Source organism: Dethiosulfovibrio salsuginis, from assembly GCF_900177735.1.
Classification (GTDB): Bacteria; Synergistota; Synergistia; order Synergistales; family Dethiosulfovibrionaceae; genus Dethiosulfovibrio; species Dethiosulfovibrio salsuginis.
On the sequence record NZ_FXBB01000001.1, the window covers coordinates 1 to 57671 of the forward strand.

Sequence of the window (57671 nt, forward strand, 5' to 3'; positions counted from 1 at the left end):
CCGCCTTCAAGATGAGATACCTCATTGCATAAGCAAGTAAGGCGTCCTGTAGACGACAGGGTACATAGGCCGGAGGTGGAAGCACGGCAACGTGTGGAGCTGACCGGTACTAATACGCCGAGGCCTTAACCTCTTTTGGTTTCTCTAGTTCCTATGTCTTGGTGTTTATATTTTGAGAAGGTCCTTGGTGACCTTTGCGGAGGGGGTACACCCGGCTCCATGCCGAACCCGGCAGTTAAGCCCTCCAGCGCCGATGGTACTGCGATTTGCTTCGTGGGAGAGTAGGTCGTTGCCAAGGATCTTTTCTTCAGCTTTTAAAAAGGCCCTGTCTCTTTAGAGACAGGGCCTTTTGGCATATGCCCTCGATGGTATAATCAAAAGAGAAAGGAGGGGTAAATGTGGACAGTTTAAAAAACGTAAAACTAGGGGATATTCTCGTAGACTCTAACGCTCTAACCCCTTCTCAGCTGGAATCCGCCTTACAGGAACAACGTCAAAGCGGCATGAGGCTAGGGGAGATACTTATAAAAAACGGCTGGCTTTCGGAAAACCAGCTTATAGAGGCGCTTTCTACCCAGCTCCACATACCTCAAGTATCGATCTCTCGATATCGTCCAGAACCCGAGGCTTTGAGGCTAATTCCGCAGGGAATAGCAGAGAGGTTGAAGGTCATCCCTATGAGGATTACCGACGAAGACCATCTGATGGTCGCTACCTCCGATCCGTTGAATATCGTCGCCGCCGACGAGCTAAGAATGATGTCCGGCAGAGAAATCGATTTTGGACTTTGCCCTGCATCCCATATACTGCGGGATTTAAGCAGAATTTACACCATGCAGGAAACCTTAAACAGCGCGGAGGACCTCGAGATCGTCTCCTCAGGCTCCGAGGGAATAGAACTAGACCTTGGTCAGGCCATATCCACCGCCGCTGCGGACGATGCGCCGGTGATAAACCTGGTCAACACTATTCTCGAACAGGCGGTCAAAGACAGAAGCTCGGACATACATATCGAGCCCTTTGAAAAGGACACCCAGGTCAGATACAGGGTGGACGGACAGCTCTTCAACGCTACCAACTTCTCCAGAGGGCTTCACCCTGCCGTAACCTCTCGTATCAAGATAATGGCCAATATTGACATATCGGAAAAACGAAAGCCCCAGGATGGCCGAATCCTTATCAAGGTAATGGACAGGCGAGTGGACCTCCGTGTATCGACCTTGCCTACGGTTTATGGCGAAAAAACGGTCATAAGGGTTTTAGACCAGTCAAACGCCATGGTGGGACTGGAAAAACTTGGTTTCGACCAAAAGGACAGGGATAAAATAGACAGACTTCTCAAGGTCCCCTACGGAATTATATTGGTAACCGGACCTACAGGAAGCGGCAAATCGACGACCCTTTATTCCTTTTTGGAGAGGATCAACACCCCTGACGTAAACATTGTCACCGTAGAGGACCCGGTGGAATACTCTATAGCCGGTATCAACCAGGTTCAGGTAAGCGAGAAGGCAGGCAGGACCTTTAGTTCGGTGCTCAGGGCTATACTTAGGCAGGATCCGGACAAGATAATGATAGGGGAGATGAGGGACACCGAGACCGCCAACCTGGCCATAAGGGCGGCCCTTACGGGACACCTTGTCCTGTCTACACTTCACACTAACGACGCTCCCAGCGCGGCTATAAGGCTAGGGGACATGGGAGTTCCTCCTTTTCTGGTCGCCTCGTCGGTGGTAGCGGTCATAGCCCAGAGGCTAGTCCGTCGTCTTTGCCCAGATTGCAAGGTAGAGTACACCGTAGAGGATCCTATATGTCGATCTCTAGCCCTTCCAGAGGGAAGCAAGGCCTACCGTTCAAGAGGGTGTGACACCTGTCGCGGAACAGGCCACGTAGGAAGGACCTCTGTTTTCGAGATAATGGAGATGAACGAAGAGATAAGAAACAGAATAATAGACCAGGAGACTGCGGTTAGCATAAAGAAAGCCGCCATAGCGATGGGTATGAGGACACTGAGAGAGGCAGCCCTCTCCAAGGTTTTAGACGGAACCACCACGGTGGAAGAGATGCTTAACGTCACAACCCTATAGGAGGTAAAATAAATGGGTCTTACCGTGGGAATGCAGGATCTCCTGAGGGACGTCATAAAGAAAAAATCCAGCGATCTGCACCTTAGTGTAGGAAATCCCCCTGCTATGAGGCTGGACGGTCACCTTATAAAAATGGCCAATGCGGGAATAGTCGAAAGGGAGGATATGGAGATCATCGTATCGGGGCTTCTCTCGGAAGAGCAGATGGAGACCCTCCGATCGACCAAAGAGATGGACTTTAGCTTCTCTTTTCAGGCACAGGACTACAGCGCAAGGTTTAGGGGAAACTGCTTTTACGAGCTAGGCCAGCTTGCCATAGCGTTAAGGCTGATCCCCACCGATATCAGGACCATAGACCAGCTGATGTTGCCTGAGGCACTGGCGGATATATGCGATCAAAAAAGAGGACTATTTTTGGTCACTGGGCCCACAGGGCACGGGAAAAGCACTACTCTCGCTGCGTGCCTACAGCACATAAATTTGACCCGAAAGGAACATATCATCACCATCGAAGATCCTATAGAATACCTATATAGGTCGGAAAATTCCATTGTCCATCAGAGGGAGATAGGTAGCGACACAAAGTCCTTCTCCGAGGCCCTTAAAAGGGCGCTGAGACAGGACCCCGACGTCATCCTTATAGGGGAGATGAGGGACTTAGAGACCATCGGGGCGGCCATAACCGCCGCCGAGACGGGGCATTTGGTCTTTGCAACCCTTCACACCAGAGACGCCTCCCAGTCCATAGACCGGATAATAGACGTCTTTCCTCCCCACCAACAACAACAGATAAGGCTTCAGCTGGCTTCATCTCTGGTGGGTATCTGCTCCCAGCAGCTTATCCCCATGCCCGGAGGAGGGCGGACCGTGGCCACCGAGCTTTTGAGGGTAAACCCGGCGGTCAGAAACTGTATCCGAGAGGGCAAGACGACCCAGATAAAGACGGTAATGCAGACCGGTTCGGACGTAGGAATGCACACCATGGAGCAGAACCTCGCCAGACTGGTGTTGAGGGGTATACTGACCTTCGATCAGGCGGCAAACTACGCCTACGATAGAAAGGACTTTGAGCGACTGGTTTTTGAAGGTGGAGAGAACTAGCCCTGAGGAGGAATTGCCTTGAAGTACAGATATAAAGCCAGAGCCCAGGGTGGTAAGATAGAATCGGGTATAATGGAGGGAACCACAGTTCAGTCGGTGGTGGAGCAGATAAGAAAAAAAGGGATGCTCCCTATCTCCATAGACAAGGTCGAGGAGAAAAAGGCGGCGGGTAAACAGGCTAAAGATACAGGGTCCTCCAAAGGACTCATACACAAAATGAAGCTCATAGGCACGGTTCCCCTGAAGGACAAGGCGGTGTTCTTTCGCCAGCTTTCCACCATGATAAAAGCGGGGGTCAACATAGGATCCTCCCTAAATATCCTGTCGGACCAGACGAAAAACCTGAAGCTGTCCGACGCCATTTCTCAGGTTAAAAAGAAAGTGGACAGTGGAAACGCCCTCAGCGCGGCGATGAAGCTTCACTCCCTCTTTCCCCCTATGTCCATATCCATCATACAGGCGGGGGAGGAAGGGGGAACCTTAGATGGAAGTCTCGAGAGGGTAGCGGACTTTCTCGAAAGACAGGACGCCCTTCACAAGAAGATAGTCTCCGCCATAACCTACCCAGCGGTGGTAATGGCCTTCTCTATGTTCGTTCTATATCTGCTGATAACGGTGGTAATGCCCAAGTTCGCAACGGTCTTCAACAACCTGAACATAGAGCTGCCAGCGGTAACAAAGTTTATGTTCAACTTCGGCATATGGATGGCGGACAACTGGATACTCTTTATATCCTCTGTGATCGCCATCGTAGTATCCCTCTCGGCCATAGCGAGATGGAAGGTAACAAAGCCCTACATGGACAGGGTCAAGCTGAAACTGCCTATCTTCGGCGACCTCATCTTCAAAGCGGATATGGCGAGGTCGACCAGGACTCTGGCGTCGCTGACCCACTCGGGAATACCTATACTACAGGCGCTGGACATGACCTCTCGAATATCGGGAAACTCGGTGTTTGAGAACGCCTTCAAGTCCATGGAACTAGCGGCCAGAAAGGGGGCGGGACTAGGGGACACCGCCAGGAACATCAAGATATTCCCTCCTATGGTGGCCCATATGCTGAGGGTCGGGGAGGAGACGGGCCAGGTCGACGAAATGTTGAACAAAGTGGCCGACTGGTTCGAGCTAGAGCTTGACGAGAAGATAAAGAGGCTGACCTCCATACTGGAGCCGGTGCTCATAGTCTTCGTAGGAGGTGTTGTGGCCATAGTGGCGCTGGCCATCTTCTCACCTATAGTCACGGCGATACAGGAGATGCTGTAGGGATTTACTATTGTGGTTTGTATGGTATAATACAAAAGGTTACATAAATGATTTTTGATACTAAACTAAGGGAGGGCTTTAGCATGAAAAAGGATATCAAAAGAAACAGAAGGCCAGGATTCACACTGGTTGAGTTGCTCATAGTCATAATCATCATCGGTATACTGGCAGGAGGTATGATGTTGGTTGCAGGTGGTAGTACCGACAAGGCCAACGCCACGAAGATAGTCAGCGACCTGAGGACATTGAAGTCCGCTGCTTTGATGTATTACTCGGATAACAATAAATGGCCTACTGCAGCAAATATGGCAACTGATTTTAAGCCCTACATAGATAAAGATTTTACTGGTTTTGCCTTAGCTTCTGATGATCAATTTGTGGGATACACTGGCGACTTGATCAAGAACACCGGGGTCCAGGGTGCTCTTAAGAAAATGGCTAAAGAGTCGGGGCTTTATGGCGGAACGGCAGGGCCCACTACAGCAGCTGGAGACTATGATAGCGAAGATGGTGTCTGGATGAGGCTCCGCTAACATGTCCAGGAGGGCCTTTTCCCTTGTGGAGACCCTCATAGCCATGGCCATACTGTCCATAGCCCTGGTGGGACTGGCGGCGGTTCCCGTCGCCACCACCAGGCTCATGGTCCACGGCGTCCAGAGGGAGAAGGCCCTTTCGGTGGCCATGGCCAGGCTCGAGGAGGTCGAGGGAGTCGATCTGGACAACACCTCCTGGGTCGTCAGTTCCGACGTTGATGGAGGGTATTCCTGGTCCAGGTCTGTGGCTAAGACATCCGACTATCTCCACATCGTCACGGTGGCGGTAAACTGGGACGGTCTCAGAGGGGCTGGAAGCCTGACCTTATCTCGGGACTACGGGACATCCCGGGACAGAAGGGTGGACTAAGTGATATGACCTATTGGCCGAAAACAGGATCGAAAAGACGGAAGGCCTTCACCTTGGTGGAGGTCTTAATTGCTTTGATGATAACGTCGGTCATAGGTGGATCGACGGTGTCCCTCCTCTACACCTACCTGAAAAACTACGAACAGTCCTCGGAGTACACCACAGCCCTCCAGAGGGGCCAGATGGTCCTGTCCTACCTGGAGCCGGTGGCCCTCTCCGCGGGGCTGGGATTCCCCTCAAGCCCAGACCTCTATACCCATGTCGTGAATGGCGACCCCCTGCTAAGCTCCTGGGGAAGCCCTCTCTCCCTGGCCGATAACGGCAGAACCATAAGGATCGTATATTCCACGGTGCTCGAAGCGGTCACCGCCGATATGGTGGACTTCTCCCCCGGTGGAACGACCTCAGTGGCCCTGACTGGCAATACCGATGGTCTTAATCTGAATTACGCCTATGGACCTTCCGACAGTAAGTGGCTCTCCTTCCTATCGACTGGAACTCCATCGCTGACTGGCTCGAGTGCGTCCCCCCTTTCCCTGTCTTTTCTGGGCAGAGACCCTGTAACCTCCGCTCGTTTCGATCCTCTACTGCTGGTGAGGACCATGGAGGCCTACGTACAGAACGACGAATTTTGCGTAAAGGACAATAACGGTGCCGCCCAGCCGGTGGTGAAAGGGGTCCTAAAGATCTACTTCGAGGAACTGGAGGGCAACGTCCTTAAGGTTTCCGTCCTAACCAGAGGGGACGCTAGAGAGGGCTTGTCCTCTCCTCAGGAGGCCATTCCCTGGCCCGACGGCGGAAACCCTATAACCGCCGACGACTATCGGTATAAACTGGTCCTTTCATCGGCGGTATGGAGGGTGAGAAACCTATGAGACGGTCGGGCTTTTCGCTTATCATGGTGCTTATAGTGCTGATGGTCGGATCGGCTTTCGTCTTTACCGCCCTGTACATGGTGGAGAACTTTCACAGTTCCTCCTCCAGGTCGGTACGGCGAATGGAGCTTTACAGCCTTGCTATGTCGGAGCTGGAGGGAGCAAAAGGCTGGCTCGGTCAGGAGACTGAGTCAAAGCCCTATCCTGTAGGCAAGTACAACGATAAATACGTTCCGGCGTGGGACGAAAAACCCGCAGACGGCGTCCCCTTCGACTCCCTTGTGGTTCTGAAGAACGGGAGCCCTGTGGTCCGTGATAGGACATCGGGAATATTTACGTCTAGGACCGTCATATACGATCTGGTCTATAAAAGCAATCTGGGCTACGTCAAAGTGGTGCCTCAAGGAGAAGAGGGGGTATTTTACGGCGATGTAGGTGGAGAGTCGGAGAAGGAGGAGAACTACAAAGGGGAGGAAATCTCCAATCTTTTGGTCTACCTGATCAGGACGACGGTCTCCGACGATCAGGGAAGGTCCATAACCTTAGAGCAAAGGATACTAAAACTAAAATGAGGTACAGGAGGTGAAGCTATGAGGTCTGAGCTCAAAAAAACATTTTTGTCTTTTGCGATAGTTATGTCGGTGTTACTGTCCTCCCACTGTGTTTTTGGAGACGCAAACCTTCCTAGCGTCTTCAAGCCGATCCCTCAGGAGTACGCCACCTACGTACCTCCAAACGTCCTGCTTCTCATAGACACCAGCGGATCCATGCTCTTTAACCTGAGAGGGGGATATACACACGGGGACGGAGGTGGTCCCTATCGAGGTCAGTTCTATTACGGATATGACACCGATAACAGGAATAACGACCCCGATGACGGTTCTCTCTCCTACTATCCTCCTGCGACCTATCTGACCCAGGCCCAGATCGACGATCTAGGGCCCTACAGGCTTCGCTATATGGGAAGGGCACCTGACGGCAGGTATCTTCACCCTAACGATAGCAGAATGTATATCCTTAAAAAGGTTCTTTGGACCGTCTTCACCGATCCCTCCATGGTGGAGGGCCTGAAGATCGGTCTTTCGACCTATCATCAGGAGAGAAGATACGACATCCCCGGTCCCGTAACCTACGAGTTCTGGGATTACTCGAATAGGTGGAGATCAAGGCAGGGCCTTTCCTGGCAACCTACCGGCGAGAGGAGGGGAAAGATGAGGCTTGATTTCGGTTTGATACCCCATTTTTATTATGATTCCTCCCTTTTCTCCGGCGGAGTTCCTGTTGATAAAATAGGCTCCAACCAGTGGTACGATCTTCTATCCCTCATCGACGGGGTGGAGAACTCGGACAACGACGAGGTGAGGGGGGTAGGGGCAACACCTCTTGGCAACTCCATCCATTCAGGAGGGAACCCCCCCCAAGATTGCGCCTATTCCTTTATCCAGCCGGCCATAGAGTATCCCTGTCAGGACAACTGGCTCATAGTTCTCACCGACGGGGAGGACTCCTATTCCAGCACCCAGCCGGTTACCGCTGTCAGAAACCTGTACGAGGCGAACAAGAAAGATCCCCACTGGCCTAAACCTCTTGGACAGGAGGCCAAGCCGGTCAGGACTTTCGTCATAGGCATAATAGATCCTCCGTCGACCACCCTGAACAACATGGCCTTTCAGGGCAGGGCCTGGGAGGTCAACTCAGACATAAAAAGGAACGAAGCCTACTATGCCACCGACACCGACTCTCTGCTGGAGGCCTTCAGGCTCATATTCAGGACAATTCAGAGCAATAAAAAGTCCTCCTCAGCACCGCCTAAGGTATTGAGCGGCAACGAGGACAGCAATATCGTCTACGCCACGTCATTTGTCCCTCGGGTGGATGGGGCGTGGCCGGGATATCTCTACAAAAAGGAACTCACCTCAAAAGACGGTTACGAGACCCTGTGGGACGGTACCGACCGGATAAAGCCTTGGGATAAGAGGCCGATATACCACGCTCCGTGGTATGATGTTTCCGAGGGATTCCTGTGGAACAGCAACCTTCGCCCCTTCCCTTCCACCGGAGGAGGAGCGGGGCCTGTGGCCTACCACGCCGGGGTGGAGGATCGATACAGGGATAACTTTACCAGATGGATAAGGGGCGGTCGTTGGGATCAGAGCTCTAACAGGGTTCACGTTATGATCGACTCCTACAGAGGGTCCCTATTTGTCATGGGTCCCCCTCCTGGTAGCCGTCCCGACAGCGATTTTAACGCCTTTGCCTACGAGAACAGACAGAGAGGAACGGTCCTGTTTAACCAGGGTAACGGAGGAATTTTACAGATAATCAGCGACGACTCGGGAGATGAGATTATGGCCTTTATACCTCCCAATGTCCTTCATCGATCTAGGATGGCGGGCCTCGTGGACAATCTGGTAGAGAGAAATGAGGGAAGCTCTCGGTATCTTCTGTCTGGCCCTATGGTCGTGGAGGACGTGAAGATCAACCCTCCTTACGACCCTGGAGATAAATACAAAACGGTCCTCATAGGGACCCTGGGGTACGGAGGGACAGGTCTCTACGCTCTCGACGTCACCGACCCCACGAAGCCCTATTTCCTCTGGGCAAGGGACAGCACCGTCTATTCCGAGGATGGAGTGGGCTTTCATCCCGATAAAAACGACCTTCTTTGGAGATACTCTAACGCCGGATCGACCCTGTCCTCCGGGGAGGACGTGTCTAAATCCATCCCCGACCTCAGGCGGGTTCTCGGGCGTCCCTTCATCGGCTGGGTTAAGGACTCCAGTGAGACTCGGTGGATAACCCTGTTCGGTGCAGGGGCCGGTTCCTCTCAGATTTGGTCCGACGGTTCTATCTCCCTCTCAAACAGAGGGGATGAAGGCGGAAGGGCTATCTACGCCCTTGACGTAGCTAACGGAGAACGATTTCACGATCCTATCGTCCACGACGACCTGGGACAGGTCATAGGGGAGATAGCGGTGGCTAAGGGGGCAAGCAGAGCGGAGTACCTTAAGATCGACAAAGGCTACGTAGGAGATACGCGTGGACAGATATGGCGTCTGCGATGGGACGAGAGCGTTCTGGGCAACTGGACTTTGAGCAAACTAGCCGATTTGTCCGGTCCTAAGGGAGTTCCTCCATTCGTTCACGGTCTGGATCTATCTAAGAAACTGGGCCAAATGTGGATATTCGGCGCAACTGGAGATCCCTTCGATATAGTTCCAAGGAATTCGAGGACCATCTCCGCCGACTGTATAGTCGGTTTTAAGGAGCCGGAGTCGGAGACCCTTCAACTGAAGGATCTTAAGGCCCTTTCGGGCAAGGAGGATCAGCTGAATCCCGAGGACGACCACGAGGGATGGCTTCTGTCTCTGGAGGAAGGGGAGTTTTCGACGACCCCTCCGGTGGTCGCTGGGGGCAAGGTGTTCGTAGCCACCTATATCGACTCCGGGGGAAATCCATGCGAGCCCGGAAACGCCAGACTCTACGTCCTAGGGGCCTTCGATGGCAAGCCTTTCTTTGACGACGGCGCTAGCGGTAAAAAACGGTACATCGAGCTTAAGGGAGTCAGAATCACCAGTCTGGAAGTAAAGGATAACAGGATATTCGCGGGCATTACGAATCCCTCAGGCAAAAATCCAGAAGATCTGTCTATACCGCCGGATCTTAAGGCAAAGCAGGACGAGGACGGATCTATTCTGACCATCGACGTGCCGGAACCCAAAAATGACGATTCAGTAAAAAGCGATAAAGAGATAGCCCGTTCGGGATACTGGAGGATATTATGGTGAGTTACACCAAATACGTCGGGGTGATCGCTTTGCTGATGCTCCTCCTAGTTCCCTGTGGTTCATACGCAGAGAACCTTGAACTGACCGGTAGAATCTCAAAAGTCGAGCGGCCCCTCAGGAGAATGGAGTTGAATCAAGGGGAGGGCATTATCTTTCCCGTCTTATGGAACGAGGAGACTATCTTCCTCGACGGAAAGGACGGCGCTGTTTCGCCTGCGGTTTTTTTCGATCTATATTCATCCAGACCTATATGGCTCTCGGCTATAGACGACGGGGAGAACCTCCTGGCTCAGAAAATAGCGGTTTCCCTGGAAATACAGTGACGGAGGTTTCCTATGGCTTTCTGGAAAAGAAAAAAGGCTAAAGACGCTATGGCCGGACTGGCCATTATGACCAGCGGTATCTACTACCTCGATCTGGCCAGAGAGGGCGAAGGTCTATCGGTCAAAAGACAGGAGTTTGTGGGATACTCAAGGGCAGCGGTCAAACAAAATGGCCTGGTGTACCCTATGGCGGTTCTGGATTCGGTCTACGAGCTATCCGCAAAAATAGGGGGCTTTTCCTGTCCTGTCTCCATCGGCTTGCCCTCCAGGGATTTTATGATCCGAAACGTCGATCTTCCTAATATGGATTTGCCTATGGCTAAAGATGCGGTTCAGTGGGATTTTGAAAAACACTTTCCCTATCCGGTTACCGAGGCGCTTTACGATGTATCCAACGTAGACCTGCCCTCGGGGAACGATAAAGAGGACACCGTCCATCTTCTGGTGGCGTCGGTTAAAAGGAGCAAGATAGAGCCCCTTCTGGACGGCTTTAAGGCCCACGGGGTGCCTATGCTGTCCATGGAGCCCAACAACGTAGCGGCCTTCAGGGCGATGGTGGGGAAGGGATATGAATCGGAACAGGGCTATATGGTCCTCATGGTCTACTCCGAAGGAGTGCAGTTCGTCATCGGCTTCAAGGAGAGCAGCCTTTTTTACAGGGCGGTCCCGTTTCCCGCCGATCTGGCTATGGGAATTGACGAGCTCGGCAACAGGGTTGTCAGCGAGATTCAGGCTACTTTAAACTACATAAAGACCATTTTCAGGGATCTGCCTATCGGCAGCATAATCCTAGGAGGGGATCACTCGGTGAGGGAGGTCCTCAGAGAGAGGATCTCCCGTAGTATGGAGACTCCGGTGCTGGTGGTCTCGCCCTGGCAAAACTGGAATATAGCCGGTGCCCCTGAGGAGTCCGGGGAGAGCGAGTCGGTCGTAGGACTGGCTGTGAGGGATCTGTTATGACAAAATTTAACGTTTTGCCAGAGGAGTACAGGGTAAAGGACAGCACGGAAAAGCTAAATCCCCTTAAGCTCCTTTTCCCTGTGGTTATGGTATCCTTTCTACTGATCTCCCTTTTAACTTTAGGTGTAGGGTCTTTAAAATACGTAAAGCTCAACCACCGGTTAGAGGGGTTGATACTGGAGAGGGATGTGCTGAGAGCTCAGGGAGAAAAGCTTATAATGGAGCTTGGAAGGCTGAAGGAGAAGGAGTCGGTAGTGGTCGCCACTACTAACCTGTTAAAAGGGGATATCCCGTTGCTTGAGCTTTTTCGCCAGATAGAGCTTTCCCTTCCTGGAGGTGTATGGCTGTCCTCCCTCTCGGCGGAGCAGGAAAAGGCCCAGCTTAACGGCTTTTCCTACAACGAAAACGACGTGGTCCTGTTCGCTACTGGGCTTATGCAGTCCCCTATCGTCGGTCAGGTGGGCTTTCCCAATACCAGGCGGGTAACCAGGGACGGTCATAGTCTGGTCGAGTTCAGGCTGAGCTGTACTTTGGTGATGCCATGAACGAGAGAACGATGAGAGCTGCGCTGTTTACGTCGCTGTTTCTTTTTCCTCTTCTTTTTTTAGGCCTCTCTTGGTTTATGTTCTCCAGGGTTACGGAGCTAGGGGAGGAGATAGGCAGGGTTCAGAAGGAACTCTCCCTTTACGGCAGACAGGTTATGTCGACGGAGAGGAGAATCACTATGTATAAAGATGTCTTAGCGGCGGTCAATCTCGGGACCTCCGAGACCCCGGAGAGCGGGGTTGAGCTGTTTTCAATAGTTCAGAGACACCTAACCGCTAACGGCGTTCTCTCCAGGGTCATAGACGAGGCGGGAAAACCGACTCCTCAAGGTGATAGAGGGGTTAGAATCAGTTTTGAAGGGGCATACCCCGCCTTCATAAGGACCTTAGCGGACTGGAGACAGATGGAAGTAGCCCTTAGGGTAAAACAGCTGTCCATTACTGGGCAGGGCGATCTGGTAAAAGGGGATATTCTCCTAGAGACCATCTTCGGGAAGTGATTCGATGCTGACCTTAGATTACAACTCCGATACGCTGAAAAACTGGTATAAAGAGATACTCGAAGGAGACGAGAGGGACAGGAGGATTATCCGATGGGCGGCTCTTACCGTTATGCTTCTCTCTATCGCTGGTTCGTCTTTTGCACTTTATAGGGTATATAATGTAAACCCTCCAGCTCCTGGACCTATGCCTCCTATCTCGGTGGAGGAGGACAGAAAGAAGGTAGAGGAGTCAGTCGAACTCTACCGCACCATAATAGCCACCAGAAGGGACAGCCAGAGAATAGCCAACGATATAGTGAGGCTAGGCAGAAACCCTTTGATGAAAATGGAGTCCCCTAAAGAGGTCGCTCTCATTTCACCTGAGCCTTCTGTGGTCGATCTAGTCGACCTTCCTCCTATCGTCCTGGTTAGGGCGGTAATGGTTATAGGTCGAAACAGCGCCGCTGTGGTTGATATAGAAGGGGTTGGAGAGGGTATAGTGATAAAAAAAGGTATGTCCTTTTTAGGGGGTAAAGGCCGCTTTATCTCCATAAACTCAAAAGAACTGGTTTTTCGCTGGAACGGCAAGAATATTACAGTTCCGGTGGATCTGTAAAGGGGGATTAGCTAAAATGAGAATCGTCTATATTCTACTTACCGTCTTTGCCCTGTATGGTTCCGCTTTCGCCGATCCCCTGTCGGAGATGAGCACCGTATCGGGGGTGACGCCTCAGCAGGCCGGAGCGGACAGGGTTAGTCTATCGGTTACAGGAGGGAGACTCCCGAGGCCCGAGATCGACGACAGCGATCCCGGCAAGATAGAGATATTTTTTAGAAACACCGTTATGCCGGCGTCTAGATGGGAAAAAGAGTATTCCTTTCCACTTCTGTCCAAGATAGAGATTGAGCACGTGAAGGACGGCCTTAAGATGACTCTGACCACCGGAGACAGGCTGATGGTGAGAGGAGTTAAAGGGGAAGAGGGGGCAAACAGGATGACCTTTGACCTTCGTACCTGGACCTCCGCCCAGAGGGCGGAGTCGGAGAGGGTGATGGCTGCCCCTAAGGCGCCTCCTGTAGACCAAAGCGATCCCTTTCAGACCGACAAGAAGATAACCATAGACTTTAGATACGTGGCAATTCAGGATGTCTTTCGTATGTTAGGGGATATAATGAACTTAAACGTAGTGCTCGATCCCTCTATGTCCGACGTTCCTCCTCTCACGATGAAGTTCGAGGACGCACCTCTGAAAGAGGTGTTCGGATATCTTATGAGGCTCTACAGGTTTACCTATGCCAAGGTCGGTAGAACCATTATAATAGGGGCACCGGAGTCCATCTCCCGGGCTATGGGAGATGAGAAGACCAGGTCTTTCCAGGTGGCCTATTCGGACGTGAAGGCTATGCCCGATATCCTTCAGGGTCTCACCACCATACCGAAGGAAAATATACTGGTGGACGAGAGGCTGAGGCGACTGTTCGTTCAGGGCTCGGAAAACCAGCTTGCCCAGTTCGAGCGGGTACTCCAGAGGATAGATCATCCAGGCCAGCAGGTTATGCTCAGGGCGAGGATAGTGGAGATAAAAGACGACGCTACCGACGAACTTGAGACGATGCTAAACGCGGTGTACAAACACTGGTGGCTCAGTACCAGTTCTTCAGGAGCCAGAGGGGGATATTCCTACGTAAAAGACCCCGATAATTACAATCCTCCTACAGGGGATAAGAGGCCGGGAGGAATCGATTTTCCCGGGGTCCCTATCTCCGAGATTGGGGACGCAAAGACCAGGCTTCTCGATATGGGGCTTAGAGCGCTAGTTACCAGCAACAAAGGTAAGGTGCTGGCCAATCCTTCGGTGATAACCATAAGCGGTCAAAAAGCCTCCATAAAGCTGGTTGAGAACCTCAAATACATCTCAGCCAGGGACGAGGCGGGAAACCCCACCTACAGCGACGAGGAGGTCGGGCCTAAGCTGGAGTTTACCCCGGTTATCGGGAGGGACGGTATAATATCGGTGGAGCTCTCTATCTCCACCGGAGAGGTCGTCTCCTGGAAAGAGGGAAACCAGGGAGAGAAAGTCCCCCAGACAAGCAAGAGGGAGGTCGTTACCTCCGTTCGAGTCCGAGACGGAGAGCCTTTCGTGGTAGGGGGGCTTTTCAACGAGAGGAACTCGGTCAACACCACGAAAATACCTATTTTAGGGGACATTCCCCTCTTAGGTGAGCTTTTTAAGTCAAAGACCAAGATCAGCGATCGTACCGAGGTTGTAATGGTGGTGATTCCCTATATACTTGACGTTGAGGACGCCCCTATCGATAGTTGGGATATGTGATTTTACCCTGCGGCATTGACAGGTTCACCTATATATACTTATTATTATCCTCACAGATTTGTCCTCTGTAAAAGGACACTACCGGTGAACGTCGGGAGGTCAAGCCTATTTAATAGGAAATCTTACTAAAGAGTATTCTTACTCATATCAGAGAAGGCAGGTTCGTTGGATGGCACAAGTCGTTGATACAAGCAAGTTTTACCCCGGTATAAAGATATCCTGGCAAAATGGAATGTGGGAAGTCGTGGAGTTTCAGCATCACAAGATGGGAAGAGGGGGCGCGGTTGTCAAGACCAAGCTCAGAAACATAGACACCGGATCCATCATAGAGAACTCCTTCCGTTCGGGCGAAAAATTCGACAGAATAGTTTTCGAGCAGAAGGCCGCTCAGTTTCTGTACCAGGAAGGCGATAGCTACGTCTTTATGGACATGGAGAACTACGACCAGGTATACCTTTCCAGCGATACCCTGGGCCGAGCGGTAAAATACCTTATAGACAACCTAGAGGTTACCCTTGAGACCTTCGGAGAGAGGATCATGGGAGTGGAGCTTCCTAACAGCGTAGTTCTCAAGATCGTGGATACCAGCCCTAACTTTAAGGGAGATACCGCCTCTGGCGGCGGAAAACCGGCGGTTACCGAGACCGGTCTGACCGTAACGGTCCCTATGTTCGTCGAGGTAGGAGAGGATATAGTGGTGGATACCCGAACTGGAGATTATCTGGAGAGAGCGAAGAAGTAGATATCTCCGGCGGGTCGGTCGTTTACAAGGAGGTTTTCGATGAGTGCGAGGGAAAAGATAGCCTATATCAAAGGATTGCTTGATGCAGGAAAGCCTAAGGAGGGTTTTGACATGACCCTCTACGGTGCCATAGTGGATGCCCTCGACGCCGTCGTTGACCAGGTGGAGGATCAGGAAGAATGTCTTGCCGAACTGGTGGACGAGATGATGGACCTGGTGGAGTACTGTGAGGCGATCGGAGAGGAGCTAGGAGCCCTCGACGAGGATTGGGAAGATCAGGATTACTACGAAGAGGATGATCTTATGCCCGTCGAGGAAGATGGGCAGATGGATCTTTACGAGTCGATTCTGTGCCCCTTCTGTTCCACTATGTTTTACTACCGACCGGACCTATTTAAGGAAGACGATCTGATTAATTGCCCTAACTGTAAGAGGACTTTTGCCCCCTCGGAGGTTGAGCTTGAGGAGGAATGACCTATGGATGAGATGAGTAGTGCCGTTGAGACCGAGATGGCAGAGGTCGTCGACGTCGATAAAGCCATAGATGAGGCGGAGAGAGAGAACCTCTCCGATGTATCTGGTAAGGTCCATATCTCCGAGGATGTAATCACAGAGCTGGCGAGACAGTCTTTGGTCAAAATCTCTGGGATACAGCCCGCAAGTTCGAGCATAGCCTCTAAGCTAGGTCTTGGACGAAAGGTAACCGAAGGGGTAAAGGTCTCTATCGACGAAGGCGATTCTCCCTCTATCTCCGTTGACGCTTTTGTAATGGTCAAGTACGGTCTCAGGATTCCAGACCTCGCCTGGGATGTCCAGGAGACCATCAAGAACGAGCTGGAGTCTATGACGGGATACACGGTTAATTACGTGAACATATACGTTCAGGGCGTCTACTTCAACGACCCTAAGACCGATACTTCCCTGGAGGAAACAACTCCCCCCGATAAGTCCGTCGGAGACCTTTACCCCGACGGGAAAACCGATGGGCATCCTAGCGTGCTCCCGGAGGATCAGGGATAGCTTAAGGGTCGGCTCGTTAGCGAGTCGACCTTTTTCGTTAATATAGGAGGGTCTTCGTGTATCTGAAATGGGTCAGCGGCAACGGAGGATCAATTTTTTTTTCCAAGCCAGGATTGAGGGACTTTGTCGAAAGCCGGATCTACGAAGGTGTTATCTGTCGGGATATAGATATAATGGACGATAATAACCATCTTTTAGTGTCTTTGGTCACCGCAGAGGACTCTTTTTATCTGGATAAGTTGAGGCTATCGGAGAATTTGGTAAAAGACCTGAACTCTATGGGTATCCAGGCTATGGTGTCCTGGATACACAAAGAGGAGGAGGGAGAGCTAGAGGAGCCCTCTTTCCTGGAGAAGCCCCTCTTTTGGGGTGTCGTCGGAACCTCTCTTTCCGCTGTTTTAGCTATGGGTATAGTAAGTACCCTTACCTGTCTGATGGTAGGAGGGGCTTTCTACGGATTGGCGGTATTTATGGGCTCCGATTCCGGTAAGAATATCAAAGAAAGTATATATAGCCTTATAAAGGAGATTTTAGATTGAGCAAAAAGCCGCCTCACCACAAAAAGCACATGGCAAGGGAGATAGCTCTGCAACTTCTGTACAGTATGGATGTGACCAAGAACATGGAGCCTGACCGATCGCTGGATAACTTTGATTTTGAACAGTTTGATCCCGAACAGGAAGATGTAAAGCGCGAGGTATCCTCAATCGTCAAAGGTGTTGTGGACAACTTAGTGACCATAGATAACATGATAAACCGCAACGTCGTCGGATGGAGAGCCGACAGAATGGTCGCGGTGGATAGAGCCGCCATAAGGATGGCCATATACGAGGGGATGGTCGCTAGGTCTATTCCTGTAGCGGTAGCTATATCGGAGGCGATTTCCATGGCCAAGGTGTTCGGAACCGACGAATCGGGAAAGTTCGTGAACGGAGTTCTGGCCAAGGTCTTGAAAGCCTCCGATCTGGCGGAGTAGTTTGAGAAAAAACGAGTTGCCGACCTCCCCTATATCGGTGGATTCTCTCTCCATCCTCATAAAAGAGACTATAGAATCCACCTCCGAGCTGGCGAGAGTGGCGGTCAGAGGCGAAATTTCCGATCTTAAGAGGCATTCCAGCGGACATTGCTATTTCACTTTATCCGGTAGAGATAGCCGGATTTCCGGTGTCCTATTCCGGTCCGATGCCGCCTCTGTTTTGAAGTGGCCTCAAACTGGCGATGAGGTTCTGGTGGGAGGCCGAATTTCGACCTATCCCCAAAGGGGCACATACCAGCTATACGCCAAGAGGATGATGCCTCTTGGAAGGGGGGCGGCGGACAGAGCGAAAGAGGAGGCCATGGAGGTCCTCTCAAGAGAGGGCCTTTTTGATGTCGCTAAAAAACGTCCTATAGAGCCATATCCCAGCCGGATATGCTGTATAACGTCCCCTACAGGGGCAGCTGTTCGAGACGTCCTCAAGGTATCAGGTGAGAGAAATCGATCGGTGGACGTGACGATAATTCCCTGCTTGGTTCAAGGTCTGGAGGCCCCTGACAGCATCGTGAAGGCCTTCTCCCTTGTCAAAGGTCTATCGGTGGATACCGTCCTTCTCGTTAGAGGTGGAGGAAGCAGGGACGATCTGGTCCCTTTCGACGATCCAGACGTAGTAAGGGCTGTCGCCTCCTGCCCTGTTCCGGTAGTAACAGGCATAGGCCATCAGGTGGATACGACCCTCGCCGATATGGCCGCCGATCTTCGCTGTGCCACCCCCTCTGAGGCGGCGGAGGCCTCGGTTCCTAGCTCTAAGGCGATGTTTTCCCTTTTGGATCATAAGCTTTATCAGCTTATGAAAGCCGCCCTATCCGGGGTTGAGCGGTCTAGAGGGAATCTGGAGTACCTAAAATCACGGCTTGATAGGCTTGTCACAAGATCGATCTACGACGGTAGTGCCAAGGTCGATCTGCTGGATAAAGAGCTTATCCTATCGATAAAATCGGCCCTTTCCACCCAAAAGACCAGGCTGGCGGAGCTTTCCGCCGGTCTATTTGGCGTTTCCCCCGTCTCTACCTTGGCAAGAGGTTTTATCGCCTGTAGAGATGGAGGTAATATTCCGATCAAGTCCATCGATCAGGTAAAAAAGGGAGACCTTTTATACTTGGACCTCGTCGACGGTGTTATTCAGTGCGAGGTCAAGTCCGTTGAGCCCATAAAGAGAGGAGAACTATCCTATGGTGCCGGAGACCTTTAAGTGGCTGGACGGAGAGCTCGTCCTGCTGGATCAGAGAGCTATTCCCTGGGAGACTTGTTTCGTTACCTGTAAGACCTACGAGGACGTCGCTAAGGCCATATCGTCTATGGTCGTGAGAGGAGCCCCTGCCATAGGGGTAGCTGCGGCCTACGGTATGGCCCTGGCGTCTTTGGCAGGGGAGGATATGAAGAGGGCGCGGGAGACCCTCCTCTCAAGCAGGCCGACGGCGGTAAACCTCCGTTGGGCTCTGGAGAGGATGGACTCGGTTATTGACCGATCCCCTGATGATATTATCGCCATGGCCCAGAGGCTTCACAGGGAGGATCTGGAGATAAACAGGGCCATAGGCGACAACGGCGAGGCCCTGGTCTCCGATGGATCGGTAATCCTTACTCACTGTAACGCCGGAGCCATTGCCACAGCTGGCTGGGGGACAGCCCTCGGGGTCATAAGGAGCTGTAGAGAGAGGGGGAAAAGCGTAAAGGTCTACGCCGACGAGACCAGGCCTAGGCTCCAGGGAGGGCTTCTCACCTCCTGGGAGCTCATGGAGGACGGCTTTGACGTTACGGTTATCTCCGACGGAATGGCGGCATGGCTGATGAAAAAAGTCAGTGTGGACTGCGTCATAGTGGGAGCGGACAGAATAGCCGCCAACGGCGATACCGCCAATAAGATAGGGACCTACGGCCTTTCTCTGGCCGCCAAGGCCCACGGAGTTCCTTTCTACGTCGCCGCTCCCCTCAGCACCTTCGATCTGTCCCTATCCTCCGGTGACGGTATTCCCATAGAGGAGCGAGATGGAGATGAGGTTCGTGCCCCCTACGGGAAAAGGCTGCTTCCCGAGGACGTAGAGGTATGGAACCCCGCCTTTGACGTTACCCCTGGGGAGAACGTCACCGCCATAATAACCGAGGTCGGGGTTCTCAGACCTCCCTACGGTGTGTCCATAGCGAAAGCCATAAAAGAAATATAAGGAGGCTTTTTTTATGAAGAATTTCTCAATAGCAAATATAGAGCTGGCTCCATCGGGATTGCAGAAGCTGGATTGGGCCTGGCAGTATATGCCTGTTCTGTCCTCTTTGGAGGAAAGGTACAGTCAGGAGAGGCCCTTCGAGGGAATAAAGCTGGCGGCCTGTCTCCATCTGGAGGCTAAGACCGCCTGTTTACTTAGGACTTTCTCCAGGCTGGGGGCGGAGGTCTATGCCGCTGGAAGCAACCCTCTGTCTACCCAGGACGACGTCTGTGCCGCACTGGTAAAAGAGGGAATCCACGTCTACAGCCACAGGGGAATGACCTCGGAGGAGTATTTTTCCTACCTGAAGAACGTTCTGGACTGTGGACCTGAGGTCATAGTCGACGACGGTGCCGATCTCATAGCCACACTGCTGGAGGAGAGACAGGACCTGATACCTAACGTCCGTGGCGGTTCCGAGGAAACCACCTCAGGCATCAAGAGGCTTAAGGCCATGGAGCGAGAGGGAATTCTTCCATTTCCTATGATTTCGGTCAACGATGCCGACAGTAAATACCTTTTCGATAATCGCTACGGCACCGGCCAGTCGGTATGGGACGGGGTCATGAGGACCACCAACAGCCTTATAGCCGGAAAGGTTGTGGTGGTCGCTGGCTACGGCTGGTGCGGTCGAGGGGTGGCAATGAGGGCAAAGGCCCTTGGCGCCAGGGTTATAGTCACCGAGATCGATCCCCACCGGGCCTTCGAGGCATTGATGGACGGCCACGAGGTAATGACCATGGAGGCCGCCGCCCCATTAGGGGATATATTCCTGACCTTGACGGGCAACGTCGACGTTATATCCTCCAACCATATGGCCAAGATGAAAGACGGGGTCATACTCGGCAACGCCGGTCACTTCGACGTGGAGATATCCAAGGCCGACCTCAGCTCCATGGCCACCGACGTGTACGAGGTCCGCCCTAACGTCACCTGCTACAAAATGGCCTCAGGCAACAGGCTCTATCTCCTGGGCGAGGGCAGGCTGGTTAATTTAGCCGCCGGAGACGGCCACCCTATAGAGATTATGGACCTGAGCTTCGCCCTCCAGCTCATGTCGGCGCTTCACATTTTAAGAAATCACGGAGACATGAAGGCCGGTCTATATCCGGTTCCTGAGGATATAGACCGGATGGTAGTCTCGACTAAGCTGGATTCTTTAGGGGTAGCCCTTGATAGGCTCACCTCCGCTCAGGAGGAGTACATGGAAGGCTGGAAAGAGTGATGTCCAGACTGCTGTTTAAAGACGTCATGGCTCTGGACGGCTCCATGGAAAGGGCTAGGAGGGTCGACCTCACGGTCTCGGAGGGGATTATAGAGGCCATATCGGAGCCAGGCTCTCTGACCGGCGACGAGGTTATAGACTGCCGGGGTAAAAAGGCACTCCTTCCCGGGTTCGTCAACTGTCACACCCACGCCGCCATGGTCCTACTCAGAGGACTGGGGGAGGAACGGCCCCTAAAGCAGTGGTTGGAGGAAAGTATCTGGCCTGTAGAGGCTAACCTCAACCCAGAGAGGGTCTACTGGGGAACTAAGTCGGCACTGCTGGAGATGGCCTCCACCGGCACGGTCTGTTTCGGCGATATGTACTTCGAGATGGACCAAGTCGCCAGAGCCGCCAAAGAGGGGGGCATGAAGTGCGGTCTGTGTCGGGGGCTTATAGGCGACGACCCAATTAGGCTGAACCAGGGCCTTGAGCTGGCGGATACCTTTAAAGACGACGCCGACGTCACAGTCCAGCTAGGTCCTCACGCTCCTTACACCGTCCCGATTGAGGCTCTGAAAGCCATCTCTCATGTGGCCTGCGAAAGAGGACTATCGGTCCATTTTCACTACTTGGAGGCGGAGTGGGAGAGGGGCTACATTCAGGACCAGTTCGGCCTGTCCACAATGGACTATCTGGACAGATCGGGCCTTCTCTCCGTCCCTGAGCTCATTCTGGCCCACGGAGTCTGGATTCCTAAAGAGGATATCTCAGAACTGGCCTCCAAGGATGTGACTGTGGTCCACAACCCCGGCAGCAACCTCAAGCTAGGCAGCGGAATCGCACCGATCAGGGAGATGATGGACTCTGGGTTATCGGTGGCGCTAGGTACCGACGGAGCGGCCAGCAACAATAGACTGGACATGTGGGACGAGATGAGGTCCACCGCCCTGATACACAAGGGGGTTCTCAAAGACCCTACGGTGGTCACGGCGAGACAGGTCATAGAGTCGGCGACCTACAGCGGATACCGTGCCCTTGGCTTCGCCAACTCCGGGCGGATAGCCCAGGGTTGGAGCGCCGATTTGGCCTTTATCGATCTCGATAGCCCTAACTACATAGGGGTTGACGAGGATAATCTGGGGATGTTTTTGGTCTACGCAGGATCCTCTAAAGATGTAGAGGGCACCATGTCTAACGGTCGATGGATCTACAGGTCCGGGGAGTTTTCAGGGCTAGACGTAGATGATATAGTCGCAAAGGCAGCGATTTCAAGGGCGGATATGGTCCGCCGTTAGGAGTGAACTTTATGAAGTGGAGAAGTGGCAGGGAAATACGCCAGCTGTTTATAGATTTTTGGGTTTCCAAAGGAGCCCACCATTACGATAGTTTTTCACTGGTCCCCGAGGACCCTACGTTGCTTTTCACCATAGCGGGCATGGTGCCTTTCAAGAAATACTACCTAGGCATAGCGGAGCCCGATTTCCCAAGCGCCGTTACCTCCCAAAAGTGCGTCAGGACCAACGATATAGACAACGTAGGCAGAACGGCAAGACACCATACCTTTTTCGAGATGTTGGGCAACTTCAGCTGGGGAGGGTATTTTAAGAGGGAGTCCATAACCTGGGGATGGGAGTTTCTCACCGATGTGATCGGCCTGGACGGAGACAGAATGTACGTCACCATATACAACGACGACCAGGAGGCCTTCGACATATGGCATAAAGAGGTAGGGGTGCCGGAGGACCACATTCTTCGGTTCGGCGAGGAGGAGAACTTCTGGTTTATGGGGCCTACAGGTCCCTGTGGCCCTGATTCGGAGATCCTATACGATCAGGGACCTAGTTTCTCCTGCGGACCAGACTGCGCTCCTGGCTGTGACTGCGACAGATATCTGGAGATATGGAACCACGTCTTCACCCAGTATGACAGGCAGGACGACGGCTCCCTTGTCCCTCTGCCAAGAAAGAACATCGACACTGGAATGGGCCTGGAGCGGTTGACCTCCCTGGTACAGGGCGTCGCCAACGACTTCGAGACCGACCTTTTTAAGCCCATAATGGACCAGGTATGTTCCATGGCGGGAATATCCTACGGCGCTACCCCTCAGGGGGATATGGCGGCGAAGGTCATCTCCGACCACATCAGGGCGGTGGCCTTTATGATCGCCGACGGCATACTTCCCGCCAACGACGGCCAGGGCTACGTCCTCAGGCGGCTTCTCAGAAGGGCCGCCAGGTACGGCAGGCTCATCGGCCTTAAGGGGGCTTTCCTCACCGATCTTCTGCCGAAAGTCCTAGAGATAATGGGAGACCCCTACAGAGAGCTTAAGGATAGCAGGCTTACCATAGAGCAGGTCGTATCGGTGGAGGAAAAGAGGTTCGGCAGGACCTTAGAGCAGGGGAGCGACCTGCTTCACAGCGAGATAGAGGCCCTAGCCGCTGAAGGGGAAGCCACCCTTTCCGGGGTGGTGGCCTTTGAGCTTTACGATACCTACGGTTACCCTCTGGAGCTTACTATGGAGATATGTCAGGAAAAGGGTTTCGTCGTGGACGAGGAGGGCTTTAGAGGGGAGATGGAGGCCCAGAGACAGAGGGCCAGGGCATCGAGCAAACAGGCAAACTCGGTCATGACCGGCGACCTGTACACCGAGCTCCTTGCTTCCCATGGCCCCACTCCTTTCGTGGGGTATAGCTCTCTGTGCTGTGAGAGCGAGATAACCGCTATATTGGTCAACGGAGAGTCGGTCCAGTCCGCAAAGGCTGGAGACGATGTGGAGATAGTGCTCTCCAGGACCCCTTTCTACGGAGAAAGAGGAGGTCAGGTCGGCGATAGCGGCGTCCTCAAAGGTAAGGGCTTTTTCGTCGAGATCGACGACACGATCCATCCTGTAGGAGACCTGTCGGTCCATAGGGGAAAGGTCGTGGAGGGAGAGATATCCGTTGGGTCCTCCGTAGAGGCATCGGTGGACCGGGATAAGCGGGACTCGGTGGCTAAAAACCACACCGCCACCCACCTACTCCACGAGGCTCTTGTCAGGGTTGTAGGGGGCCACGTAAGACAGAACGGTTCTTTGGTCTCAGACCGGTTCCTTCGTTTCGACTATACCCACTACGAGCCTCTGGAGCCATCGGATCTAGAGGAAGTTGAACTGCTGGTAAACCAGGAGATCCAGGGCAACACGTCTTTAGAGGTCGAGGAGACCGATCTGGCTACCGCCAAAGAAAGAGGAGCTAAGGCCCTCTTCGAGGAGAAATACGGAGATAAGGTTCGGGTCGTATCGGTAGGGGACTTTTCCTCCGAACTGTGCGGCGGCATTCACGTGGGGTCCACCGGAGAGATAGGTCTTCTTAAAATTTTAACCGACGAGAGTATCGGCTCAGGTATCAGGAGGATCACCGCTGTCACAGGAATGAACGCCTTCAGGAACTACCAGAACATGACCTCAACGATAAAAGAGCTTTCCGCCAAGCTAGGGGTTCGTCCTGCTCGGCTGGTCGAGAAAGTGGAGGCTATGGAAGCGGATAACAGAGAGCTCTCTAAGGAAATACAGCGCTATTCCCTTAAATCCGCCATGGAGGAGCTTCGTCGGAAGGTGGTCAAGATAGAGCTTCCCGGTGGAGTGTCCCTCTACAGTGCTTCCATAGACGGCAGCGATCCCGATCAGCTCAGGGAGATAGGGGACAGCATAAAAGACAGAGATCCTCTATCGGTGGTCCTACTGGCCTCTAGCGACGAAGAGAGGACCCAGATGATATGTATGCTAGGGGTCGATTCGGTAAAATCAGGGCTCCACGCAGGAAAGATAGTGAAGGAAGTGGCCTCTTTGTTCGGAGGTAAAGGAGGAGGAAAGCCCAATATGGCCCAGGCGGGAGGACCTAAGTCCGATAAGGTCAAAGAGGCTTTCGATCAGGCCCCGTCTATATTGAAAGGCTTTTTACCTTGCTAGATAGGATCGTCGCTTTGGATATGGGGACCGTCCGTATAGGCGTTGCCGTCAGTGACCCTCTGGGATCTTTCGCCCAGGGGGTCGGGGTCTGGGACGCTCAGGGAGATTGGCTATCCCAGTTAGGGGAGCTTTTGACCACCACCAAGGCATCGAAGGCGGTTATAGGGCTCCCTATGAGGGAGAACGGAACCAAAGGCCCCTCCGCCGAAAGGGTGGAGCTGGAGGTGGAGAGGATAAAAGAGGCCTTTCCCGATCTGGATATAGTCATGTGGGACGAGCGGTATACCTCCACCATAGCGAATAGAATTCTCATAGAGGGAGATGTCTCCAGAAAGAAGAGAAAAGGCCAGGTGGATAAAGTCGCCGCCACCGTCATTCTACAGGGATATCTGGATTCCCTGAGGAGGTGATCTTTTGACCCTTCCTGAAGGTGTAAAGATGACCCCTATGCTGGAACAGTACGTCCACTGGAAGGGGAAACACCCTGACGCTCTGCTGTTTTTCAGGATGGGGGATTTCTATGAGCTTTTTTTCGACGACGCTAAAGTGGCCTCCGAGGCCCTTGATATCGCCCTTACCGCCAGAGATCAGGGCAAGAAAATTCCTATGGCGGGAGTACCTCAGCATGCGGCGGAGTCCTATCTCGGCAAATTGGTCCGAAAGGGCTTTAAAGTAGCCATATGCGAACAGATCACCGAGCCTGATGGACGGTCTTTGGTGGAGAGGCAGGTTATAAGGGTCGTCACCCCTGGAACCTACGTCCCCGAGGAGTCGGGGCAGGACGGAAGGCTTATGGCTTTCGCAGGGCTTAAAGGCGGCCTGTGGGCCACAGGCATATTGGAGTCGGCCACCGGTACTTTAGAGGTGGGGTTGATGGACACCGAAGGCTGTCGAGGGATAATCTCCGCTTCTGCCGGTGCGGAGATATTAATTCCAAAAGGAGGACCGGAGAGGACCGTCACCACTTCTTTGGGAATATCGGGGGAGGTCCTTCTTCCTAAGGAGAGTTTCGATCCTGTGGAGGGAACCAGGTGGCTGTGCCGTAGGTGGGATCTGAACACCCTCAGAGGTTTTGGCGTGGAGGACGACTCCCCTGAGGCCGGTGTCGCAGCGGCGCTGTTGGGCTATCTGGAGGAGACCCAGTACGGTGCCGCTAGACACGTGTCCAGGATAATCCCTATGACCTCCGATAAATGGCTCCATCTGGACGTGACGACCCAGAACAACCTCGAACTGGTGGACAGCGAGACGCCGTCTCTTTTTTCGGTTTTAAACCGGTGCAACACGCCTATGGGCAGGAGAAGGCTGAGGAACTGGATATTACGTCCTCTTACGGACCTTACATCCATAGAGGAAAGGCTGGATATACAGGAAAAGCTGATGTCCTACCTTCCTTCCCTTGAGGGGATTAAGGAAAAACTGTCCTCCTGTAAGGACGTAGAGAGGGCTATAGCCAGACTTCACATGAAGACCGGAAACCCCAGGGATCTCGGAGCTATCAGGGATACTTTAGAGTGTCTCCCCGATCTTTTAGGCTATCTGAAGGGGCTGGATCTGGATAACCTCCTTCCTTTTTCACCTCTGGAGGATCTAAGGGAGAGACTATCCGCCCAATTGGAGGATTCGCCTTCGAGGATACTGGGAACGGGAAAGGTCATAAAGGATGGTTCCGACGATGAGCTCGACCGTTGGCGAGGTTTTGCCTCCGACGGAGAGGAATGGCTGGAGGATTTTATAGCCAAAGAGAGGGAGAGGCTCTCCCTTCCCAAGCTGAAGGTGGGCTACTCCAGGGTCTTCGGTTATTACGTGGAGCTCTCGAGAGGAGCGCTTAAAGAGGGTAAGGTATTGCCGGAGGACTATCACCGAAGGCAGACATTGGTGTCCTCGGAGAGGTATATTACCGAGGAACTTAAGGATTTTGAGTCGAAAATGCTCTCCTCCGGGGAAAAAATAAAGGAAATAGAGGCCCAACTGTACGGTGAGTTGGTCGATTACACCCTTTCCCTCACGTCGGAGCTTCAAGCGGTCGGAAAGGCCCTAGGAGACCTGGACTGTCTGGTGTCTTTAGCTCACACAGCACACTCCAGAGGCTACGTCAGACCTAGGTTCTTGAGCGATAGTCGCTCTGTGGAGATCGTAGGCGGCAGGCATCCGGTAGTCGAGTTGGTCCAAAGGGACGTCCCTTTCGTGCCTAACGATATATATATGGACGAAGACGGAAGAAGGGTAGCCATAATCACCGGGCCTAACATGGCTGGAAAATCGACCTACCTGAGGATGGCCGCTCTTTTGGTGGTGATGGCTCAGATGGGGGCCTATGTCCCCGTCGAGTCGATTTCCATGGGGCTCTTCGACAGAATTTTCACCAGGCTCGGGGCCAGAGACGAGCTGGCCAGGGGAAACAGCACCTTTATGGTGGAGATGGTCGAGACCGCCTCTATACTTCACAACGTAACCGATCGTAGCCTGGTGGTGTTGGACGAGGTAGGAAGAGGTACCTCCACCTACGACGGCATGAGCATAGCCTGGGCGGTAGTGGAGTACCTTCACAGCTTCTGTGGAGCGACCCCTAAAGTCCTTTTCGCCACCCACTATCACGAGCTGACCGATCTGGAGTGCCGACTGGATGGTTGTTTTAACCTTAGTATGGCTGTAGAGGAGGACGAGGAGAGGGTTACCTTTCTTCATCAGGTTGTTCCCGGTCCCGCCGATCGTTCCTACGGGATAGAGGTCGCCAGGTTAGCGGGGCTTCCTCGGTCGGTTTTGGTGAGGGCCAGAGAGCTTCTGGAGGGATTTGAGAGGGAAGATCGATGTGTAGATCTGTCACCTCCCTCTTTGCAGATGGAGTTTCTGGATCTAAAGGGCGATGCCGTTCTTCAGGAACTGGCGGGACTCTCTCCCGACGAGCTCAGCCCTAAAAAGGCTCTCGATATGCTTTACGATCTGAGAGATAGGGCTAGAAAGGCGGTGACCCTTTGAAAATAAAGAGGCTCCCCCCTGACGTGGCTATGAGGATAGCCGCTGGAGAGGTGGTCGAAAGGCCCGTCTCTGTGGTGAAGGAGCTTATGGAGAACAGTCTGGACGCCGGGGCCACCAGGATATCGGTGTGGGTGGTTCAGGGAGGAAGGGTATCCCTCGTCGTGGAGGACGACGGGAGAGGTATAGACGAAGAGGACCTTGCTTTAGCGGTCGAAAGCCACGCTACGAGCAAAATAGCCTCTCTAGACGATCTGGAGTCCATAGGGACTTTGGGATACCGTGGGGAGGCTCTGTCCAGCGTGGCGGCGGTCAGCAGGCTGGATATAAGGAGCAGGACCGGAGACAGTTCCTCCGGTGGGAGAATAAAATCGGAGGGAGGGGTTATCTCCTCTCAGGGAGAGCTGAACTGTAAGGCCGGCACCAGGGTTCAGGTAGATGATCTTTTCTTTAACCTGCCAGCCAGAAGAAAGTTTCTAAAAAGCCCGGTCGCCGAGATGAGGCGGATAACTAAGCTCATACAGGAGTACAGCGTCGCCTATCCAGAAGTATCCTTTCTCCTCTACGGCGATACCAAGCTGGTTTACTCCACCCCCGGTTCTTTGGATCGAGGTGCTGTGTTGGAGAGACTGTGGGGAGATGAGCCTAAGGTGCGGTCTTCCCAGGGAGAGAGGGGAAACTACCGGGTTTCCCTTTGGTGGCAGGAGGCCCCTAGGACCAGCAGGATATCTCTGATGGCCTTCGTCAACGGAAGAAGGATCGACGAGCCGACTATAAAAGCGGCGATAGCCTCCGGTGAGACGAATTCGTCGGGCAATTGGGCTGTCTGGATAGAGACCCCTCCTGACGAGGTGGACGTAAACGTCCATCCCGCCAAGACGGAGGTTCTCTTTCGACATGGAGGGGATCTTTTCTCGTCGGTAAAGGACTGTGCAATGTCCCTACAGGGCGATAGAAGGCCTTCAAACCCTCCCTCTCTGCCTCTATATTCTCCTGAGTCACCGAAGACCGAGTCGCCGAAAATCGATTTTCCTAGACCCAAGACTAAAAGACCGGAATACAAAGACGATAGAGGTTCCCTTTTTACAAGGGTCGAGGCCCCTGTCGTAAAGTCAGAGCCAAGGGTATCCCAGGAAACGCCTCCATCGGTAAGTTCAAAACCGGAGGATACGGTGTTTCTCGGTCAGTTGAGCTCCGGCTATCTTTTGTTCGATCGCTCAGGAGAGCTTGTCATTATGGATCACCATGGAGCTCACGAGAGGATAAACTTCGATAGGATAAAAAAATCCATGGAGAGAGACAGAGCTGTGCAGAGCTTGGCTATCCCTGTGCCCCTGCCTCCCTCCCTTCAGAGCGACTGCGAGGAGCATCTGGATAAACTGGGAGAGCTAGGGTTCGATTTTCAACGCTCCGATGGCGTCCTGCAACTGTCCGGCGTCCCGGATTTTAGGGGATGTGGATCGATTTCCCCTCTGACTTTACTACGATCTTCTATGGTTGGCCTTGAGGGAGGCAGGATATCGAGGGAAGCGGTGTGGCTGAGATGGGCCACTATAGCCTGTAAGGCTTCGGTCAAACTAACCTGGAGGATATCCCCTCAAGAGGCTATGGCCCTCTGGAGGGATATGAACGAAGACGGAGCGGTTGCCGCCTGTCCTCACGGAAGGCCGGTTATTATAACCCTGTCCGATAGGGAGATAGCCTCCAGATTTGAGAGGAGCTGAGATATGTCCATCCCTGTCATAGCGGTAATAGGTCCTACGGCGGTAGGTAAGACCGCTCTGAGCGTAGAGTTAGCCAAAAAGCTGGACGGCGAGGTTATATCGGTGGACTCGAGGCAGGTATATAGGTATATGGATGTAGGCACCGATAAGATAGATAGGGAGACCAGAAAGGACGTCCTTCACCATCTGATAGACGTGGTGGACCCGGATGAGATCTTTTCCGTCGCCGATTTTATAGAAATGGCGGATAAGGCGGTAGACAGGATAATCTCGAGAGGGAAGGTCCCCGTCTTCGCCGGAGGTACGCCTTTTTACTATAGGGCTCTTTTCGATCGTTCGTTGACGGTGAACGTACCCTCTAATAGAGAGATAAGGCAAGAGCTGGATAGTATGGATCCTTTCGATCGCTTTGACTATCTAGCGGAGGTCGACCCTGAGACGGCCCGGAGGCTATCGCCAAACGATTCGGTGAGGGTGATAAGGGCCCTTGAGGTTTACAGGGTCTCTGGAAAGCCTATATCCTCCTTCAGAAAAAAATCGGCTTCTGATAAAAAAGAAAGGTACAGTCCCCTCTATATCGGTCTTTTAAGGCCTAGGGAGGATCTCTGTCTCTCCATAGAAAAACGAGTAAGACAGCAGTTTTACGGGGGATACCCGGAGGAGGTGCAGTGGCTTCTGGATAAAGGTTTTTCCCCTGAACTTCCGTCGATGAAAGGCTTTGGCTACAGGGAACTGGTTCTATACTGTCAGGGAAAGATGAGCCTTGAAGAGGGGATAGAGTCGGATATAATCGCTACCAGGCAGTTCGCCAAAAGACAGATGACCTGGTTTAAAAAATTTTTTCCCGTAAACTGGTACGATCTGTCCAAAACAAGTTATAATGGGGTGCTGTCGGAGACGTTTGAACTGTCCGTCGCCCACGTAGAGGAAGGTGATAATAGTTGAAAGTTATCACAGCGGAGCCGACCGGCCTTTGCTTTGGGGTAACCAGGGCCATCAAGACCATGGAAGAGGCGTTGATCTCCAACGGGAGGATCTTCTGTATCGGTAGCCCTATACACAACCCTCAGGAGGTCAAAAGGCTCGAAAATCTCGGCCTGGTGGTGGTAAGCGACGACGATAAGGTCCCGCCGGGAGAGGCGGTTTTCGTCAGGGCTCACGGTATATCGCCTGATGTACACCGTCGACTGATGGACAAAAACGTCAGGATAATAGACGGCACCTGTCCTTTCGTCAGAAAGGCCCAAAAGATGGCCGAGCAGCTTTCCAGAGAAGGATACTTCCTCCTGGTCTTAGGGGACGAGTATCACCCGGAGATCCAGGGTATATTGGGCTACGTGGAAGGACCTTATAGAGTGATTTCACAAGAAAGCGATCTCAAGGCTATTGATAAAATCGATAAAATTGGTATTATATCTCAGACGACCCAACAGGAATCTACCCTGAAGGATATAGCCTACAACGCCGTAGGCATCGCCAGAGAGATTCGGGTATCCAACACTATATGCAGGGCCACCGTGGAGAGACAGGAGGCGGTCCGCCGTCTCGCTGGATCGGTGGACGGCATAGTGGTAATAGGAGGGCACAACAGTGCCAACACAGCTAAGCTCTTTCGTATAGCACAGGAGTCCGGTACTCCTGCGCTTTGGGTTGAGGAGGCACATCAACTCGACAGGGGGTGGTTGTCAGGAAAGGCGACGATAGGAATTGCCGCCGGTGCAAGCACGCCGGACTGGCTGATAAAACAACTACAACAAGCGATTCTCTAAGAGAATCGCTGGACGTCAGGGGGATGTCAAATAATGAGTGAAGAGATTAAGAACCAAGTAGCGGAAGATATGACCATGGAGCAGCTTTTGGAGAGCTCCGGGGGCCTCGAGGAGATTCACAGAGGCAAAGTGGTAACCGGGACCGTAGTGGAGCAGGCCGAAGGTGGCTGGCTTGTGGACGTTGGTTACAAGTGTGAGGGATTCCTTCCCACCAGGGAGTGGAGTCACCACATCCTTGTAGGCGACGGCGCAGAGCCTGCCATAGGTCAGGAGCTCCAGGTCCAGGTTGTCAACGTTCGCCAGGGAGAGGAATCTCAGCTGGTGGTAAGTCGCTGGCGTTGCGAATTCGATCGTCGTTGGCAGGAGCTCGAGGAGACTATCGCCGATAAGGAGACCTTCTCCGTCAGAGGGCTTCGCAAGGTCAAGGGCGGTCTTATGGTTGACTGTTGCTCCCTTGAGGGATTCATCCCTATTTCCCACCTCGCTGAGGAGGGAAGGGGCGTAAATCCCGGCAAGTTTATCGATGAGATCTTCGACGTGAAGCTTCTCGAGAAGGACCGTCGTAAGCGCCGTCTGGTCCTTTCCAGAAGGTCCATTCTCGATCAGGAGATCGCCGAGCAGCGGGACAACTTCTATAATGATGTCAAAGAGGGCACCGTTCTTGAAGGCACCGTCAGCAGTCTGACCTCTTTCGGTGTATTCGTGAACCTCGGTCCTATAGATGGACTTGTCCATATCAGCGAGCTTTCCTGGCACAGGAACGCCAAGCCTAAGGACATAGTCAAGAAGGGCGATACGGTGAAGGTTAAGGTCATAGGTATCGATCACGATCACAACCGCATCTCCTTGAGTATGAGACAGACCGAGACAGACCCGTGGGATACCGTTGAGGAGAGATGGAAGCCCGGTGAGAAGACCGTAGGCACCGTCACCAACGTCACCGATTTCGGTGCTTTCGTAGAGGTAGAGCCGGGAATCGAGGGATTGGTACACATCGGAGACCTCAGCTGGGCCAGGATCAAGCATCCTAAAGAGGTAGTCAAAAAGGGACAGGAGCTGGAGACCGTGGTCCTCAGCGTCGATCCCGTAAAGAAAAGGCTTAGCCTCGGCTATAAACAGCTTAACGATCCCTGGAACGGAATTGAGGACCGCTACAGCAAAGGACAGGATCTGCCTGTAACAGTGGTCCGTCTCGCCGATTTCGGTGCCTTCGTCGAGCTTGAAAAAGGCGTCGAGGGACTTATCCATATCTCTCAGCTCAGCAACAAGAGGGTCGACAAGCCCGGAGATGTCCTCGCCGAGGGTCAGGAGATAACCGCACGGATCATCGAGGTCAACCCCAACGATCGCAGAATCAGGCTCAGCCTCAGTGCCCTTGAAGAGGGAGATAAGAGGGAGAGACCGGCTCAGGCCGCTGGTGGCAGAAGAAAGAAATCCGATTCGGAGAAACCTGTCTCCAACTTCCAGTCCGAGGAAGGCCCAATAACCTTGGGAGACGCCTTCGGAGATATATTCGACAGGAACTGACGTTCTATGCGACGCCACACTCCCATATCGGGGTGTGGCGTCGTTTTGTCTAAAGGCATCTCCCAGGTTCCCTAAAAAAATTAAGGAGGGTTTAGTTTGAAAGACCATTCTTTGAGGGTTTTCCCCGACCCTATATTGAGAAAAGAGACAAGGACAATAGCGGTTTTTGATAAAGATTTTTTGCTTTTTGTTGATGAGCTTAAAAAACTTATGATAGAATATGACGGTGTAGGGCTGGCTGCCCCCCAAATTGGGGAGAGCCTGAAAGTAGCGGTTATTCTATACGAGGATACTTACTACGTTCTCATAAACCCTACGATAGTGGAAAAAGAGGACGAACAGAGGGATCAGGAGGGATGTCTCAGCTTTCCCGGGGTCTTCGAGGACATAACCAGACCTTACAGGGTAGTGGTAGAGGCTCAGGATGAGACAGGGGCTCCCAGGAGAATCGAGGCGGAAGGTTTTCTGGCCAGAGCTATGTGTCACGAGATAGACCATCTAAACGGCAAGCTGATGATAGACCATCTCTCTCCGATGAAGAGAGAGCTCATAAAGAAGAGATTGACAAAGCTAAAAAAAGAAGGCAACGAGGATTCATGATAACCTGGTTTATGGGTACCGGTTTTTTTGCCTCCCACTGTCTTAGGTCGTTGGTCCAGGCCGGTCTCAGTCCCGATTTAGTCGTTACAATGCCGCCTAGGCCTTCGGGAAGGAGGGGGATGTCCGAGAGCCCAACTCTCGTCGAGTCCACCGCGTCGGACCTGTCTTTAAACCTCCATAGATCCTCAAAGGTTAACTCCGATACCTACCTGTTGGACAGGATGAAAAACGAGACCCCCGACTGTATCTTCGTGGTGGACTTCGGTCAAAAAGTGGGGGAGCCCTACCTTTCCACCCCCAGAGGAGGCTGTCTTAACGTCCATCCTTCCTTGCTGCCCCTTTATAGAGGAGCTGCTCCTGTCCAAAGGGCTATTATGGAGGGACAGAGCGATACAGGGGTTACGGTTTTCCGTTTAGTCGAGGAGATGGACGCCGGACCTGTGGTTATCCAAGAGAGGGCCTCTATAGAGGAGAACGAGACCTCAGGAGAGCTTCTATTTCGACTTGCATACATAGGTGGCGTTTTGCTTTTCAGAGGGGTACAATTGATCTTAGATAAAGAGAACCCTCTTCAACCTCAAAATTCGCTAATAGCCACATATGCGCCAAAAATAGATAAAAAAGAGGCCCTTCTATCCTGGAATTTGTCAGCAAGATCCATCCATTGCAAAGTTAGAGCTTTAAATCCTTCTCCAGGAGCTTATTTATATATCCAAGGATGTAGAGTAAAAATATGGAGCACCGAGGTCGTCGACGTTATCCAGGGGTCGTCTGGAGTTTTATCTATCGACGACTCCGGCTTTCCCGTGGTGAAGTGTTCCTCCGGTGCCGTGAGGTTGCTGGAGGTACAGCCGGAGGGCAAAAAGAGGCTCAGTGGAGTGGAATGGGTTAGAGGAAGCCAGCTCTCGGAAGGGGAGATTCTTTCATGATCGAGAACAGGGAACGGTTTGCTGCCCTTATAAAGAAACATCGCTGGCCAAAGGCGGTGGCGGTTACAGGGGCTTTGGGGTCTGGAAAGACCGAATGGGTGCTTAACCTGGCCTTGGGCTTCAGCTCTATAGGCGAGAAGGTCACCATCGCCGATGTGGATATAATAAACCCCTATTTCTGCGTTCGCCAGGTGTCCGATACACTGGAGAACCAGGGATTCAAGGTTTTAACCGCGCCGGACAAGGCAAAGTGGATAGATATGCCCCTTGTCACCGCCGAGGTCGATTGGGCTCTTTCCGAGCCCGACGGCAGGCTTCTCCTCGACGTAGGAGGGGATGCCGAGGGAGCCTTGGCCCTCAAAAAGTACAGGGATAGGATGATATCCGCAGGATATCTGCTTATATTGGTGGTAAACTCTTACAGGCCGATGACCTCCACCGTCGAGGGGATCTCCACGATGAGAAGACGGATGGAGGAGATAGGGGGCTTAAAGGTAGGGGCTATTCTGTCGAATTCCCACCTAATGTCCGAGACCACTATGGATACTGTCACAGAGGGATTGAAGTTGGTGGAGGCGGCGGGAAAAGAGCTGGAGCTTCCGGTGCTCTACGCCGGTGTGCCGCCTCACCTTTACGGCGAGGCGGAGAGTCACCTCTCCACAGGGGAGGTCTCCCCTTGGCCGGTTTCCAGATATATGCTTCTTCCCTGGGAGAAAGGCGCTATGTGGTCCACCGGTCTTCCGTCTAAAAACCATGGAGCTCGAATCCTCCGTCAGGAGGCTGCCAAATAGAGCTGTTATAGAAGCGACAAAAAACGCGAGAGGGGTGTTGTACTCATGGCAAAAGGGCGAATCGAAATCGCCGAGGAGTACTGCAAAAGCTGTGGAGTCTGTGTCGTTGCGTGTCCCGTTAAGGTTCTTCGTATTTCCGATCATCTTAACGCAAAAGGGCACAGGCCGGTGGAGCAGTATAAGGATGGCTGTATAGGGTGCGGGATGTGCGCTATTTCCTGTCCTGACGCGGTCATAGAGGTCTATAAGACCACCGACTAGAGAGGAGGAGAACATATGGCGAAGGTGTTAATGAAAGGAACTGAGGCTATAGCCGAGGCTGCTATTCAGGCTGGATGCAGATACTTCTTCGGTTATCCTATAACTCCTCAAAACGAGATACCGGAGTACATGTCCGCCCATCTCCCTAAGTACGGTGGGGTTTACATTCAGGGAGAGAGTGAGGTCGCGTCGGTAAACATGATCCTAGGTGCAGCTGCCACCGGTCACATGGTTATGACCACCTCCTCAAGCCCGGGAATATCCCTTATGTCCGAGGGACTTAGCTACCTGGCGGGATCGGAACTTCCTGCCGTACTGGTCAACGTAATGAGGGGCGGTCCCGGTCTCGGTGGGATTCTGCCCTCTCAGGCGGACTACCTTCAGGCCACCAAAGGCGGCGGAAACGGCGACTACAACCTTATGGTGTTCGCCCCAAGCACCTTACAGGAGGCTGTGGAAGTAGTGCAGTCGGCCTGGGACTACGCTTTCAAATACCGTAATCCTGTGATGATACTGGCCGACGGCTTTATGGGACAGATGATGGAGCCGGTGGAGATAACACCTCACGAAACCGACAGAGGAGACTGGAAAAGCTGGGGACTGGGCAACAAAGGCACCAGGGAAAGCAGGAGCCTGATAAAGAGCATGAACCTGACCCCCGAGCTTTTGGAGGCCCATAACGATAAGCTCCAGGCAAAGTACGACAGAATGAAAAAAGAGGACACAAAGTGGGAGGAATTCCAGCTAGACGATGCGGAGCTGGTCATAGCTGCCTACGGCACCACCGCCAGAATAGCTAAGTCGGCGATCTCCCATCTGAGAGAAGAGGGATACAAAGTGGGCATGATAAGGCCTATAACCCTCTTCCCCTTCCCTTACGAGCCCTTTGAGAAGCTCACCGAAAAGGTCAGCCACGTTCTGGATATAGAGATGAACAAGGGCCAGATGGTGGACGACGTAAAGGTGGCCACCGGCTGTCGTTTTCCCGTCAGTTTCTACGGTCGCTGCGGTGGAGTAGCTCCCTCGGTCGAAGAGATCGAAGAGCAGTGCAGAAAAATTCTGGGATAGGGGGATATCGTTATGGCTGAGACAAAGGTATATTCTCGTCCTGAAAGCCTGAAGAGGGACGTTCACACCCATTACTGTCCGGGCTGTGGGCACGGTATCGCCCACAGGATGATCTGTGAGGTTATAGACGAGATGGGCATCCAAAACGAGACGGTCAGTATGTCTCCTGTAGGATGTGCCGCTATGATGTACGACTACATCGATATCGATTACGTTGAGGCAGCCCACGGCAGGGCTCCTGCTACCGCCACAGGAATAAAAAGGGTCCTGCCCGATAAGTTTGTCTTCACATATCAGGGAGACGGAGACCTGGCCTCCATCGGTATGGCGGAGATAGTTCACGCCGCAAACAGAGGGGAAAAGTTCACAACCTTCTTCATAAACAACGCCATCTACGGCATGACCGGAGGACAGATGGCTCCCACAACCCTGATAGGTCAGAGAGCCACAACCTGTCCTCAGGGAAGGGACCCGGAGCTTTCGGGCTTTCCCATAAGGATGTGCGAGATGCTGGCGACCTTAGAGACCCCCGCCTACATAGAGAGGGTGTCTGTAGCTAAGCCTAAGTACATAATGCAGGCCAAGAAAGCCTTTCAGAAGGCCTTCCGTTATCAGAAGGAGGGCAGGGGATTCTGCTTTATAGAGGTTCTCTCTACCTGTCCCACAAACTGGGGAATGAACCCGGTGGAGGCTTTCGATTGGCAGATAGAGAAGATGATGCCCTGTTTCCCTCTAGGCGTCTTCAAGGACTTCGAGTAAGGAGGACTGGAGATATGTCCAATCAATTCTACATGGATCTCCTGGCCGCAGGTTTTGGAGGACAGGGAATAATGATGCTCGGTCAGCTGATAGCCTACTCAGGCATCCATCAGGGACGATACGTTACCTGGATTCCCGCCTATGGCCCTGAGATGAGAGGCGGTACGGCCAACTGCTCCTGCGTGGTAAGCAGCCAGGAGATAGGATCTCCGGTTGTCGGCCAGGCCGACGTGGTGGTGGTCATGAATCAGCCATCGCTGGATAAATTTGAGCCAAGGGTGAAGCCCGGTGGCTTTCTCCTGTACGATAGCGATCTGGTAAAGTATGAGACCCCAAGAGAGGATATCACCGTTATCCCAGTTCCCGCTAAGATGATAGCCCACGAGCTCGGCAGCGAGAAAGTGGCCAATATAGTGATGTTAGGGGCCATAGTCAAGGCTACTGGGATAGTGTCCGAATCGGACTGTCTCGATACCATAAAGGAGAAGCTGGGCGCGAAGAAACCTCAGTTTTTGCCCATGAACCTGGACGCTTTCGATAAAGGTATATCAATCGCCCAGGAGCATTTAGTCTAAAGCCTATGGATTTCGGGGAGAGGACCTTAAGCACCGAGGTTCTGTATCGCGGAAAGGTCCTGGATCTTCACGTCGATCAGGTGGAGCTGCCGGGGGGCAGAGTTACATCCCGGGAGGCGGTACGCCACTCTCCTGCGGTAGCCATCGTGGCGGTCGAAGGGAACGATATCTACCTTGTCAGGCAGTTTCGTCATGCGGTCGGCGATTTTATCCTGGAGATTCCCGCAGGGATAGTCGAGAGCGGTGAGACTCCACTACAGACCGCTGCCAGAGAGATCCAGGAGGAAATCGCCATGAAGGCGGAGAATCTCGAGGAGATAGGAAGGATATACACCTCTCCAGGTTTTTCCGACGAGGAGATAGTTCTCTTCTGGGCTGAAGGACTCTCGCCCTCCAGGTTACCGGCGGACGACGACGAGTTTATACAGGTTGAAAAGGTCCCTCTAAGCCAGGTTTGGTCCATGATCGACGACGGGGTTATCAAAGACGGCAAAACTATAGTCGCTCTTTACCGTATGGCACTAAAGGGAAAAATAGCATATCATTGAGGGGGGCCTGTGCCTCCCTCAATTTTTTAGGACAGGGTGACCTAATGAGATCCTTTAGCGATATTTTAGCTTCTTTTATCGATTATCTGTCCCTGGAGAGAGGATACAGCGATAACACCGTCACAGCCTATCGGAGAGATATATTGCAGTGGAAGGTTTTCTGCGAAAAGAAAGAGGACGATCTTTTCCGACCGTCGGAGGGACTTTACGACCTGTACGTCATGAAGCTGAGGCGGGAGGGGTTGGCCGATTCCTCCGTCCAGAGAAAGTGTTCTTCCGTAAGGACCTGGGTACGTTTTCTTGTTATAGAGGGGCATATCCCCGACGATTTTACCCTCCCTGGGCTTCCGTCCAGACCTAAAAAACTACCTCAGATACTGACGGAAGGGGAGATGGATAGGCTCTTTAAAAGCTGTGACGACGATCCTGATTTCTATATGGGTCTAAGAGACAGGGCTATTATCGAGGTACTCTACGGGTGTGGACTGAGGGCTTCGGAGCTGTGCGGACTTTCCCTAAAGGACATAAGGCATGATCCAGGAGCCCTTTTCGTCCTGGGAAAGGGCGGAAAGGAACGGATGGTCCCTTTAGTGGGCAGCGCCAGGAGATGGATGGATAAATACCTCTCCCATGGCAGACCTCTGAAGGATAGGGCCGAGACGGACCGGGTCTTTCTGTCCATAAGAGGAGGCCCTCTCAGGAGGGAATCCCTATGGAGGATTATAAAGAGCAGAGGAAAGCTGGCCGGTATCTCCTCCGCCAGACTCCATCCTCACGTCATACGTCATACCGTAGCCAGTCACCTTTTGAGGAGGGGGATGGATCTCCGAACCCTCCAGGAGTTTTTAGGACATAGCTCTATAGATACGACGGAGAAATACCTTCACTTCGATCTGGAACTTAGGGATGTTTACGACTCAAGCCATCCCAGAGCAAAATACACGTAGAAGGAGGATTTTAGAGTGATAAAAAAGATAGACGAGGCCCTGGAGGTCATAAAGAGCAAAATAGGTGGAGTTCCCGACGTAGCGGTAGTTCTCGGTTCAGGATTGGGCGGTCTGGCGGAGTACATAGAGGATAAGGTGATAATACCCTACGAGGAGATTCCTCACTGGCCTCTTTCCACCGCCCCCGGTCACGCTGGACGGCTGGTCGCCGGTAAGTTCGGTGGCAAATCGGTGGTGGCCATGCAGGGCAGGCTACACGTTTACGAAGGATATTCTATGGACCAGGTGGTATTTCCCGTCAGGGTGTTCGCAAGGTGGGGGATAGGGCACTTTATCGCCTCCAACGCCAGCGGAGGAATCGGCTACGGCCTGATGCCCGGGGATATGGTTTTGATCCACGATCACATAAACATGATGGGCAAAAACCCCCTTATCGGTCCTAACATACCGGAGCTCGGCGAGAGGTTTCCCGATATGACCTACGCTTACAACAGGGACCTGCTGGATTTAGCTGAGGATGTCGCTAGATCCCACAACCTCACCACTAGAAGAGGGGTTTACGTCGCCTTCACCGGACCGTCCTACGAGACCCCTGCGGAGATCCGTATGGCCAGAGTTCTCGGTGCCGACGTAGTCGGAATGTCGACGGTCCCGGAGGTGTTGATCGCTCACCACGGAGGGATGAAGGTTTTAGCCGTCTCCTGTGTGGCTAACTACGCCGCCGGTATGACGTCGAACCCTCTATCGGAACAGGAGGTTTTAGACGAGATGGCAAAGGCCGCCGACGATCTGACCACCTTGGTGGCCGGAGTGATCGAACAGATATAGGTAGCCCTCATGTTCGATATCCTAAGGTTTATCGAGACCAAAAGGGATGGGGGAAACAACGGAGCGGAGGATCTCAAGGTTTTTGTCCGTTCCATAATGGAGGGCTCCGTCAGGGATTACCACGTAGCGGCGTGGCTCATGGCGGTATACCTCAACGGCATGGCGGAAGATGAGCTACTGGCCTTTACCGATGCCCTTGCGAACTCTGGAGAGGTGGTTTCCTTCGGGCGAGGGGTAAAGACGGTGGATAAACACAGTACCGGAGGGGTCGGCGATAAGGCAACCCTTATATTGGTTCCTCTGGTGGCCGCCTGTGGCTTATCGGTGGCTAAACTCAGCGGAAGGGGCCTCGGCTTTACCGGCGGTACCGTGGATAAGCTTGAATCTATCCCAGGCTTTAAGGTCGATATGACCCTGGAGGAATTTAAATCTCAGGTGGAGGAGATAGGATGTGCCGTCGCAGGCCACTCCCCGGACCTCGCACCTGCGGAGGCCTTTTTTTACGAGCTAAGGGATGTCACCGCTACGGTTCCCTCTCTGCCCCTTATATGCTCCAGCATAGTCAGCAAGAAAATAGCCGGAGGGGCGGATAGCTTTGTTTTTGACGTCAAGTACGGTTCCGGTGCCTTTATGAGCGATCTGGAGGACGCGAAAAAACTAGCTGAATCTCTGGTGAACCTCTCCAACAAGATGGGACACCCTAGCTCCGCTCTTTTAACCTCTATGGACGAGCCTCTAGGTAAATGGATAGGGAACTCTATGGAGGTTCTTGAGTCGGTGGAGGTCCTTAAAAATTCGGGCCCAGAGGATACCACAGAGCTGTGTTTAGCTCTAGCGGGGGAGATGCTCCTCAACGGAGGTATGGTTACCAGCCCGGAAGCAGGTGTGGAGATGGCAAGATCGGCCCTGGTGGAGGGAAGAGGGCTTAAAAAACTGGCGGAGTTAGTGGTCAGACAGGGCGGACCGGCGGACTTAGTCGATTATCCCTCAAAATATCTACAGCCTAGCCCTCTGGTCTACGAGCTAAAGGCCCAAGGGGACGGATTTATATCCTCCGTAAATACCAGATTTATAGGTGAGGGGATCCGTCGGCTTGGAGGAGGAAGAAGCGATAAAGAGGAGTCCATCGATCCAGGGGCCGCGCTGGAGATTACGGTGAAAATCGGGGACAAGGTCAAAACCGGGGACGTGATAATGAAATGCTATTCCGACGATCCTTCCTCCGTGGATTACGCCAGAGAATACCTCGATCGTAGCTGGACGGTGGACGTAGAGGCGGTCCGTCCTCCGCTTATTCTGGGGAGGGTCGATTAGGGTATGGCCTTTATCCTGAGGATACTCAGGGCCCTTTTGCCTCTGTTTTTTTTCTATCTGGTGGGAAAGATCCTGCGAAACTTTATGGCCGTATATCGCTATCAGCACTATAGAGGTCAGGCTGGATCTGGTCAGCAAGGCGGTGGGCAGCAAAGGACTAGCAGCTTCACCTCTAGAGAGGGCGACCCCTACGAGATTTTAGGGTGTCCTAGCTCCAGCTCGAACGATGAGATAAAAAAGAGATACAGAGAGCAGATAGCCAAGTACCACCCCGATAGGTTCGTGGGTATGAGCTTAGACGAAGATTTTGTAAAACTGGCGTCAAGCAAGTTTCAGGAGATACAACTGGCTTACGATGCTATACGGAAGAGCAGAGGGTTTTAGGCCACAGGGGTTTTCAATATCGGCTAAATGAGGTACAATACGCCATGTTTCTTGCGGAAGCGAATGTGTCCTGGTGGGCGCCCCGGGCTTCAAACCCGCGAGGGGGGCGGTATAGGCCGTCTCCGGTGAGTTCGATTCTCACACGCTTCCGCCAAATAGCCTTTTAGGTGGCCGTTTTCCGAGCTTCACGTCTCGGAAAACGGCCACCTTTTTTACGTGTAAAAACGGAGGTATCGTAGGTCCTCTTCAAAAAAGAAGGGGCCTTACAGGCCGTTTTGAGAGGTCGAAAAACCGCCACCCATGCGGCTCAAACGAAAGTATCTCACTTGCATTGTGTTACATTGGAGCTTTGGGGGTAAATCCTCTGATACCAAGGGGTTGACTGTATAAGGATAAGAGGTTATTCTCGTCAAGAAAGTAACATAATACGTTTATATACCACGTTGTGTTACTTTAAACGAAGCCAAAAAAGGAGGGGCTATAGTGGAGTTTGTGCAGCCTATAAGGGACAAGGCAAAAATAGACGCCATGAAAAAACTGCTGAAAGCCAGCAATATGAGGGACTACGTTTTATTCACCTTGGGGATAAACTCTGGACTCAGGATATCCGACCTCCTGACGTTAACCGTTGGAGACGTAGCTATAAAAGGCAAAAAAACGCCCTCTATCTCCGACAGAATAACCTTAAAGGAAGCCAAAACAGGAAAGACCAAAAGCTTTCCTCTAGGGGATACCGCAAAGAAAGCCATAAGGGAGTACCTCAAATCCAGGAAATACGACTGCAGTGACCCAGAGCAAAGATCGACGCCTCTTTTCCCCTCCCGAAAAAGAGGCGTCGAAAAGGGATCTAGGCCTATCAGCAGGATTCAGGCCTACAGGATACTGAACGACGTCGCAAAGGTGGTGGGGATAGAGGAGAGAATAGGCACCCATACCCTGAGAAAGACCTTCGCTTATCACGCCTACCAGAGCGGTTACGATCTTTCGATGATACAGAAGCTGCTAAATCATTCATCCCCTGGGGTGACCTTGCGATACATAGGCATCACCCAGGACGAGATGGATAACGTCTACCTCTCCTTGAACCTGTAAGAGACCCTAACAAAAATGACCTCACCGAGATTGCTCGTAAAACTGGATGTAGCTACAGGTAGATAAATCCAGCCTTTTTTGATCCTAGGAAAACAGCTTTTGCAACATAAGATACATTATAGGACATAAGATTGATATATAAAAAGCAGAGCGAACTCTGCTTTTTATATATCAATCTATATTCTCAAACCTTTTAACAGGTCTATCTCCCCAGATACGGTCTAAGTTGTAAAACTCCCGCCCTTTTGAACTGAAGATGTGGATCAGCACATCCCCGGCGTCGATAAGTCTCCACATAGAGCTGTTTTGTCCCTCTCTGGAGTATTTGACCCCAAGCTTGTCCAGCGCATCCTCCGCTTCGTTGCATAACGTTCCCATATGTACATCCGAGTTGGCGGTTGCGACAACGAACTCTGAAGCTATGGTCGACGCTTCCTGAACGTCGACCATCACCACATCTTGACCTCTTTTTGAGGAAATTGCCTCAGCTACCGATTGAGCGACGTTGCTGTACTCCATGTTTTCACTCCTTCTATTAATTCTTAAGTGAATTTATAACCTTATCGTAATCCTTTCCCAGAGTTAAGACTAGAGCGTAACTCAAGGATCGATCCTCTTTTACCAGGTTTTCTGGTATACGACACATTCCCGCCAAAGCAAGAGCCATTTCTCTGTTACCATCGACAGTATTATAGGTTATGGTACTGTAATGATAGTCGAAGTGCTTGGCGTTTCCCGTGTAGGCTACCTCGATACCAAGCCTCTCCATTCTAGAGGAGGCCTGTCTCCCTAAACCTGCAACCCCTGCTCCATTGAGAATAGCGATAGGCTTGGTGATGGAATTCAAAAAAAATTCAAAGTTATCGCTGTTCCCGCTGTCCGCATGGTCCTCCGAGGCAGTGGAGGATAAACCGTGGTTTTCGGAGGAGGTCAATATAGTCGAGGTCGCGACCAGATCGGGTGACCAATAGCTTCCTCCTCCGATAACCGCTGGTTTACCAGGCATAGTCATAAAAAACACGTTCTCCGGCGATATATCCTTTAAATAGCTTGCCAACTGCAATCCCTGAGAGACGGGAATATCACTTTGGATCACCGATAGCAGTTCCCTGGTGAGCTCGGTCATTCTATTCATGTTAGAAGGATCGTAGACTTTTTTCAGCAACGCCTTGAGGAACTGCTGTTGTCTCTGTATCCTGCCTATATCCCCAAGGGCATCGTGACGAAAACGGACGAACTCAAGAGCCGTTTTTCCGTCCAGATGACGCCAACCTTTTTTTATATCTATGTATAGTCCGCCAGCTCTGTCTTGATATTTTAGGTTTTTAGGAACGTCTATATCCACGCCACCTAACATATCCACTATCTTAGGGAAATTATTATAGTTGATGACCATGTAGTAATGAATCGGCATACCGATCAGATTCACCACCGTCTCTTTCAGAAGATCCACCCCACCGTAGGCGAAAGCGTGGTTGATCTTCTGAGTCCCCTTCCCCCTTATGGTAGTTCTGGTGTCTCTGGGTATGGACATAGCTTTTACGGTCTTGTTATCGATATCCAACGTCACAAAAGCCAAAGTGTCCGATCGGTTGACGCTTTCGACATCGTCCAATCCGACAAGGAGAATATTTATATTGCCCGTTTTTTCGTCGAATTGGATGGTCTGCTTTATATCTCCAGCGTCAGGGGCTACTAGAGATTTTATCCTCCAAGCTCCTCCTGCGGCAACCGATACGACGGCAACCAGGATAAGGAAAACTATTTTCGTTTTTTTTACCATCGGGCTCACCTCTTTGATGTTTTTTCAAGTCGAGCTTCCCGATATAATCCTTTTTTTCTTATGTATTGCTCCACTAAAGGAGGTACCAGGTATCTGATGTTTTTTCCCTCTTTAACCCTCTTGCGAATTTCGGTGCTGGAGATGGAAAGAGAAGGGATAGTTAACGGAACAACGGACTTTCTAAAGGAATCGGGGAAGGATTTGAGAAACTCAAATCCCTCTTTTCCGTAGCCTGGCCTGGTCACAGCCACGATAGAGCATAGACCAGGCAGACTATCGTGCTCATGCCAGCTCATCATCGTCGATACCGCATCTACTCCTGTTATGAAGTAAAAAGAGACCTCCCCGGTGGGGAACCAATGGCGCATTTCCCTCAAAGTATCCACGGTGTAGCTGGGCTCATGTCGGTCTATCTCTATTCTAGACACCCGAAATCTATCGTTCTCCAGTGTAGCCAGACTGGTCATCATGTACCTATCCTCCGGGGAGGATACCTTATGTTGGGCTTTGTGAAAAGAATCTCCTGTAGGAATAAAGATCACCCTCTCTAACCCAAGGGCGAAAAGAGCCTCCTCCGCAGCGACCAGGTGGCCGTGATGGATTGGATCAAAGGTCCCTCCCATCACACCTATTTTCCGAGTGCTTTTGTCCGTTTTATCAGTATGCCTTTTCTGGCTGGAATTCGAAGACAACATCGCCTATATACACCGTATCGCCTTCCTCCGCTCCACTGGCCTCCAGCAATTCCTCGATTCTGTACTCCCTCATGATACGCATAAACCGGACTACGGCTTCCTCTTGGTTAAAATCGTATCTCTCCACAGCTTCCTCTATCCTAGTGTGAATTACCCTGAAGCAACCAGGCTCCTGTAACCTTATTATCTGGGCCTTCTGTTTTCTGCCCCTTCGCTTCTGACCTTGTTCATCCTCTTCGGATATCGTAGCAAAGAGCCTGGTAACACCTGTGGGTCTGGGGTACTTTCTGCAAATATCTATCAATGTCCCCATAAAACTATCGACTCCCTCGCCGGAAACAGCGCTAGTGATAAGGCAGTCAATACCTTCGGACTTAAAGAAATCCTCAAAGGCACCTACAACCGAGTTAGAGGGTTCTAGGTCTATCTTATTGCCTACTACCACGTAGGGTCGATCCAAAAGATCGGCGTTGTAGGCCCTAAACTCATCCAGGACCGTCCTCCACTGATTTAAAACAGAGTCTATAGAGCCAGAGCTGAGGTCAAGCACGTGGACGATAACCCTTGTTCTCTCTATGTGTCTCAGAAAGTAATGACCTAATCCTTTGTTCTCGTGAGCTCCCTCTATTAGCCCAGGGACATCTGCGACGACGATCCTCTCTTGGTCAAGTCTCATTACCCCAAGGTTCGGAGAGAGGGTCGTAAAAGGATAGTCGGCTATTTTAGGAGTAGCGTTGGAAATAGCGGCCAGCAAACTTGACTTTCCGGCGTTTGGAACTCCGACCAAAGCCACGTCAGCTATCAGCTTTAGTTCCATGGTTATTATTCGTTGCTCTCCCTGTTCCCCTTTTTCCGAAAAACGAGGGGCCCGTCTCCTGGAACTGGCGAAATGGGCGTTGCCCTTTCCTCCCTTTCCTCCTCTGGCGACGAGACAACGATCGCCAGGTTCGACCAGGTCAGCTAGAGGCTCTCCTGTCTCTTTGTCAAACACCATGGTTCCACAGGGAACTTTTATGGTTATATCGTCCGCATTAGCGCCAAAACACTTAGAACCTAAGCCATGACCACCGTTTTCCGAGGAAATGTGCTTAGAGTATTCAAAGTCAGCCAAGGTGTGAAGATCGGTGGTCGCCTCAAGGAATATACTGCCACCTTTTCCACCGTTGCCTCCATCGGGACCTCCCTTGGGAACGAATTTCTCCCTGCGAAAGCTCATACAGCCGTTACCGCCGTTGCCAGCGGAAACGTTAATTGAAACCTTATCAACAAACTTCATCTAAAAAACCCTCCAAAAAGGGGAACAAAAAAGCGGGCCCAGGAAGACCTCGGCCCGCTTGACGCTGGATCGAACAAAGAACCCCACTCAACGGATACCGCCACAGGCGGCTGCTTCAAAGATATTTAAACAGCCGAGGGTACTTCTTCGATAAAGACGTATTTCCTAGTTCCCTTGCTCTTAAAACGGACCACGCCGTGCTTAAGGGCAAAAAGGGTATAGTCTTTGCCCAGACCTACGTTAAGGCCGGGATGATAGGACGTTCCCCTCTGACGAACTATGATACTGCCAGCTTTCGCTACCTGGCCATCGCTCAGCTTGAGGCCGAGCCTCTGACCACGAGAATCTCTTCCGTTAGAGCTACTTCCCTGCCCCTTTTTATGGGCAAAGAACTGGAGATCGAACGACTTAAACAGCATTTTCTTGCACCTCCACCAGTTTTACGTTTCTTGGATAGGTCTTAGCTAGAGCTTTAAAGCTCTTATAGACGGCGGCCGATATGGCCTGGGATTCGGAGGTGACCTTTTCCCACCGAATGGAAACCAGGGCTCTTTTCTCGTCAACAGAGGAAAGAACGTCCATGCCGAGGACATCGACAAGGCCCACATGCAGCACCTGCACTAGGGTGGTAACGGACGAACAGACTATGTCCTGACCGGAGGGAGCGTAATCCGAGTGTCCCTCGATCTTCATGGACAATATAGATCCGTCATCTCCCCGATACACCACCACCTCGGTCATTAGCCGTTTATCGACTCTATGCGAACGAGGGAAAAGGGCTGTCTATGCCCTCTAAATCTGCGATAATTTGTCTTGTTCTTGTACTTAAAGACGATTATCTTCTTGCCCTTGTCGTTGGAGAGCAACTTGGCCACGACGGAAGCACCGTCCACCAGAGGGGCACCGACTTTAACGCCCTCATCAGAACCTACCATCAGAACCCTGTCAAAGGTCACGGTCTCGTTCTCTTCAATCCCGAGCTTCTCTATCTTAAGCTCATCTCCAGGCTGCACACGGTACTGCTTACCACCAGTTTCAATTATAGCGTACATTATTTTTCCTCCTCTCGCCGAGATCAGGTAGCTTGGCTTTGAAAAACCCGTCTCATGCGGTATGTCGACAGCCTTTGCATTTTATCTCTTTCTGGGTCAGAAGTCAACGAAGAGGACGGCAAAGGGGCTAAAACCACTTGGCCTTTAGCGATTCGGCCCTTTCCGATATAACCTGGTTGACCAGATCCGCCATTTCATCGTCCCCTGAGGGCATAGCGACACCGAACTCCTCTTTTGTGAGAAAGCCGTCAACTACCTTAAGAGAGGGGTTCTGCCTTGCGTAATCCTCTGCGACTGGTCCATCCATAACTGCTCCACCTATTATCCCAGCTAAAACGGCCTCTAATATCTGGTCGTATTTTTCGAAAGGAAGCGGGATCGCCCCTATAGATTCGGCACCGGCACCGGCGGTACTTCCTTGGAGTATGCCTAACGTCGTCCCTTTGGCATCGGAATGAGTCTTCAACCCATCGGCAGAGCCCCTGGTGAGCAGGACCTGACCGGTTACAAAATAGGGCTCGGAGAACAGACATTTCTGCCCTCTGGCATCGGTAATGGTTATCGTCGATGCCGCAATATCGAAAAGACTCCAGTCGTAACCGTCGGTCCAGGCGTTTGTGATTCCTCCATCCCAGGGGATACGTATAACCTTGGCATCCACGCCTAGCTTTTTCGCTATAGCGTGAATTAGGTCGACGTCAAACCCTTTTGCCTCGTCACCGTCGGATATTATGAAGGGAGCGGTGTCAAAGTCGGTGGTCGCTCCTATTAGCACTCCCCTTTCCCTTATACGGTCCAGAGTTGGGCTAGCCCAACTCTCCGCTCCGGCAAAAAACAACACACTTAAAACGATAAAAACAGAAAATATTTTTCTCATACAAATCCCTCCTGGCTAAGTATAGAATAATGTCCGTAAAACGACGAACATCTGAGGGATATACTACACCAAAGTCAGAAAAAACAAAACCGCTAGATTCTTTTTCGATAGACCTGAGTTCAGGAATCTAGCAGTTTAGCCGCATGGGACTTGGCCTCTTCAAGGTTAAAGTCTCCAGATAACATTCTAGCTATCTCGGAGACCCTCCCATCTCTATCGAGCTTTTCGATGTAGCTTTCGTTTCCTTTACGGCGAACCACCATATGACAATCCGCTTGAGCGGCAATTGTGGCCTCGTGGGTTATCAATATCACCTGGCAACGATTTGAGAGCTCCTTTAGTTTTATTCCAGCCAGAACAGCGGCCTTACCGCCTAGCCCAGCCTCGACCTCGTCAAAGACCACAGTGGACGGGAACTGATCGTCTGGCAGAGATAGCCTTATGGCCAGCAATATTCTGCTAAGCTCTCCTCCTGAGGCCATTTTAGAGACAGGACCAGGATCTCCCTTGCCCCAGGATAATCTAAACTCAACCGATTCCGCTCCTGTCGTACGAAGACGGCTCTCCTCTATCAGCCCAACGGAAAACAGGCTGTCCTCCATGGCCATCTGGGATAGACAGAGGTTCACCCTGGATTCAAGCCATAAAGACGCTTCTTTTCTCCGCCTCCGAAGCTCTAAAGCCATCCTAGAGGCGCTTTTTCTGTGCTCCTCTACTTGACGCTCTACGTCGTTTTTAAGGTCGTTACTGCTTCTCAGCCACTCTAACTCTCTATCTGCCTCTTCACAGTAATCGATAAGTTCCTCTACGTTAGCAACACCGGCGGTTCTTTTCAACTTTCGGAGAGCTCCCATTTTAGATTCTAGTTCCTCGACGCTCTCTTCCAGAAGGTTGCGGTTTTCCTCGTCCCCCGCTTCGTCAAGTATAGAGAGAATAGAACTGTAGGATTCCAGCAACAGGTCTATATGGCCGGAGACTTCCTCTCTGTTTTCCTGAGGTAGCCTCCTTAGAACCTGTTCCATTATATCCTCCAGCTCTTCCTTTAAACTACCTGGTTCATCGTTTTTCATCCTGAATCGTATTTTTCTAAGATCGTTCATCCTAGCCAACTCGGAGGACAGTTTTCTATGGTCCTCCTCCCAGGTAGTTTCACTCTCTTTGTTGATCTCCATCTTTCTCCATCGATGGACGATATCCTCAGCTTTTTGAAACCTATCGGTAATCTCTCTTTGCCTTTTTTTGATGGTGAGCAATCTTTTTTCCTGCTCGATAGTCGACTTAACCTCACTTTTTAACTCTTTTTTTAGAGCTGCAAGAGAGGGGCCTCCGCAACTATCGACCATCTGGAGCTGATTATCCTGATTAAGCAATTCGAGCTGGGCAAACTGGCTTTGGATAGTTATCAGTTCTCGAGATAATTCGCTTAAAGTCGATAAAGGCACCTGGCGATTTTGGACCCATACTCGACCTCTACCGTTTTTATTGACCTCTCTTTTAATAAAAAGTTTACCCTCTTCCCAAGGGGGGAGGTTTTTTGATGATGGAGAATTAAAAATTGCTTCCACCGAACCGTTATCGCTACCGGCTTTTATCATAGTAGAGGCCGATCTTTTGCCTGCTACAAGCTCAAGGGCCCTGACTAAGCTGCTTTTTCCTGCACCGCTTTCTCCTGTTATAGCGGTAAGGCCAGGAGAGAAACAAAGTTGGGCTTCCTCTATGCCTCCGATATTCTCTAAGTGGACTTCTTCGATCAACTGGGTCACTCCTTATTCTCACCTGAGTAAAAAGTTTTTCCCCACATCAATTTTTTGCTCAATAGGTCGTAGTAATCTCTGTCAGGCAACCAAAGGACATCGACTTTTTTGTCCGAGGATAGTGTTATTTCTATTCTATCTCCAGGGAGAATCTCATACCCTAATTGGCCGTCCTGGGTGAGGGTTAGGTCACGACTCTCCCCTCTCGGCACCAGCGTCAAGACGTCCTCAGGACCTAAGACCATAGGCCTGGCGTATAGGGTATGGGCGCATATAGGAGCTAATATCATACAGGGCACATGAGGTGGCACTATGGGCCCACCGGCAGAGAGAGCATAGGCGGTTGATCCAGTTGGAGTGGATGCAATTATCCCGTCCGCCCTCAAGGTTCCGGTCAACTTGTTGCATATGTGGATATCCACCTCCATGACCCTTGCTAGAGGACCTTTGGTAAGCACCAAGTCGTTGAGGGCGTAAAGCCTATGTTCTATCTGTCCGGAACGGTATATCTCGCCTAGCAAAATTTGCCTCTGTTGTATGCGATAGTTCCCATTTGCTATTTGAAGGACATCGTCTTTTACTCCACACGGATCTCCTGCAGCGAGAAAACCGAGGTGTCCTACGTTGACCCCAAAGAGGGCTATCTTATCGTCTAAAACATAACGGGCTGCTCTTAAAAACGTGCCGTCTCCACCTATAACCAGAGCGACGGCTACCTGGTCCTTCCAGTTTTCCTCCTCTACAGGTATTCCAAGCACCGAGGACTCTAAAGGAGGAAGTCTAAAGCATATGTCTTCACCAGGTCCCCATCTAAGAAGATCAAGAGCCAGGTCTATAGCCTTAGGCTTTCTCGTATTTACGATGAGTCCTATAACGCTCTTCTCTCTCACCTTAGACCATCCTGATGGGCTTCATCGACTATACCTTTGAGGTCTATATCTTTACCTACCTCGCCTTTTACCATGTAAAAAAGAAACTCTATGTTGCCCTTAGGCCCTTTTATCGGTGAAAAGCTACAGCCGACAAGGCCTAGGTCGGTCTTTTCCCTCAAAAAATCCGCAACTTCCACGAGTATCTCCAGGTGGATTTCAGGGGAACGGACCACCCCCCCCTTCCCGATTCTCTCCCTTCCAGCTTCAAACTGAGGCTTTATGAGCGAGATTATCGCTCCTCCATCCGGCAAGATCGACTCTATAGCCGGGAGTAACAGTCTAGCGGAGATGAAAGAGGCGTCCATGACCCCGATTTCAGGGGCAGGGGAAAAAGAGGCACCCTCAAGATATCTGGCGTTTGTCCTCTCCATAACGATAACCCGACTGTCCTGTCTTAGCCTCCAGTGTAGTTGTCCATACCCAACGTCGACGGAGTAAACCATAGAGGCGCCTCTGCGCAAAAGGACATCGGTAAAACCCCCTGTAGAGGCTCCTACATCTACACAGACCTTTCCGTTTACGTCCAAGGGAAAGACATCCAGAGCTTTTATCAGTTTGTGAGCTCCTCTGCTCACCCACTCCTCTTTGGCGTTTCTGACCTCGAGATTCGATTCAACGTCTATCGACGTACCCGCTTTATCCACTTTTTCCCCTTGAACGTAGACGACGCCGCCCATTATGAGGGCTTGAGCTTTATTTCTGGTCTCCACAAGCCCTCGATCTACAAGCAACTTATCCAGTCTTTCTCTCTGTTTTTTCACCGCAGAAAGCCACCGCCTTGTCTATAGTCATACCACACAGGTTCCATTGATCGTTTACCGTTCCGTGAGGCAAGAACATGTCGCTAACCCCCATGAGTTCGATGGAACAGGAGGCCCCTATTTCGGTGGCTCTGGCGGCTATAGCCTCTCCAATCCCTCCTGTGAGATAGCCATCCTCTGCTATTAAAATGCGATATCCTTTCATTATTAAAGGATCTATGGTATCCCAGTCCAGAGGGGCAATCGTTCTCAGGTCCATCAGTCCTGGCTCTGCAAAGCCCTTCTCGATCGCCTCGTTTCGGGCTTCGTTCAGGAAATGAACGGTTTTTCCTATCCCTATAAAGAGGGTCTCTCCTTGAGGTTCGTAGAGGATCTCCGCCTTTATGCCCCCTGTTTTTTTGAGATTATCTCGACACAGGGCCTGAATCACCGATCCTCTGGGGTATCTTATAGCGGTAGCACCGGATCTTTTCATAGCTTCATCGATCATAATCTCAAGATCTACCAGATCCCTGGGAGCCTGAAATACCAGGTTAGGTATCGATCGACACCAGGTTATATCCGATAACCCCTGATGGGTTTCACCGTCTTCCCCTATCATTCCAGCTCGATCTACCGCAATAAGGACGGGGAGAGATTGAATGCATACGTCATGACTGAGTTGATCCATAGCCCTTTGTAGAAAAGTAGAGTATATAAAAGCAACAGGCCTAAGCCCTCCAGCTGCCATACCTGCGGATAAAGTCATCATATGCTCTTCCGCTATTCCGACGTCAAAAAATCTTTTAGGATACCGAGCGGCGAAGGAGTTTAAGGCTGATCCTTCTTTCATAGCAGGCGTCAAAGCGACCACTCGAGGGTCTTTTTCCGCTATTTTCTCGACTTTATTCGCAAAAGCCTGGCTCCAGGAGAGTGACTTAGGTGCCTCCTTGGAGAAAGCCACCCCTATTCCATGATATTTACTCGGTTCGTTTTCCGCAGCCTCTACGCCTCTGCCTTTTTGAGTTATGAGATGTATTACTACAGACCTATCGAAACTCTTAGCCAAGTGAAAGATAAGGTCCATTTCCTCTATGGAATGACCGTCAAAAGGCCCCCAGTAATCTATATCGAGAGAGTTAAATATGTTGTCCGGCTTGACGAGGCTCTTTATCTGGTCCTTTGCGTTTCCCAGAAAGCTCTCGATACTCTCTCCTTTAGGTAAGCTCTTGCAACATCCCTTAATTGCTTTTTTCAGTTTTTGATAGTAAGGGTTTGTGCTAAGGTAGGCAAAGTGGGTCGCCGCACCTCCAACTCTAGGGCTAATTGACATTGTGTTATCGTTTAGTATATAGATAACCTTTGTGTCAGCGTCTTTCAGGTGATTCAGTGCTTCAAAGGCCATTCCGTTTATGATCGCCCCATCGCCGATGACTCCTACTACATGGTGATCCTGTTTGAGTATATCCCTGGCTTTAGCGTAACCTAAAGCGGCGGAGAGAGAGGTGCTGCTGTGCCCAACGTCGAAGTGATCGCAGGGACTTTCGTTTCTCTTAGGAAAACCGCTCAGGCCACCGAACTGCCTTATGGTATGGAAAAGATCCCTTCTACCTGTAAGGATTTTGTACGGGTAGGTTTGATGGCCGACATCAAATACGATCTTATCGTTTAAAGGGTTAAAATTCCTCAAAAGAGCGACGGTAAGCTCGACTGTCCCTAAAGATGACGCTAGATGGCCACCGTTTCGAAAGATGACATCGGCGATCAAAGTCCTTATGTCCTGGCACAGAACCGAAAGATCGTTGGAATTTAGCTCCTTGAGTTGCCTAAAATCCTCTATGTTTTCCAATAACGACATGTCTATGACCTCTACATTGTTCTGTGCTCGAGATATTTAGATAAGGCAATTAGAAAGGAAGCCTTATCCCCAAAGCCGGATAAATGGGATATCCCGAGGTCGGTGTATTTATTCAGAAGCGTTCTAGCCCCATCCAGGCCATAAACGGAGACAAAGGTTCTTTTTCCTTGGCTTTGGTCCTTGCCTATAGATTTACCCATCTGCTCCTCAGTTCCGATAACGTCCAATATATCGTCGGCTATCTGAAAGGCGGTGCCTAAAGCTGATCCGTAGAGGTCTATTTTATTCTGATCCTCGACGGTGGCTCCCGCTAAGATAGCTCCTGTGACCACCGACGCCCTTATCAGCTGGCCTGTTTTAAGGGCGGAGATATTCTCAGGGGATTCTTTCCCCTCCATATCCCAAACTTGCCCTCCACACATACCGTAAGGTCCGAGGGCTTTAGCAAAACAGGAGATCGCCGCTATGATCCTCTCTGGAGGCAAATTTAAATGGACCATGGGATACTCAAACGCATGGCAAAGAAGGGCGTCCCCAGCGAGAATAGCCATAGCCTCACCGTAAACCACGTGATTTGTGGGCTTTCCCCTTCTAAGATCGTCGTCATCCATAGCGGGCAGATCGTCGTGTATAAGGGATGCGGTGTGGACCATCTCCAATGCTAACGCCATAGGCATAACATCGCCGTTTGATACCCCAAAGAGCTCCGCTGAGGCAAGACACAGTACGGGCCTCAGCCTTTTGCCCCCAACCTTCATAGAGTATACCATAGAGTTCCATATGGTTTCAGGGGTGTTTGCTGGCGGATTATCCGCCCATATCTGCAACCCAATTTCAAATATATTTTTTTTATCTTTTAAAATCTCTCTAACGTCAATATTCTGCATTTTCACAGGCCCCTCTCATATAATGAGTTCTTACCCTTCATTTCCTTGCTCCAAGGCCTCTTCTCCTTTTTCAGTAAGAATAGTGACCTTTCTCTCAAACGACTCGAGCTGTTTGCGACAGTCCGCAATAAGAGCCTTCCCCTCCTCGAACAAAGAGAAAGACTCCTCCAGAGGAATCGCATCGGACTCTAATTTTCTAAGGATATTTTCCAACTCCGCTATTTTTAAAGAAAAACCCATCAAAAAACCTCCAGATAAAAGAGCATATCAATTTGCCCCTTTTGGTGTTTGTGTGATACAATGCCTAGGTTCAAGTGAATCTACGCAAGGAGGCCGAACATTATGTCTAAGGTGTGCGACTGTTGCGGTCGAGGTCCAGCTACTGGCAACGCCGTAAGTCACTCTCACAGGAAGACCCGCAGACGCTGGCTTCCTAACCTTCACTCCGTGAGGGTTGATCTCGGCGTCGGCGAAACCAGAAAGCTTCGGATTTGTTCCCGTTGCCTTCGATCCAACAAGGTTAAGCGGGCCCTTTAAGGGCCCGCTTCCCTTTTAGGGTTACCTCCCCTTAAGATATACCCCCATCCAACCGGATTCCAAAGCCACCTCCGTATCCTCTACAGGGAAATTGCTTATACTGTAAGGATAATCTCTACTAAGGGAGACCTTTTCTAAAGGCCATTTTACCCCTTTGATAGATACACCGTCACATAAATCGGAGAGAGGCAACAGTGAGACTATGTCCAGTGGACTAGGGCTTTCGTGCCGTAAAACCAGACTCTCCCCTCCTCTAACGATAATCATCATCTCCATGTTATCCCCTAAAAACCTGAAATAACTGCCCTTAACGTTGTGACGTAGAATAGAGTTAATAGAACTCCATACATGGTCAAACCGCCCCCCCCAGATTCCTGTGATAGTTCCAAAAACAGGGGATAGCAGTCTATCGCAGAGGTCCAGGGAAATTTGAAGGTCGGTAATGTCTTTCTCCCAACTGTATGTATCCATTTTAACCCCTTCAGAGATTAACCAATCCATCGTGTCGTTCGCTATGCTATCGAAGTCCCCTATGGCCATCTCAGGGACTACAGATGCCTCTTTGCAGTAATCGGCACCGGAATCTATTGCCCACACTCTTCGAGTTTCAGCCATGGTCCTTAACCAATGTGGATCAGGTCCTCTTCCTCCAGAGACGAGCAAAACGTCCTCTTCCGGAAGGTTTGGGGCCTTGAGTTCTACTAGAACGTTTTTCCACCCTAAAAATTTTCCATTATCGACGGCACTCTTCAATTATCTCCTCAGCCCTCTCTTCGTCGACGTATATCTCTCTTGGTTTTGAACCTTCTTGGGGACCGATGATGCCCATTTGTTCCATAATATCTATCATCCTAGCGGCTCTGGTGAAGCCAACCCTCATCTGCCTTTGAAGCCTGCTAGCTGAGGCAATTCCGGTCTGCATAACCAACCTGACCGCCTCCTCAAGCCGCTCATCCTCCATAAAATCACCTATACCGTTGCCGTTTTTGGCCTTTGGATCCTCCAGTTCAACGTATTTAGGATCTCCAAAAGCCTCTCTAAGGGACTCTATTACTTTAAAAGAGCTCTCTTCGTCTATAAAAGGAGCTTGTACCCTGACGGGCTTGGGGTATTTAGTGCTGGTAAAGAGCATATCGCCTTTCCCAAGTAACTGCTGAGCACCTGATACGTCTATGATGGTCCGAGAATCGGTCTGTGATGGCAGAGTAAAAGCGGCTCTAGCGGGGATATTGGCCTTAATAAGACCGGTGATGACGTTAACCGAAGGCCTCTGAGTCGCGAGAATAAGGTGAATCCCTGTCGCTCTAGCCATCTGTGCCAGCCGACAGATATAGTCCTCGACGTCTTTAGAAGCGGTAAACATCAAGTCCGCGAGCTCATCTACGACGATAACTATATGAGGTAACATATCGTCAGATTTGTGGTTATACCCTTCGAGATTTTTAACCCTTAAACGGGCAAAAACCTCGTATCTACGCTCCATCTCTCTGACTGCCCATCCTAGAGCTTGAACTGCCTTGTGGGGATCGACGACGGGCTTTGCCAAAACGTGAGGCAATTTTTCGTATATGGCCATTTCAACCCTCTTGGGATCGATAAGTATAAATCGAAGCTCCGACGGAGTTCTCGTTGCACAGAGGGCAGTTATACAGCTGGTAACGAAGACGCTTTTACCGGAACCTGTCGTTCCTGCGACTAAAAGATGTGGGAGGTCCTCCAAGCCTATTACCATAGGAGATCCGTCGATAGCCAGACCTATAGGCAGAGGCAGTATGGAGTCGCAGTCCGAAAAACTATCCGATTCCATCACCGATCTCAATGTAACCGGTCTTCTCCTCTTGTTAGGGACCTCAATCCCTACATAGGATGTCCCGGGAATAGGTGCCTCAACCCGTAGAGATTGAACCGCCATCGCTACCGCCAGATCTTTGCTTAAACCGGCGACTTTACTTACCTTGACCCCAGGAGCTAGCTGTATCTGATATTGAACAACCGTAGGTCCTTCCATAGCGTTAGCCAGCTCAGCCTCTACCCCAAAATTAGCCAAAGCTGTGACGATATCCAACCCCTTCTGCCGAAGTACCATAGGATCGTTTCCAGGGAAATCGTTATTCTCCACCCCGAAAAACTCCATCGGCAGGGAACGCTTCTCTTCTTTGTGCTCTGTTTTGCCTGTAGAATGCGAGTCTATAGGTGTCTGATCGGAAAAAGAGACTTTTCTCTCCGGTTTTATCTGTGATAATAGGGATTCCCCGGTCACGACTTCCTCCCGCTCTTCCTCCTCCAGATGAACATCCAGATCTTCCCTCTCCGGTTGGGGCTCAAAGTCTTCCGAGAGGTCGGATGGCTCTGTGGGCTTAACGATTATCTTAG

The 57671-nt window shown here is 51.5% G+C and carries 60 protein-coding genes, 1 tRNA gene and 2 rRNA genes (1 of these 63 running past the window's edge); 47 read left to right on the top strand and 16 right to left on the bottom strand.

All coding sequences use genetic code 11. From position 1 onward, the window contains the following. From B9Y55_RS00005 to B9Y55_RS00225, 46 genes are all read left to right on the top strand, one after another. A 23S ribosomal RNA gene (locus B9Y55_RS00005) occupies positions 1-133 on the top strand; the annotation flags it as partial. A 50-nt stretch (positions 134-183) separates the two neighbouring features. Continuing rightward, positions 184-298: ribosomal RNA gene (gene rrf / locus B9Y55_RS00010) — 5S ribosomal RNA — on the top strand. 100 nt (positions 299-398) lie between these two features. Next, positions 399-2087, top strand: coding sequence for a GspE/PulE family protein (locus tag B9Y55_RS00015; protein ID WP_085543313.1), 1689 nt, complete (start codon positions 399-401; stop codon positions 2085-2087). A 12-nt stretch (positions 2088-2099) separates the two neighbouring features. Beyond that, positions 2100-3188: a type IV pilus twitching motility protein PilT gene (locus tag B9Y55_RS00020; RefSeq protein WP_085543314.1), complete on the top strand. Its 1089-nt coding sequence runs from the start codon at positions 2100-2102 to the stop codon at positions 3186-3188. Between the two features lie 18 nt (positions 3189-3206). Further along, positions 3207-4451, top strand: coding sequence for a type II secretion system F family protein (locus tag B9Y55_RS00025; RefSeq protein ID WP_234986047.1), 1245 nt, complete (start codon positions 3207-3209; stop codon positions 4449-4451). Positions 4452-4534: 83 nt separating this feature from the next. After that, entirely contained in the window at positions 4535-4984 is a 450-nt protein-coding gene (locus B9Y55_RS00030; RefSeq protein ID WP_085543612.1) for a type II secretion system protein, read from the top strand. 1 nt (position 4985) lies between these two features. Beyond that, positions 4986-5354, top strand: a complete 369-nt coding sequence (locus tag B9Y55_RS00035; protein WP_085543316.1) for a type IV pilus modification PilV family protein — start codon at positions 4986-4988, stop codon at positions 5352-5354. A gap of 5 nt (positions 5355-5359) precedes the next feature. Then, positions 5360-6229: a prepilin-type N-terminal cleavage/methylation domain-containing protein gene (locus B9Y55_RS00040; protein WP_085543317.1), complete on the top strand. Its 870-nt coding sequence runs from the start codon at positions 5360-5362 to the stop codon at positions 6227-6229. Between the two features lie 23 nt (positions 6230-6252). Further along, positions 6253-6801: a hypothetical protein gene (locus B9Y55_RS00045; protein WP_159448164.1), complete on the top strand. Its 549-nt coding sequence runs from the start codon at positions 6253-6255 to the stop codon at positions 6799-6801. 45 nt (positions 6802-6846) lie between these two features. After that, positions 6847-10017 (top strand): PilC/PilY family type IV pilus protein, encoded by a 3171-nt coding sequence (locus B9Y55_RS12955; RefSeq protein WP_159448165.1) that lies wholly within the window; start codon positions 6847-6849, stop codon positions 10015-10017. Beyond that, positions 10014-10340 carry a hypothetical protein gene (locus B9Y55_RS00055; RefSeq protein ID WP_085543319.1) on the top strand — a complete coding sequence of 109 codons (327 nt, stop codon included), beginning with the start codon at positions 10014-10016 and terminating at the stop codon, positions 10338-10340. Before B9Y55_RS12955 ends, B9Y55_RS00055 begins: the two co-directional genes overlap by 4 nt. Before the next feature lie 12 nt (positions 10341-10352). Beyond that, positions 10353-11300 carry a type IV pilus biogenesis protein PilM gene (gene pilM, locus B9Y55_RS00060; RefSeq protein WP_085543320.1) on the top strand — a complete coding sequence of 316 codons (948 nt, stop codon included), beginning with the start codon at positions 10353-10355 and terminating at the stop codon, positions 11298-11300. Then, positions 11297-11845, top strand: coding sequence for a PilN domain-containing protein (locus tag B9Y55_RS00065; protein WP_085543321.1), 549 nt, complete (start codon positions 11297-11299; stop codon positions 11843-11845). Before pilM ends, B9Y55_RS00065 begins: the two co-directional genes overlap by 4 nt. Next, positions 11842-12345 carry a hypothetical protein gene (locus tag B9Y55_RS00070; RefSeq protein ID WP_085543322.1) on the top strand — a complete coding sequence of 168 codons (504 nt, stop codon included), beginning with the start codon at positions 11842-11844 and terminating at the stop codon, positions 12343-12345. Before B9Y55_RS00065 ends, B9Y55_RS00070 begins: the two co-directional genes overlap by 4 nt. 4 nt (positions 12346-12349) lie before the next feature. After that, the gene (locus B9Y55_RS00075; RefSeq protein ID WP_085543323.1) at positions 12350-12943 is read left to right on the top strand and encodes a hypothetical protein; all 594 of its coding nucleotides are present in this window, start codon (positions 12350-12352) and stop codon (positions 12941-12943) included. Between the two features lie 16 nt (positions 12944-12959). Beyond that, complete coding sequence (locus B9Y55_RS00080) at positions 12960-14660, top strand: type II secretion system protein GspD (protein WP_085543324.1); 1701 nt, start codon at positions 12960-12962, stop codon at positions 14658-14660. A gap of 169 nt (positions 14661-14829) precedes the next feature. Continuing rightward, positions 14830-15402, top strand: coding sequence for an elongation factor P (gene efp, locus B9Y55_RS00085; RefSeq protein WP_085543325.1), 573 nt, complete (start codon positions 14830-14832; stop codon positions 15400-15402). Positions 15403-15441: 39 nt separating this feature from the next. Beyond that, on the top strand, positions 15442-15876 hold the full coding sequence (locus B9Y55_RS00090) for a CD1247 N-terminal domain-containing protein (protein WP_085543326.1): 435 nt from the start codon (positions 15442-15444) through the stop codon (positions 15874-15876). 3 nt (positions 15877-15879) lie between these two features. Further along, positions 15880-16422, top strand: coding sequence for an Asp23/Gls24 family envelope stress response protein (locus tag B9Y55_RS00095; protein ID WP_143340751.1), 543 nt, complete (start codon positions 15880-15882; stop codon positions 16420-16422). Positions 16423-16478: 56 nt separating this feature from the next. Continuing rightward, complete coding sequence (locus B9Y55_RS00100) at positions 16479-16961, top strand: hypothetical protein (protein WP_085543327.1); 483 nt, start codon at positions 16479-16481, stop codon at positions 16959-16961. After that, the gene (nusB, locus tag B9Y55_RS00105) at positions 16958-17398 is read left to right on the top strand and encodes a transcription antitermination factor NusB (protein WP_234986049.1); all 441 of its coding nucleotides are present in this window, start codon (positions 16958-16960) and stop codon (positions 17396-17398) included. The genes B9Y55_RS00100 and nusB overlap by 4 nt, the downstream gene beginning before the upstream one ends. Before the next feature lies 1 nt (position 17399). Beyond that, positions 17400-18650 carry an exodeoxyribonuclease VII large subunit gene (gene xseA, locus B9Y55_RS00110; RefSeq protein WP_159448166.1) on the top strand — a complete coding sequence of 417 codons (1251 nt, stop codon included), beginning with the start codon at positions 17400-17402 and terminating at the stop codon, positions 18648-18650. Then, complete coding sequence (gene mtnA, locus B9Y55_RS00115; RefSeq protein ID WP_085543329.1) at positions 18631-19623, top strand: S-methyl-5-thioribose-1-phosphate isomerase; 993 nt, start codon at positions 18631-18633, stop codon at positions 19621-19623. The genes xseA and mtnA overlap by 20 nt, the downstream gene beginning before the upstream one ends. A 13-nt stretch (positions 19624-19636) precedes the next feature. Beyond that, complete coding sequence (locus B9Y55_RS00120; RefSeq protein ID WP_085543330.1) at positions 19637-20887, top strand: adenosylhomocysteinase; 1251 nt, start codon at positions 19637-19639, stop codon at positions 20885-20887. Next, positions 20887-22164, top strand: coding sequence for an amidohydrolase (locus B9Y55_RS00125; RefSeq protein WP_085543331.1), 1278 nt, complete (start codon positions 20887-20889; stop codon positions 22162-22164). The genes B9Y55_RS00120 and B9Y55_RS00125 overlap by 1 nt, the downstream gene beginning before the upstream one ends. A gap of 11 nt (positions 22165-22175) precedes the next feature. Next, a complete protein-coding gene (gene alaS / locus B9Y55_RS00130; RefSeq protein WP_085543332.1) occupies positions 22176-24815 on the top strand; it encodes an alanine--tRNA ligase in 2640 nt (879 codons plus the stop codon). After that, complete coding sequence (ruvX, locus tag B9Y55_RS00135; RefSeq protein ID WP_143340752.1) at positions 24809-25225, top strand: Holliday junction resolvase RuvX; 417 nt, start codon at positions 24809-24811, stop codon at positions 25223-25225. The genes alaS and ruvX overlap by 7 nt, the downstream gene beginning before the upstream one ends. Positions 25226-25229: 4 nt before the next feature. Continuing rightward, the gene (gene mutS / locus B9Y55_RS00140) at positions 25230-27794 is read left to right on the top strand and encodes a DNA mismatch repair protein MutS (protein ID WP_327078422.1); all 2565 of its coding nucleotides are present in this window, start codon (positions 25230-25232) and stop codon (positions 27792-27794) included. Continuing rightward, positions 27791-29515, top strand: coding sequence for a DNA mismatch repair endonuclease MutL (gene mutL / locus B9Y55_RS00145; RefSeq protein WP_085543333.1), 1725 nt, complete (start codon positions 27791-27793; stop codon positions 29513-29515). The genes mutS and mutL overlap by 4 nt, the downstream gene beginning before the upstream one ends. Before the next feature lie 3 nt (positions 29516-29518). Beyond that, a complete protein-coding gene (miaA, locus tag B9Y55_RS00150; RefSeq protein ID WP_085543334.1) occupies positions 29519-30460 on the top strand; it encodes a tRNA (adenosine(37)-N6)-dimethylallyltransferase MiaA in 942 nt (313 codons plus the stop codon). Then, positions 30457-31284, top strand: coding sequence for a 4-hydroxy-3-methylbut-2-enyl diphosphate reductase (gene ispH, locus B9Y55_RS00155; RefSeq protein WP_085543335.1), 828 nt, complete (start codon positions 30457-30459; stop codon positions 31282-31284). Before miaA ends, ispH begins: the two co-directional genes overlap by 4 nt. Before the next feature lie 33 nt (positions 31285-31317). Further along, positions 31318-32811 carry a 30S ribosomal protein S1 gene (locus tag B9Y55_RS00160; protein WP_085543336.1) on the top strand — a complete coding sequence of 498 codons (1494 nt, stop codon included), beginning with the start codon at positions 31318-31320 and terminating at the stop codon, positions 32809-32811. 96 nt (positions 32812-32907) lie between these two features. After that, a complete protein-coding gene (def, locus tag B9Y55_RS00165; protein WP_085543337.1) occupies positions 32908-33411 on the top strand; it encodes a peptide deformylase in 504 nt (167 codons plus the stop codon). Next, positions 33408-34340, top strand: a complete 933-nt coding sequence (gene fmt, locus B9Y55_RS00170) for a methionyl-tRNA formyltransferase (RefSeq protein ID WP_085543338.1) — start codon at positions 33408-33410, stop codon at positions 34338-34340. The genes def and fmt overlap by 4 nt, the downstream gene beginning before the upstream one ends. Further along, entirely contained in the window at positions 34337-35131 is a 795-nt protein-coding gene (locus tag B9Y55_RS00175) for a P-loop NTPase family protein (RefSeq protein ID WP_085543339.1), read from the top strand. The genes fmt and B9Y55_RS00175 overlap by 4 nt, the downstream gene beginning before the upstream one ends. A 45-nt stretch (positions 35132-35176) precedes the next feature. Next, entirely contained in the window at positions 35177-35392 is a 216-nt protein-coding gene (locus tag B9Y55_RS00180; RefSeq protein WP_085543340.1) for a 4Fe-4S dicluster domain-containing protein, read from the top strand. Between the two features lie 15 nt (positions 35393-35407). Beyond that, positions 35408-36460, top strand: coding sequence for a 3-methyl-2-oxobutanoate dehydrogenase subunit VorB (vorB, locus tag B9Y55_RS00185; protein WP_085543341.1), 1053 nt, complete (start codon positions 35408-35410; stop codon positions 36458-36460). Between the two features lie 12 nt (positions 36461-36472). Then, positions 36473-37219: a thiamine pyrophosphate-dependent enzyme gene (locus B9Y55_RS00190; RefSeq protein ID WP_085543342.1), complete on the top strand. Its 747-nt coding sequence runs from the start codon at positions 36473-36475 to the stop codon at positions 37217-37219. A 14-nt stretch (positions 37220-37233) separates the two neighbouring features. Further along, positions 37234-37794: a 2-oxoacid:acceptor oxidoreductase family protein gene (locus tag B9Y55_RS00195; protein ID WP_085543343.1), complete on the top strand. Its 561-nt coding sequence runs from the start codon at positions 37234-37236 to the stop codon at positions 37792-37794. Between the two features lie 5 nt (positions 37795-37799). After that, positions 37800-38342, top strand: a complete 543-nt coding sequence (locus B9Y55_RS00200; RefSeq protein WP_085543344.1) for an NUDIX hydrolase — start codon at positions 37800-37802, stop codon at positions 38340-38342. 44 nt (positions 38343-38386) lie between these two features. Then, positions 38387-39289 carry a tyrosine-type recombinase/integrase gene (locus B9Y55_RS00205; protein ID WP_085543617.1) on the top strand — a complete coding sequence of 301 codons (903 nt, stop codon included), beginning with the start codon at positions 38387-38389 and terminating at the stop codon, positions 39287-39289. 15 nt (positions 39290-39304) lie between these two features. Beyond that, positions 39305-40117 carry a purine-nucleoside phosphorylase gene (locus B9Y55_RS00210; protein ID WP_085543345.1) on the top strand — a complete coding sequence of 271 codons (813 nt, stop codon included), beginning with the start codon at positions 39305-39307 and terminating at the stop codon, positions 40115-40117. A gap of 9 nt (positions 40118-40126) precedes the next feature. Further along, entirely contained in the window at positions 40127-41431 is a 1305-nt protein-coding gene (locus B9Y55_RS00215) for a thymidine phosphorylase (RefSeq protein ID WP_085543346.1), read from the top strand. 3 nt (positions 41432-41434) lie between these two features. Further along, on the top strand, positions 41435-41815 hold the full coding sequence (locus B9Y55_RS00220; RefSeq protein WP_085543347.1) for a J domain-containing protein: 381 nt from the start codon (positions 41435-41437) through the stop codon (positions 41813-41815). Between the two features lie 55 nt (positions 41816-41870). Next, positions 41871-41969, top strand: a tRNA-Sec gene (locus tag B9Y55_RS13145). Positions 41970-42298: 329 nt separating this feature from the next. Continuing rightward, entirely contained in the window at positions 42299-42907 is a 609-nt protein-coding gene (locus B9Y55_RS00225) for a site-specific integrase (protein ID WP_200806592.1), read from the top strand. Between the two features lie 171 nt (positions 42908-43078). Here the strand turns inward: B9Y55_RS00225 and rsfS are convergent, their stop codons facing one another. The 14 genes from rsfS to xseB form a co-directional block, all read right to left on the bottom strand. Next, positions 43079-43426, bottom strand: a complete 348-nt coding sequence (gene rsfS, locus B9Y55_RS00230) for a ribosome silencing factor (protein WP_085543348.1) — start codon at positions 43424-43426, stop codon at positions 43079-43081. Positions 43427-43442: 16 nt separating this feature from the next. Next, positions 43443-44690, bottom strand: a complete 1248-nt coding sequence (locus tag B9Y55_RS00235) for an LCP family protein (protein WP_085543349.1) — start codon at positions 44688-44690, stop codon at positions 43443-43445. Positions 44691-44695: 5 nt separating this feature from the next. Further along, positions 44696-45385, bottom strand: a complete 690-nt coding sequence (gene nadD / locus B9Y55_RS00240) for a nicotinate-nucleotide adenylyltransferase (RefSeq protein WP_085543350.1) — start codon at positions 45383-45385, stop codon at positions 44696-44698. Beyond that, positions 45348-46661 (bottom strand): GTPase ObgE, encoded by a 1314-nt coding sequence (obgE, locus tag B9Y55_RS00245; RefSeq protein ID WP_085543351.1) that lies wholly within the window; start codon positions 46659-46661, stop codon positions 45348-45350. Before obgE ends, nadD begins: the two co-directional genes overlap by 38 nt. Before the next feature lie 125 nt (positions 46662-46786). Continuing rightward, on the bottom strand, positions 46787-47080 hold the full coding sequence (gene rpmA / locus B9Y55_RS00250; protein ID WP_085543352.1) for a 50S ribosomal protein L27: 294 nt from the start codon (positions 47078-47080) through the stop codon (positions 46787-46789). Beyond that, positions 47070-47402 carry a ribosomal-processing cysteine protease Prp gene (locus B9Y55_RS00255; protein WP_085543353.1) on the bottom strand — a complete coding sequence of 111 codons (333 nt, stop codon included), beginning with the start codon at positions 47400-47402 and terminating at the stop codon, positions 47070-47072. Before B9Y55_RS00255 ends, rpmA begins: the two co-directional genes overlap by 11 nt. Next, on the bottom strand, positions 47402-47713 hold the full coding sequence (gene rplU / locus B9Y55_RS00260; RefSeq protein ID WP_085543354.1) for a 50S ribosomal protein L21: 312 nt from the start codon (positions 47711-47713) through the stop codon (positions 47402-47404). The genes B9Y55_RS00255 and rplU overlap by 1 nt, the downstream gene beginning before the upstream one ends. A gap of 127 nt (positions 47714-47840) precedes the next feature. Beyond that, positions 47841-48590 (bottom strand): substrate-binding periplasmic protein, encoded by a 750-nt coding sequence (locus B9Y55_RS00265; protein ID WP_085543355.1) that lies wholly within the window; start codon positions 48588-48590, stop codon positions 47841-47843. Positions 48591-48709: 119 nt separating this feature from the next. Further along, complete coding sequence (locus tag B9Y55_RS00270; protein ID WP_085543356.1) at positions 48710-50353, bottom strand: AAA family ATPase; 1644 nt, start codon at positions 50351-50353, stop codon at positions 48710-48712. After that, positions 50350-51234, bottom strand: a complete 885-nt coding sequence (locus B9Y55_RS00275; RefSeq protein ID WP_085543357.1) for an NAD(+)/NADH kinase — start codon at positions 51232-51234, stop codon at positions 50350-50352. The genes B9Y55_RS00270 and B9Y55_RS00275 overlap by 4 nt, the downstream gene beginning before the upstream one ends. Next, the gene (locus B9Y55_RS00280; protein ID WP_143340753.1) at positions 51231-52037 is read right to left on the bottom strand and encodes a TlyA family RNA methyltransferase; all 807 of its coding nucleotides are present in this window, start codon (positions 52035-52037) and stop codon (positions 51231-51233) included. Before B9Y55_RS00280 ends, B9Y55_RS00275 begins: the two co-directional genes overlap by 4 nt. After that, the gene (gene dxs / locus B9Y55_RS00285) at positions 52009-53874 is read right to left on the bottom strand and encodes a 1-deoxy-D-xylulose-5-phosphate synthase (protein WP_085543358.1); all 1866 of its coding nucleotides are present in this window, start codon (positions 53872-53874) and stop codon (positions 52009-52011) included. The genes B9Y55_RS00280 and dxs overlap by 29 nt, the downstream gene beginning before the upstream one ends. Before the next feature lie 11 nt (positions 53875-53885). Next, positions 53886-54701 carry a polyprenyl synthetase family protein gene (locus B9Y55_RS00290; protein ID WP_234986052.1) on the bottom strand — a complete coding sequence of 272 codons (816 nt, stop codon included), beginning with the start codon at positions 54699-54701 and terminating at the stop codon, positions 53886-53888. Between the two features lie 90 nt (positions 54702-54791). Continuing rightward, positions 54792-55001, bottom strand: a complete 210-nt coding sequence (gene xseB / locus B9Y55_RS00295) for an exodeoxyribonuclease VII small subunit (protein WP_085543360.1) — start codon at positions 54999-55001, stop codon at positions 54792-54794. 102 nt (positions 55002-55103) lie between these two features. Here xseB and rpmB point away from each other — a divergent pair, with 102 nt between their 5' ends. After that, positions 55104-55298 carry a 50S ribosomal protein L28 gene (rpmB, locus tag B9Y55_RS00300; RefSeq protein ID WP_085543361.1) on the top strand — a complete coding sequence of 65 codons (195 nt, stop codon included), beginning with the start codon at positions 55104-55106 and terminating at the stop codon, positions 55296-55298. A 21-nt stretch (positions 55299-55319) separates the two neighbouring features. On the opposite strand, the gene B9Y55_RS00305 is transcribed toward rpmB, so the two are convergent. Next, complete coding sequence (locus B9Y55_RS00305) at positions 55320-56051, bottom strand: thiamine diphosphokinase (RefSeq protein WP_085543362.1); 732 nt, start codon at positions 56049-56051, stop codon at positions 55320-55322. Beyond that, positions 56032-57671, bottom strand: the 3' portion of a protein-coding gene (locus tag B9Y55_RS00310; RefSeq protein ID WP_234986056.1) for a DNA translocase FtsK. 34 nt of this gene lie beyond the right edge of the window; 1640 of the gene's 1674 nt are visible here — the last part of the coding sequence; the start codon falls outside the window, past its right edge; the stop codon is at positions 56032-56034. The genes B9Y55_RS00305 and B9Y55_RS00310 overlap by 20 nt, the downstream gene beginning before the upstream one ends.

Excerpts from the sequence above, each read along its gene's own strand:
- B9Y55_RS00195 (WP_085543343.1), top strand. The coding sequence starts at position 37,234 with ATGTCCAATCAATTCTACATGGATCTCCTGGCCGCAGGTTTTGGAGGA.
- B9Y55_RS00205 (WP_085543617.1), top strand. The coding sequence starts at position 38,387 with ATGAGATCCTTTAGCGATATTTTAGCTTCTTTTATCGATTATCTGTCC.
- efp (WP_085543325.1), top strand. The coding sequence starts at position 14,830 with ATGGCACAAGTCGTTGATACAAGCAAGTTTTACCCCGGTATAAAGATA.
- B9Y55_RS00235 (WP_085543349.1), bottom strand. The coding sequence starts at position 44,690 with ATGGTAAAAAAAACGAAAATAGTTTTCCTTATCCTGGTTGCCGTCGTA.
- alaS (WP_085543332.1), top strand. The coding sequence starts at position 22,176 with ATGAAGTGGAGAAGTGGCAGGGAAATACGCCAGCTGTTTATAGATTTT.
- B9Y55_RS00040 (WP_085543317.1), top strand. The coding sequence starts at position 5,360 with ATGACCTATTGGCCGAAAACAGGATCGAAAAGACGGAAGGCCTTCACC.
- rplU (WP_085543354.1), bottom strand. The coding sequence starts at position 47,713 with ATGTACGCTATAATTGAAACTGGTGGTAAGCAGTACCGTGTGCAGCCT.
- B9Y55_RS00120 (WP_085543330.1), top strand. The coding sequence starts at position 19,637 with ATGAAGAATTTCTCAATAGCAAATATAGAGCTGGCTCCATCGGGATTG.
- B9Y55_RS00020 (WP_085543314.1), top strand. The coding sequence starts at position 2,100 with ATGGGTCTTACCGTGGGAATGCAGGATCTCCTGAGGGACGTCATAAAG.
- B9Y55_RS00030 (WP_085543612.1), top strand. The coding sequence starts at position 4,535 with ATGAAAAAGGATATCAAAAGAAACAGAAGGCCAGGATTCACACTGGTT.
- B9Y55_RS00175 (WP_085543339.1), top strand. The coding sequence starts at position 34,337 with ATGATCGAGAACAGGGAACGGTTTGCTGCCCTTATAAAGAAACATCGC.
- B9Y55_RS00090 (WP_085543326.1), top strand. The coding sequence starts at position 15,442 with ATGAGTGCGAGGGAAAAGATAGCCTATATCAAAGGATTGCTTGATGCA.
- B9Y55_RS00125 (WP_085543331.1), top strand. The coding sequence starts at position 20,887 with ATGTCCAGACTGCTGTTTAAAGACGTCATGGCTCTGGACGGCTCCATG.
- obgE (WP_085543351.1), bottom strand. The coding sequence starts at position 46,661 with ATGAAGTTTGTTGATAAGGTTTCAATTAACGTTTCCGCTGGCAACGGC.
- pilM (WP_085543320.1), top strand. The coding sequence starts at position 10,353 with ATGGCTTTCTGGAAAAGAAAAAAGGCTAAAGACGCTATGGCCGGACTG.
- B9Y55_RS00215 (WP_085543346.1), top strand. The coding sequence starts at position 40,127 with ATGTTCGATATCCTAAGGTTTATCGAGACCAAAAGGGATGGGGGAAAC.
- rpmB (WP_085543361.1), top strand. The coding sequence starts at position 55,104 with ATGTCTAAGGTGTGCGACTGTTGCGGTCGAGGTCCAGCTACTGGCAAC.
- B9Y55_RS00095 (WP_143340751.1), top strand. The coding sequence starts at position 15,880 with ATGGATGAGATGAGTAGTGCCGTTGAGACCGAGATGGCAGAGGTCGTC.
- B9Y55_RS00190 (WP_085543342.1), top strand. The coding sequence starts at position 36,473 with ATGGCTGAGACAAAGGTATATTCTCGTCCTGAAAGCCTGAAGAGGGAC.
- miaA (WP_085543334.1), top strand. The coding sequence starts at position 29,519 with ATGTCCATCCCTGTCATAGCGGTAATAGGTCCTACGGCGGTAGGTAAG.
- B9Y55_RS00080 (WP_085543324.1), top strand. The coding sequence starts at position 12,960 with ATGAGAATCGTCTATATTCTACTTACCGTCTTTGCCCTGTATGGTTCC.
- B9Y55_RS00265 (WP_085543355.1), bottom strand. The coding sequence starts at position 48,590 with ATGAGAAAAATATTTTCTGTTTTTATCGTTTTAAGTGTGTTGTTTTTT.
- B9Y55_RS00160 (WP_085543336.1), top strand. The coding sequence starts at position 31,318 with ATGAGTGAAGAGATTAAGAACCAAGTAGCGGAAGATATGACCATGGAG.
- rsfS (WP_085543348.1), bottom strand. The coding sequence starts at position 43,426 with ATGGAGTACAGCAACGTCGCTCAATCGGTAGCTGAGGCAATTTCCTCA.
- fmt (WP_085543338.1), top strand. The coding sequence starts at position 33,408 with ATGATAACCTGGTTTATGGGTACCGGTTTTTTTGCCTCCCACTGTCTT.
- xseB (WP_085543360.1), bottom strand. The coding sequence starts at position 55,001 with ATGGGTTTTTCTTTAAAAATAGCGGAGTTGGAAAATATCCTTAGAAAA.
- B9Y55_RS00035 (WP_085543316.1), top strand. The coding sequence starts at position 4,986 with ATGTCCAGGAGGGCCTTTTCCCTTGTGGAGACCCTCATAGCCATGGCC.
- B9Y55_RS00220 (WP_085543347.1), top strand. The coding sequence starts at position 41,435 with ATGGCCTTTATCCTGAGGATACTCAGGGCCCTTTTGCCTCTGTTTTTT.
- B9Y55_RS00180 (WP_085543340.1), top strand. The coding sequence starts at position 35,177 with ATGGCAAAAGGGCGAATCGAAATCGCCGAGGAGTACTGCAAAAGCTGT.
- nadD (WP_085543350.1), bottom strand. The coding sequence starts at position 45,385 with ATGTTGTCTTCGAATTCCAGCCAGAAAAGGCATACTGATAAAACGGAC.
- B9Y55_RS00065 (WP_085543321.1), top strand. The coding sequence starts at position 11,297 with ATGACAAAATTTAACGTTTTGCCAGAGGAGTACAGGGTAAAGGACAGC.
- dxs (WP_085543358.1), bottom strand. The coding sequence starts at position 53,874 with ATGTCGTTATTGGAAAACATAGAGGATTTTAGGCAACTCAAGGAGCTA.
- B9Y55_RS00255 (WP_085543353.1), bottom strand. The coding sequence starts at position 47,402 with ATGACCGAGGTGGTGGTGTATCGGGGAGATGACGGATCTATATTGTCC.
- mtnA (WP_085543329.1), top strand. The coding sequence starts at position 18,631 with ATGGTGCCGGAGACCTTTAAGTGGCTGGACGGAGAGCTCGTCCTGCTG.
- B9Y55_RS00200 (WP_085543344.1), top strand. The coding sequence starts at position 37,800 with ATGGATTTCGGGGAGAGGACCTTAAGCACCGAGGTTCTGTATCGCGGA.
- B9Y55_RS00070 (WP_085543322.1), top strand. The coding sequence starts at position 11,842 with ATGAACGAGAGAACGATGAGAGCTGCGCTGTTTACGTCGCTGTTTCTT.
- B9Y55_RS00075 (WP_085543323.1), top strand. The coding sequence starts at position 12,350 with ATGCTGACCTTAGATTACAACTCCGATACGCTGAAAAACTGGTATAAA.
- vorB (WP_085543341.1), top strand. The coding sequence starts at position 35,408 with ATGGCGAAGGTGTTAATGAAAGGAACTGAGGCTATAGCCGAGGCTGCT.
- rpmA (WP_085543352.1), bottom strand. The coding sequence starts at position 47,080 with ATGCTGTTTAAGTCGTTCGATCTCCAGTTCTTTGCCCATAAAAAGGGG.
- B9Y55_RS00045 (WP_159448164.1), top strand. The coding sequence starts at position 6,253 with ATGGTGCTTATAGTGCTGATGGTCGGATCGGCTTTCGTCTTTACCGCC.